This is a genomic window from Carboxylicivirga mesophila (assembly GCF_018271975.1).
Classification (GTDB): Bacteria; Bacteroidota; Bacteroidia; order Bacteroidales; family Marinilabiliaceae; genus Carboxylicivirga; species Carboxylicivirga mesophila.
This window is the reverse complement of the sequence record NZ_JAGUCN010000002.1, coordinates 57,672-115,342: the sequence shown is the minus strand read 5'-3', so window position 1 is coordinate 115,342 and position 57,671 is coordinate 57,672. Positions and strand designations below refer to the sequence as shown.

40 protein-coding genes, 3 tRNA genes and 1 pseudogene (2 of these 44 cut by a window edge) are annotated in these 57,671 nt (G+C 40.7%); 16 read left to right on the top strand and 28 right to left on the bottom strand.

Annotated features, from left to right (window positions below; translation table 11 throughout):
* The 4 genes in view from KEM09_RS02555 to KEM09_RS02540 are tightly spaced (at most 8 nt apart) and all read left to right on the top strand, a layout consistent with a single transcriptional unit that may run on beyond the window.
* On the top strand, positions 1 to 779 hold the 3' portion of the coding sequence (locus KEM09_RS02555; protein WP_212225033.1) for a hypothetical protein. 382 nt of this gene lie to the left of the window's left edge; only the last 779 of its 1,161 coding nucleotides appear in the window; the start codon falls outside the window, past its left edge; the stop codon is at positions 777 to 779.
* Positions 780 to 781: 2 nt separating this feature from the next.
* Entirely contained in the window at positions 782 to 2,467 is a 1,686-nt protein-coding gene (locus tag KEM09_RS02550; protein WP_212225032.1) for an ATP-binding protein, read from the top strand.
* A gap of 8 nt (positions 2,468 to 2,475) precedes the next feature.
* Positions 2,476 to 4,020, top strand: coding sequence for an ATP-binding protein (locus tag KEM09_RS02545; RefSeq protein WP_212225030.1), 1,545 nt, complete (start codon positions 2,476 to 2,478; stop codon positions 4,018 to 4,020).
* A complete protein-coding gene (locus KEM09_RS02540) occupies positions 4,020 to 5,930 on the top strand; it encodes a radical SAM protein (RefSeq protein WP_212225020.1) in 1,911 nt (636 codons plus the stop codon). The genes KEM09_RS02545 and KEM09_RS02540 overlap by 1 nt, the downstream gene beginning before the upstream one ends.
* Before the next feature lie 387 nt (positions 5,931 to 6,317).
* On the opposite strand, the gene KEM09_RS02535 is transcribed toward KEM09_RS02540, so the two are convergent.
* Positions 6,318 to 6,389, bottom strand: a tRNA-Arg gene (locus tag KEM09_RS02535).
* Between the two features lie 217 nt (positions 6,390 to 6,606).
* Between KEM09_RS02535 and KEM09_RS02530 the strand changes: the two genes are divergently transcribed.
* A complete protein-coding gene (locus KEM09_RS02530; RefSeq protein ID WP_212225018.1) occupies positions 6,607 to 7,617 on the top strand; it encodes a DUF481 domain-containing protein in 1,011 nt (336 codons plus the stop codon).
* A gap of 58 nt (positions 7,618 to 7,675) precedes the next feature.
* Here KEM09_RS02530 and KEM09_RS02525 read toward each other — a convergent pair.
* Together KEM09_RS02525 and KEM09_RS02520 are read right to left on the bottom strand one after the other, a co-directional pair.
* A tRNA-Met gene (locus tag KEM09_RS02525) sits at positions 7,676 to 7,748 on the bottom strand.
* A gap of 70 nt (positions 7,749 to 7,818) precedes the next feature.
* Positions 7,819 to 7,891 (bottom strand) — tRNA-Met (locus KEM09_RS02520).
* Between the two features lie 373 nt (positions 7,892 to 8,264).
* Between KEM09_RS02520 and thiL the strand changes: the two genes are divergently transcribed.
* The 4 genes from thiL to gcvH all read left to right on the top strand — a co-directional run bounded on the left by thiL (position 8,265) and on the right by gcvH (position 17,970).
* Positions 8,265 to 9,314 (top strand): thiamine-phosphate kinase, encoded by a 1,050-nt coding sequence (gene thiL / locus KEM09_RS02515; protein WP_212225016.1) that lies wholly within the window; start codon positions 8,265 to 8,267, stop codon positions 9,312 to 9,314.
* A gap of 73 nt (positions 9,315 to 9,387) precedes the next feature.
* Positions 9,388 to 9,969 carry a Holliday junction branch migration protein RuvA gene (gene ruvA / locus KEM09_RS02510; protein ID WP_212225008.1) on the top strand — a complete coding sequence of 194 codons (582 nt, stop codon included), beginning with the start codon at positions 9,388 to 9,390 and terminating at the stop codon, positions 9,967 to 9,969.
* 22 nt (positions 9,970 to 9,991) lie between these two features.
* The gene (gene sov, locus KEM09_RS02505; protein ID WP_212225006.1) at positions 9,992 to 17,356 is read left to right on the top strand and encodes a T9SS outer membrane translocon Sov/SprA; all 7,365 of its coding nucleotides are present in this window, start codon (positions 9,992 to 9,994) and stop codon (positions 17,354 to 17,356) included.
* Positions 17,357 to 17,592: 236 nt separating this feature from the next.
* Positions 17,593 to 17,970: a glycine cleavage system protein GcvH gene (gene gcvH, locus KEM09_RS02500; protein ID WP_212224992.1), complete on the top strand. Its 378-nt coding sequence runs from the start codon at positions 17,593 to 17,595 to the stop codon at positions 17,968 to 17,970.
* 47 nt (positions 17,971 to 18,017) lie between these two features.
* Here gcvH and KEM09_RS02495 read toward each other — a convergent pair whose 3' ends face one another.
* From KEM09_RS02495 to KEM09_RS02470, 6 genes are all read right to left on the bottom strand, one after another.
* Positions 18,018 to 19,004 (bottom strand): GSCFA domain-containing protein, encoded by a 987-nt coding sequence (locus KEM09_RS02495; RefSeq protein WP_212224990.1) that lies wholly within the window; start codon positions 19,002 to 19,004, stop codon positions 18,018 to 18,020.
* Positions 19,005 to 19,099: 95 nt separating this feature from the next.
* The gene (rprY, locus tag KEM09_RS02490; RefSeq protein WP_212192951.1) at positions 19,100 to 19,783 is read right to left on the bottom strand and encodes a response regulator transcription factor RprY; all 684 of its coding nucleotides are present in this window, start codon (positions 19,781 to 19,783) and stop codon (positions 19,100 to 19,102) included.
* Complete coding sequence (locus KEM09_RS02485; RefSeq protein ID WP_212224988.1) at positions 19,756 to 21,342, bottom strand: sensor histidine kinase; 1,587 nt, start codon at positions 21,340 to 21,342, stop codon at positions 19,756 to 19,758. Before KEM09_RS02485 ends, rprY begins: the two co-directional genes overlap by 28 nt.
* A gap of 85 nt (positions 21,343 to 21,427) precedes the next feature.
* Complete coding sequence (rnc, locus tag KEM09_RS02480; protein WP_212224986.1) at positions 21,428 to 22,168, bottom strand: ribonuclease III; 741 nt, start codon at positions 22,166 to 22,168, stop codon at positions 21,428 to 21,430.
* 6 nt (positions 22,169 to 22,174) lie between these two features.
* Positions 22,175 to 23,422 (bottom strand): beta-ketoacyl-ACP synthase II, encoded by a 1,248-nt coding sequence (fabF, locus tag KEM09_RS02475; RefSeq protein WP_212224984.1) that lies wholly within the window; start codon positions 23,420 to 23,422, stop codon positions 22,175 to 22,177.
* A 28-nt stretch (positions 23,423 to 23,450) separates the two neighbouring features.
* Positions 23,451 to 23,687: an acyl carrier protein gene (locus tag KEM09_RS02470; RefSeq protein ID WP_200466673.1), complete on the bottom strand. Its 237-nt coding sequence runs from the start codon at positions 23,685 to 23,687 to the stop codon at positions 23,451 to 23,453.
* Positions 23,688 to 23,861: 174 nt separating this feature from the next.
* Here KEM09_RS02470 and purN point away from each other — a divergent pair, with 174 nt between their 5' ends.
* Positions 23,862 to 24,425, top strand: a complete 564-nt coding sequence (gene purN, locus KEM09_RS02465; protein ID WP_212224976.1) for a phosphoribosylglycinamide formyltransferase — start codon at positions 23,862 to 23,864, stop codon at positions 24,423 to 24,425.
* Between the two features lie 130 nt (positions 24,426 to 24,555).
* On the opposite strand, the gene KEM09_RS02460 is transcribed toward purN, so the two are convergent.
* The 8 genes from KEM09_RS02460 to KEM09_RS02425 all read right to left on the bottom strand — a co-directional run bounded on the left by KEM09_RS02460 (position 24,556) and on the right by KEM09_RS02425 (position 34,946).
* On the bottom strand, positions 24,556 to 25,827 hold the full coding sequence (locus KEM09_RS02460) for a M23 family metallopeptidase (RefSeq protein ID WP_212224974.1): 1,272 nt from the start codon (positions 25,825 to 25,827) through the stop codon (positions 24,556 to 24,558).
* 69 nt (positions 25,828 to 25,896) lie between these two features.
* The gene (locus KEM09_RS02455) at positions 25,897 to 26,766 is read right to left on the bottom strand and encodes a YitT family protein (RefSeq protein ID WP_212224972.1); all 870 of its coding nucleotides are present in this window, start codon (positions 26,764 to 26,766) and stop codon (positions 25,897 to 25,899) included.
* A 217-nt stretch (positions 26,767 to 26,983) separates the two neighbouring features.
* On the bottom strand, positions 26,984 to 29,767 hold the full coding sequence (leuS, locus tag KEM09_RS02450) for a leucine--tRNA ligase (protein WP_212224970.1): 2,784 nt from the start codon (positions 29,765 to 29,767) through the stop codon (positions 26,984 to 26,986).
* A gap of 230 nt (positions 29,768 to 29,997) precedes the next feature.
* The gene (locus KEM09_RS02445) at positions 29,998 to 30,477 is read right to left on the bottom strand and encodes a hypothetical protein (protein WP_212224956.1); all 480 of its coding nucleotides are present in this window, start codon (positions 30,475 to 30,477) and stop codon (positions 29,998 to 30,000) included.
* 50 nt (positions 30,478 to 30,527) lie between these two features.
* A complete protein-coding gene (locus KEM09_RS02440; RefSeq protein WP_212224954.1) occupies positions 30,528 to 31,232 on the bottom strand; it encodes a DUF6261 family protein in 705 nt (234 codons plus the stop codon).
* Positions 31,233 to 31,767: 535 nt separating this feature from the next.
* Positions 31,768 to 32,742, bottom strand: a complete 975-nt coding sequence (locus tag KEM09_RS02435) for a transglutaminase domain-containing protein (protein WP_212224946.1) — start codon at positions 32,740 to 32,742, stop codon at positions 31,768 to 31,770.
* 204 nt (positions 32,743 to 32,946) lie between these two features.
* Positions 32,947 to 33,456: a hypothetical protein gene (locus KEM09_RS02430; RefSeq protein WP_212224944.1), complete on the bottom strand. Its 510-nt coding sequence runs from the start codon at positions 33,454 to 33,456 to the stop codon at positions 32,947 to 32,949.
* A gap of 140 nt (positions 33,457 to 33,596) precedes the next feature.
* A complete protein-coding gene (locus KEM09_RS02425; RefSeq protein ID WP_212224942.1) occupies positions 33,597 to 34,946 on the bottom strand; it encodes a sigma-54-dependent transcriptional regulator in 1,350 nt (449 codons plus the stop codon).
* Positions 34,947 to 35,194: 248 nt separating this feature from the next.
* Here KEM09_RS02425 and porW point away from each other — a divergent pair, with 248 nt between their 5' ends.
* Both porW and porX read left to right on the top strand, forming a co-directional pair.
* On the top strand, positions 35,195 to 38,611 hold the full coding sequence (gene porW / locus KEM09_RS02420; RefSeq protein ID WP_212224941.1) for a type IX secretion system periplasmic lipoprotein PorW/SprE: 3,417 nt from the start codon (positions 35,195 to 35,197) through the stop codon (positions 38,609 to 38,611).
* A gap of 61 nt (positions 38,612 to 38,672) precedes the next feature.
* Complete coding sequence (porX, locus tag KEM09_RS02415) at positions 38,673 to 40,232, top strand: T9SS response regulator signal transducer PorX (protein WP_212224939.1); 1,560 nt, start codon at positions 38,673 to 38,675, stop codon at positions 40,230 to 40,232.
* A 67-nt stretch (positions 40,233 to 40,299) separates the two neighbouring features.
* Here the strand turns inward: porX and KEM09_RS02410 are convergent, their stop codons facing one another.
* The 8 genes from KEM09_RS02410 to KEM09_RS02375 all read right to left on the bottom strand — a co-directional run bounded on the left by KEM09_RS02410 (position 40,300) and on the right by KEM09_RS02375 (position 51,255).
* The gene (locus KEM09_RS02410) at positions 40,300 to 42,855 is read right to left on the bottom strand and encodes an adenosylcobalamin-dependent ribonucleoside-diphosphate reductase (protein WP_212224937.1); all 2,556 of its coding nucleotides are present in this window, start codon (positions 42,853 to 42,855) and stop codon (positions 40,300 to 40,302) included.
* Positions 42,856 to 43,289: 434 nt separating this feature from the next.
* A complete protein-coding gene (locus KEM09_RS02405; protein WP_212224924.1) occupies positions 43,290 to 44,522 on the bottom strand; it encodes a 3-deoxy-D-manno-octulosonic acid transferase in 1,233 nt (410 codons plus the stop codon).
* Positions 44,523 to 44,650: 128 nt separating this feature from the next.
* Positions 44,651 to 45,826: a phosphoglycerate kinase gene (locus KEM09_RS02400; protein ID WP_212224922.1), complete on the bottom strand. Its 1,176-nt coding sequence runs from the start codon at positions 45,824 to 45,826 to the stop codon at positions 44,651 to 44,653.
* Between the two features lie 160 nt (positions 45,827 to 45,986).
* On the bottom strand, positions 45,987 to 46,817 hold the full coding sequence (gene cysQ / locus KEM09_RS02395) for a 3'(2'),5'-bisphosphate nucleotidase CysQ (protein ID WP_212224920.1): 831 nt from the start codon (positions 46,815 to 46,817) through the stop codon (positions 45,987 to 45,989).
* Entirely contained in the window at positions 46,817 to 47,332 is a 516-nt protein-coding gene (locus tag KEM09_RS02390; RefSeq protein WP_212224918.1) for a hypothetical protein, read from the bottom strand. The genes cysQ and KEM09_RS02390 overlap by 1 nt, the downstream gene beginning before the upstream one ends.
* Positions 47,332 to 48,135 carry a DUF4296 domain-containing protein gene (locus tag KEM09_RS02385; protein WP_212224916.1) on the bottom strand — a complete coding sequence of 268 codons (804 nt, stop codon included), beginning with the start codon at positions 48,133 to 48,135 and terminating at the stop codon, positions 47,332 to 47,334. The genes KEM09_RS02390 and KEM09_RS02385 overlap by 1 nt, the downstream gene beginning before the upstream one ends.
* A gap of 10 nt (positions 48,136 to 48,145) precedes the next feature.
* Positions 48,146 to 49,543, bottom strand: coding sequence for a sugar transferase (locus KEM09_RS02380; protein ID WP_212224914.1), 1,398 nt, complete (start codon positions 49,541 to 49,543; stop codon positions 48,146 to 48,148).
* Between the two features lie 56 nt (positions 49,544 to 49,599).
* A complete protein-coding gene (locus KEM09_RS02375) occupies positions 49,600 to 51,255 on the bottom strand; it encodes a capsule assembly Wzi family protein (RefSeq protein WP_212224912.1) in 1,656 nt (551 codons plus the stop codon).
* 306 nt (positions 51,256 to 51,561) lie between these two features.
* On the opposite strand from KEM09_RS02375, the gene KEM09_RS02370 reads away from it, so the two are divergent.
* From KEM09_RS02370 to KEM09_RS02355, 4 genes are read left to right on the top strand one after another with little or no spacing between them, the layout of a single operon-like run.
* On the top strand, positions 51,562 to 52,554 hold the full coding sequence (locus tag KEM09_RS02370; RefSeq protein ID WP_212224903.1) for an acyloxyacyl hydrolase: 993 nt from the start codon (positions 51,562 to 51,564) through the stop codon (positions 52,552 to 52,554).
* The gene (locus KEM09_RS02365; RefSeq protein WP_212224901.1) at positions 52,551 to 53,306 is read left to right on the top strand and encodes a GIN domain-containing protein; all 756 of its coding nucleotides are present in this window, start codon (positions 52,551 to 52,553) and stop codon (positions 53,304 to 53,306) included. Before KEM09_RS02370 ends, KEM09_RS02365 begins: the two co-directional genes overlap by 4 nt.
* 12 nt (positions 53,307 to 53,318) lie before the next feature.
* The gene (locus KEM09_RS02360; protein WP_212224887.1) at positions 53,319 to 54,089 is read left to right on the top strand and encodes a glycosyltransferase family 2 protein; all 771 of its coding nucleotides are present in this window, start codon (positions 53,319 to 53,321) and stop codon (positions 54,087 to 54,089) included.
* A gap of 2 nt (positions 54,090 to 54,091) precedes the next feature.
* Positions 54,092 to 55,144, top strand: a complete 1,053-nt coding sequence (locus KEM09_RS02355) for a glycosyltransferase (protein ID WP_212224885.1) — start codon at positions 54,092 to 54,094, stop codon at positions 55,142 to 55,144.
* 53 nt (positions 55,145 to 55,197) lie between these two features.
* On the opposite strand, the gene KEM09_RS02350 is transcribed toward KEM09_RS02355, so the two are convergent.
* The 3 genes and pseudogenes from KEM09_RS02350 to KEM09_RS02340 form a co-directional block, all read right to left on the bottom strand.
* Positions 55,198 to 56,244 carry a mannose-1-phosphate guanylyltransferase gene (locus KEM09_RS02350; protein WP_244824778.1) on the bottom strand — a complete coding sequence of 349 codons (1,047 nt, stop codon included), beginning with the start codon at positions 56,242 to 56,244 and terminating at the stop codon, positions 55,198 to 55,200.
* 57 nt (positions 56,245 to 56,301) lie between these two features.
* Positions 56,302 to 57,420: a GDP-L-fucose synthase family protein gene (locus KEM09_RS02345; RefSeq protein ID WP_212224883.1), complete on the bottom strand. Its 1,119-nt coding sequence runs from the start codon at positions 57,418 to 57,420 to the stop codon at positions 56,302 to 56,304.
* A gap of 65 nt (positions 57,421 to 57,485) precedes the next feature.
* A pseudogene (locus KEM09_RS02340) lies at positions 57,486 to 57,671 on the bottom strand (GxxExxY protein); it runs 210 nt beyond the window's last position.

The following is a 57,671-nucleotide window of genomic DNA, read 5'->3' as shown; positions in this document are numbered from 1 at the left end:
CTCGGAATGCTTGCTCCACTAATCGTGTTGATTTATTTTTTAATAATCTAACAAAGAAGATTAATGAACAAGAATATACAAAAAAGCGCGGAATAAGAATATCAAAATGCTTATTCTATGACAACAGAAATCTGGAAGCCGGTGAAAAGTATGAGAACCTTGCAATAGCAAAAGTACAAGATGAAATGATAGAAAATGAGAAGAAAGTCGTTGCACGACTTGCTTCAAATAACTTTTTAAATGAAGATGCCTATTTACTGAAAGATGGTTCTCTAGAATATAAAACGTTAAAAGGTGGTTCATACAGTGACTTGTCCATTATAAAATCAAACTATAAGAGAGTAGTTGGAGTCTCAAAATCATTTAATCCTGAGAAGTGCGAGGATGAAAGAGGGAAAAGCAATGCAAATAAGATTGCTGAGTTAAAACTATACCATAGAACACCTGCCTATATGTATGAATCTAGTTATGCTAAAGGAGCAAAAGGGGCTGTAAGCTTTGCTATTTGGTATCTAAGAATTAGAGATGCTGTTTATTCATCAAGTCCATTCGAAGGCATTGTAAAGGTTGAAAAGGTCCTGGTATCTGAAGAGGAAAAAGAAAAAGGATTAGATTCTGAAGAAGTTGATTTAATTAGTGCAAACATTATAAATGAAAGATTACCTGTTTGTTATGGTAGTGATTTGAGATGGGCTAATCATTTATATCCGATTTACCTTACTGAATCATACATTAAGAGCAAATACTATAGCAATAAACTATTTTTAAATTTATTCTAGATATGAACCGTGTTATAGGAAAAGTTGCCGCCACAGAAAAGCAACCAACAACCATTGATGAATTTTATTTTTGGACTTCTAGAGATTTAATTCTAAACCCATTTGATGTAGTGCGAGTTGATAATGTCAATAGCTCAACCACCTTTGGAGTAATTGAGGAAATTTCACATATAACGGATTCACCGAGTTACTTGACCAGTTTTATTTCTAATGACTTTGGAGATATTAGTGCTTCTCCAAATACGCAAAGAATTGGAATGAACTATGTCAAAGCGAAAGTAGTCGGTAATACCAAGAATATATACATTCCAGTAAATGATGGAGAAAACGTTGGTTTTGCCACAAAGGAGGAGATACAACAAGCATTAGGTCTAGATAATGTAAAAAATCCACTGGTATGCGGTTATTTGGAAATGTATAAGAATTTGGATGATGATATAAAAGTAAAACTTCCAGTACACTTGAATTCCAAGTTTCTAATTGGCCCAGAGGGCGCCCACCTAAACATCTCTGGCATTTCTGGCTTAGCTTCCAAAACTTCATATGCGATGTTTTTACTTAAATCAATACAGCATGAATATTTAAAAGCTCAAATAGCTAATGATAAAAAAGATGATGTTGCATTTGTTCTATTAAATGTGAAGGGTAAAGACTTATTAGCAATAGATGAACCCAATGAGGAACTCAAAGATTCAGACAAGGCAATATACAATGATTTGGGCTTAGATAGTGAACCGTTTAGAAATGTAAAATATTATTATCCATTTTCTGATGATTATACACAAAATACATATGCTAGTAAGGCTATGGTTGAAGACCAAATAAATCAAGAGAAGGCCTATCGTTTTAAATATGTTTATGATGATGATGGTGATGAAGCTGATAGAAAAAACCTAGACATGCTATTTGCTAACATCGACGACCCTAACCAGACAATGGAGTCGATTGTCAATTATGTCATATCAGGGCAAGGGAATTTTTCAAATATTAGAGATTGGGATTCTTTCCAAGACGAGGTTGCAGAGCATTGTAAATCTGGTAGAGGCCAAGGTGGAGAAATAACTGTTCAAAGTTGGCGCAAATTTAAGCGAATTATTTCAAAGACTTTATCGAATCCAATTTTTGCGCCTCGAGTAGTCCCGGAAAAAAGGGAGACAAGAATTCAGGATGCGATTAAAACCATCCGAAAGAATGAAGTTTGTGTGTTTGACATTGCAAAGCTGAATGAAACATTACAAGGGTTTGTATTTGGTGATGTAATGAGAGCTGTATATGATTTACAATTAGGTCAGTTTGAGGATGTAGATGAAAAAGATATTCCTTCGAAAATTGTAATATTCATTGACGAGCTTAACAAGTATGCTTCATCAGATGTACCAAAGAGTTCCCCAATTTTAAGACAGATTATTGATATCTCAGAGAGAGGCAGGTCATTAGGCATAATCCTATTTTCTGCAGAGCAATTTAAAAGCAGTATCCATGAAAGAGTAAAAGGGAATTGCTCAACACATGCATATGGACGAACAAATGCTATTGAAATATCTAAGAATGATTATAGATTTGTCCCCTCCGTATATAAGAATATGATGACCAGACTCGAACAAGGGGAATACATTGTTCAAAACCCTATCTTTAGGTCATTATTGAATATTAAGTTTCCAAAACCATTATACAAGCAGTTTAAATAGTAAATTGAATGCATCAGATTAGAATAGGAAAACATATAATTGAAACCCTGACTTCGGGCATGTATGAAGACTCATTATATGTTTTTAGAGAATACATCCAAAACTCAGCTGATCAAATTGATAAAGCGGTTGAGATGGGAATCTTATCGGATAAAAGGCAAGGTCAAATTAATGTTAACATTAATAAGCGAAAAAGAGAAATTATCATTTCAGATAATGCAACAGGCATTGCGAGCGATATGGTTATTTCAACACTTGGTGATATTGCAGATTCCCAAAAAGACAGAACAGTCAATAAGGGATTCAGAGGCATTGGACGATTAGGTGGCCTAGGTTATTGTAAAGAGCTTATATTTGAGACTTCCTATAAAGGTGAGAGCCTAAAGAGTATTATGACTTGGGATGCACAAGACTTAATCAGTAAACTAAATGACCACAACTTAAAAATTGATGCATTAACAGTCGTTAGTTCAGTGATTGATTTGGATATTAAACCCGAAGATGATGATTCGCATTATTTTAATGTGATATTAAAAGGGGTTAATGCACCTGAACTATTAGATATAGAAAAAGTAGAATCATATTTATCAATGGTCGCTCCAGTTCCATTTCAATCGAGATTTATTTTTAAGGATAGGATAAATGAAGAATTAATCAATAGGGGAGTTAATCTAGATGAATACAGTGTTTACCTGAACACAGATCAGATTTTTAAAGCATATCGGACATCATTCTATGAGAAGGATCCACCAACAAAATATGATGAAGTTTTTGAGATTGAATTTATTGATTTTAAAGACTCCAAAGACGAACTAATAGCTGTTGGTTGGTATGGCATATCCACTTTTGACAAACAGATACCAAATATTAAATACAACTTATCTAGAGGCATTCGACTTCGCAAAGCTAACATTCAGATTGGCTCAGATACAGCCCTTGTGAAACTTTTCAAAGAAGCTAGAGGTAATTTTTATTTTATTGGTGAAATTCATGCCATACATAGCGATTTAATCCCAAACTCCAGACGTGATTACTTTAATGAAAATTTAAAATGTTTAGAGTTTGATGAGTCGCTAAGAAAATTCTTCCACAATAAGCTACACAAACTTTATCATGAAGCTAACAAGATAAAAAATGCTCAGAAAAAGATTGAAAATGTAACGAAGCTTCATGATACATATAACCAGAAAGCTGCTGATGGATTTAGTTCTAATGAGGAGCAAGAGAAACTCATAAGTTGTATTGAGAAAAGTGAAATTGAGGCAAAAAAGAAACAACAAGAACTTTCGAGGATAGAACAGAAAGCTAGTAATGATGAAACTTTGAATAAAATATATAAAAAAATTATCACTACTAAAAAGCCAAAGATAAATAACAATAAGCCTAAATTTGAAGCAACTGATTCTACTGTAAAATTTCGGACAGATAAATTATCCAAATTATCAAAGGCTGAAAGGAAATTAGTTTCTAAAGTCTTTTCCGTAATAGATAATGTTTTAACACCTGACTTGGCAGAGAACTTAAAATTTAAGATTGAAGAAGGATTTAAATAATGGCAGGAAGAAAAATTTTATTAATTGAACCAAACTATAAAAATAAATATCCCCCGATTGGTTTAATGAAAATTGCAACATATCACCGAAATCTAGGTGATGAGGTTAGGTTTTTCAAGGGAGACTTGAGAGATTTAGTGATAACTGAGATTACCAAATTATTACTGGATAAACTAAAAGATATTGATAAAAATTTTTCATGGGAGAACGAATACAAAAACCTTTATGAATACGTAAAAACTGGAAAGGGAGTTATTAAGTATGAACTTTTAAAACATTCTGAATCAAAAGCTCTCATTGAGCGATGGCTTGACTATTATAAGGATGAATACAGAAAAAAGCGATATTTAAATAAACCGTTTTGGGATAGAGTTTACATAACAACATTGTTTACTTTCTATTGGAAGATTACTGTCGAAACAATCTTATTTGCAAAATCCCTAGTAAATCAAAATGAAGATGTATTTATTGGTGGAATCTTAGCTTCTTTGTTGCCGGATAAAATTGAGGATGCGACTGGGATAAGACCGCATGTAGGATTGCTGGATAAACCAGGCATTCTTGATTCTAATGATTATGTAGTTGATAGCTTACCCCTTGATTATTCAATACTTGAAGAAATTGATTATAAGTATCCAGAAAGAGATGCCTATTATGGTTATATGACAAGGGGCTGCATCCGAAAGTGTGAATTTTGTGCAGTACCAAAATTAGAACCTAACTTCAACTCTTTCATCTCATTGGATAAGTATATTTCTGGTATTAGAAATGACTTTGGAGAAAAGAGAAATTTGTTGCTATTGGATAATAATGTGTTAGCATCAAAAGATTTTCCTAAAATAATTGATGAAATAAAAAAAATTGGCTTCGAAAAGGATTCCATGTATGTTGAGCCCAACTCTCTGGATATCGCAATAGAAAACCTAAAAAAAGGGGCAAATGACTATGCATATGTTAATGTTGCCTTTGAGAGATTTCAATACCTACTTTCGAGATTAAAAGGTGAGAAGCAACAGTGGTTTTATGATTTACTTGACGAAAGGAAGTTGCTACTTCGGCACACTGCATCGAAAAAAGAAGTCTTGAACATATATCCAGAAGTGAGGGAATTATACGAAAAATATAGAAATCGCATACCTAAAAAACGTTATGTAGATTTCAATCAAGGTGTAGATGCTCGTTTACTAAATGAACACAACATGGAGTTGTTAAGTCAAATTCCCATAAAACCCCTTCGTATAGCTTTTGATAGTATGAAGTATGAAAAGGTATATGTTAAAGCCATTCACCTAGCTGCAAAACATGGAATTAGACATTTATCAAATTACATCTTATACAATGAAAAAGACAAGCCTGAAGAACTCTATCAAAGGCTTGAGATTAATGTCTTATTATCCGAAGAGCTTGATTTAAAAATTCATTCGTTTCCTATGAAATATCACCCAATAGGAGTACTAGATGGGATTGAATGGTTTAAAAACAGGGATTATTTAGGAGAGTATTGGAATCGAAAGTTCATTCGCTCTATCCAAACTATTCTAAATGCTACAAAAGGAAAAATTGGTGTTGGCAAAAGTTTCTTTTATGAAGCATTTGGCAGTGACTTAAAAGAATTCAGAGAGCTTTTGTATATGCCCGAATTATATATATTGCACCGATTATTCTTTAGAGAATTAGGCTATACTAGTAAATGGAGGGACTCTTTTAACTCCTTTAAAGGAACTGAGCTTATTGATTTGAAAGAAGTAATTGAATCTAATGTTTTTAATAATATTAATGGCTACTCAAAAAATATAAAACTTAAAACCTTTATAGACGAATATTATTTATTATCAAGGGATGATATAAAAGATCCAAAGTCAAAATACTACATATTGAAAAAAAAGTATGACGAAAGTAAAGTTAAATAACAAAGCATTTACACTTAAAACAATTTTCTGCCAATAGACAGAGCTCCCTCCCAAAAGAACAAAAGGCAAAAGAATTATTTCTTTTGCCTTTCATATTTTAACTCAGTTTGTTTTTCTGCCTTATAGTGTATCGCTCCTCCGTAAGAAGCAAAAAACCGCATGGAAATAAATAGCAAGGGCGGTGGCGGCACGACACCGTTTATCTACCCTTGAAATTTATTGAAATGTAGTTTAGCTTTTGGAGGAGGAAGCGAGGAACAATATGGCAGAAAACTACTGTCTCATTGTTTCATTTATTCAACTTAAAAATGTGTGCAATACTGTGTGTTATGAAAATAAAAAATCTCATAAAAAACTAATAATTAGCTTATTATGAGATTATCACAGTGACCCCGGCGGGAATCGAACCCACATCATAGGAACCGGAATCCTACATTCTATCCGTTGAACTACGGGGCCAAACGGACGCCAAAGTTAGAAAATTATTTGGATGCATCAATCTGAATGTCTCAAAACGTTATTGGGCACCACAGATAGCCATACAAATGATTCCCCCATATTATCCACTAATCCTGAGCCTTCATCCATCCTATCAGGCAGCCATAAAACTCATCAAGTTCCTTGAATTTCATTTTAATACTTTGGATATTAGCCAGGAACTAAAAACCCAACTATTATGAGAAGATTAATATTCCTGACTTTCCTATCTATTTTATTTATGAGAGTATATGCACAACAAGATAGCCTGGTACTTATGAACAATGATTCAATGATAGGTGAAGTAAAAGGCATGAGTCAAGGTGTACTAAAAATAGAAACCGATTACAGCGATGCCGATTTTGCAATTGAGTGGGATGGCATCAAGTCCATATCAACAGAAACTTACTTTCTGATTACACTATCGGATGGTCGGCGATTTAATGGCAAAATCAATTCCACAAGCGACCTGCAGATTGAAATAATCACCTTAAACGAAGGTACAACCTTGGTTTCGCCTGAATCAATTGTATTTATGGAATCGGTTGACCGGAATTTCTGGAGTAAAATGAATGCTTCCATTGATTTTGGCTGGGATTTAACCAAAGCTAATAACCTACGCCAGGCATCATTGCGAAGTAATTTAGGCTACCGTGCCGAAATGTGGTCCATAAACACATATTACAATGCCTTTACATCTAATCAGGATAGCGTCAGCAAAGTTAGCAGAAACGATGCTGGTGTTGGATTCAGATACTATTTCCAGAGAAACTGGTTTAGCGGATTATCAACCAGTTTCTTATCAAATACCGAACAAAAAATACTCTTACGTACCAATGGCAAGCTAGGTGCAGGTACCTATATTATTCAAACCAATGCTGCTTACTGGAATATCTCCATTGGCGCCTCATTCAACAGCGAACGTTACGAGAATTCGGCTGATGATCGCCAAAGTCTGGAAGGATTTCTGGATACTGAGGTGAATTTATTTGACACAGGCGATCTTAGCCTTCGCTCTAAAATAGCACTTTACCCGGGCATAACAGAATCTGGTCGCTGGCGCTCAGATTTTAATTTTGATATCAAATATGACTTGCCAAAAGATTTCTATATCAAACTGGGTATCACCCTTAACTACGATAATCGTCCGGTTGAAGGTGCATCTGAATCAGATTATGTCTTTGCTACAGGATTTGGGTGGGAGTTATAAACTATTGAAATCTTATAAAATAAAAAAGCCGAAAGAAATACATCTTCCGGCTTCTTAGTAGCGGGGGCCCGACTCGAACGGACGACCTTTGGGTTATGAGCCCAACGAGCTACCAACTGCTCCACCCCGCAATATATCTTAATTGCGTAAACAATATTTTCAAAAATAAAGTCGAAAAGTTGGTTGCTTTTCGACTTGTAGTAGCGGGGGCCCGACTCGAACGGACGACCTTTGGGTTATGAGCCCAACGAGCTACCAACTGCTCCACCCCGCAATATATCTTAATAACACGCTTGTTATCTGTCTCAAATGCGGATGCAAATATAGACTATTAAATATTAGCATGCAAACTTTTTTAATTATAAAAACGCAGTCATAAACCTCAAAACCCTCCTAAAATACAGGCTAGCAGAACACAAACACAATTAAAAAAAAGCGTTTCTGCAATTTTACAGAAACGCTTTATCAATAACCTAAACCCAAATCTATGAAAAAATCAAAAGTAATAAAGCAAGCACTATGCCATTCACAACTCAACTTCTAGCCTAAAAAGTCAAAAAGAATTAAAAGGTGTAATAAAATAGATTTAAACCTTTGTGGCACATCCAATCAATTCTTAATTTTGCCACTTATTTAAAATAGCATCTATGAGCGAGGTTAAAAAAACGGAGTTAGGACAATTAGGCGAGTTTGGATTAATACACCATCTGACAGATAACATCAAGTTAAAACACCCTACAACCATTAAGGGCGTTGGCGACGATGCGGCTGTGTTAGATTTTAGCGATAAGAAAACAGTTGTTACAACAGACCTTTTATTGGAGGGCATTCATTTTGACTTAACCTACACCCCACTTAAGCATCTTGGCTATAAAGCGGTAGTGGTTAACGTGAGTGATGTTTATGCCATGAATGCAACCCCAAAGCAGATTACTGTATCGCTTGGCTTAAGCTCAAAAATGTCGGTTGAAGCATTGGATGAACTTTACGAAGGCATATATGCCGCCTGCGACTATTATAATGTTGATTTGGTTGGTGGTGACACCAGCTCTTCATTAACCGGGCTTACCATAAGTGTTACTGCCATGGGTGAGGCTGATGCCAACAAATTAACCTATCGTAACGGTGCCAAACCAAATGATCTCATTTGTGTTTCAGGTGATTTGGGTGGTGCTTACATGGGGTTACAACTTTTGGAACGTGAAAAGAGAGTGTATTCAGATAACCCTGGCGTTCAACCCGATTTGAGCGGATTCGATTATATTTTGGGTCGCCAGCTTAAACCAGAAGCACGTAAAGAAGTAACAGAGCTGCTGCAGAAACTGGAGGTAGTACCAACAGCTATGATAGATATTTCAGATGGCTTATCAAGCGAGCTGATGCATATATGTTCTCAGTCAAAAACCGGCTGCAGGGTGTATGAGAACAAAATCCCTGTTGATCCTACCACTGCAATGCTGGCCGAAGAAATGGGCATTAACCCGCTGGTGACTGCATTGAATGGTGGCGAAGACTATGAGCTGCTCTTTACAATCAGCCAGAGCGATTACGAGAAATTTAAAGATGCAGGCGATGTGAATATCTACATCATAGGCCATATCACCGAAGAAAGCAAAGGGAGCTACCTGGTTACCAATGCCGACCAGGAAGTGGAATTACAGGCACAGGGCTGGAATCCACTAAAAAATAAACAGTAAATAAAATAGCTGATGTGAAAAGTTTTTGCATCAGCTATTTCATTTATATCTTTACAGCATAACCTAATTCATAATGTACGAGTATATCAGTGGCAAAATTGCCGAATCTAGTCCTGCCCATGTTATTATTGATGTTAATGGCATAGGCTATTTATTACACATTTCGCTCAATACTTTTTCGCGCCTCGATGGTAAAAAGGAAGCCCAGCTATTTATTCACGAGAACATACGCGAGGATGCCTTTGCTTTATATGGCTTCGCCGATCCATCGGAACGCGATTTGTTTCGTCACCTTATTTCGGTTTCGGGCATTGGAGCTAATACCGCGCGCATGATGCTTTCATCACTTACACCAGAAGAGTTGAGTGGCGCTATACTTACCGGTAATGTAAATGTCATTAAAGGCGTAAAAGGTATTGGTGCCAAAACAGCCCAACGTGTAATTGTCGATCTGAAAGATAAATTAAGTAAAGAGCCAATCGATCAGAAAATTTTCGCAACACAAGACAATACTATCCGCGAAGAAGCGTTATCTGCATTAGTAATGCTAGGCTTTGCCAAAGCAAGCGCCCAGAAAGCTCTTGACAAGCTTTTGGCTCAATCACCCGACTTAAAGGTGGAAGACTTGATTAAGCAAGCCCTTAAAATTATGTAATTATTCACATTACATTGAATCTTTGAGAAAAACGCTACAATATACGATTGCCTTTATTGTATTAACCATCACGTTTGCCGTTGGTAGTACTTCATCATCGCATGGTACAACCAGTAACTATAAAGAAATATACTTCCAGCAACCCGACTCACTTAAAGTAACAGAGCCCGTTGATCTTAAGTACCAGATTAGCGATAACAGTGGTAATCCGTTGCTGGAAGAAGAAGAGCAAGGCGGACTCAACCTCAGCGATCCTTCAAACATGGATTACCGGGCCGAGTATGACTATAAAACAGGCAATGTTACCCTATACCGTAAAGTAGGCAACATGGATGTGAGGCTGCCCTACTCCATGCCACTTGATGATTACCTCGACTACGACACACGTAAATCAGTTATCTCCTACTGGCGACAGAAACAGCAGGAAGAGGCCAACCAGTATGGCGACAACTCAGTTTTCAACCAGATGTGGAAGAATGTTGGCGGAGAGGCATTTGAAGGGATATTTGGCAGTAATGCCATTAATGTGCGCCTGCAGGGCATGGCAGAACTTAAAGTAGGTATTCAGCACACCAAAATAGATAACCCGACATTACAGGAGCGCTTACGAAAAACCACCACCTTCGATTTTCAGGAGAAAATACAAATGAACCTGAGTGGAAGTATTGGTGAAAAACTGAAATTGGGCGTTAACTACAATACAGAAGCTACTTTTGATTTTGAAAACCAGATTAACCTTGAATACGAAGGAGGTGAGGATGATATTCTGAAAAAAGTAGAAGCCGGTAACGTAACACTGCCACTTCCCGGAACACTAATTACGGGTAGCCAAAGCCTGTTTGGGGTAAAGACGGAAATGCAATTTGGTAAGCTTACCGTAACAAGTATCTTCTCGCAGCAAAAAGGAGAAACATCTGTAATGAGTATAGAAGGTGGCGCGCAAACTCAGGAGTTTGAAATACATGCCGATAGATACGATCGTAACCGTCACTTCTTTTTGAGTAAGTATTTCAGAGATAATTACGATAAAGCACTGGAGCGCCTCCCACTTATCAACAGTCCCATTAACGTTACACGTGTTGAAGTATGGGTCACTAATAATCGCAGCGATGTAAAGGAATCTCGCAACATTGTTGGATTTGTCGATTTAGGAGAAAACCGCCAGCACACGCACAACACTAGCCTGTGGGGCGGGCAGCTTAATGTTTCGCCGCGTAATGAAGCCAACAACCTGTATGCTCAAATGAATTCGACATATAACGCTGTGCGCGACATTAACAAGGTAACTGCCACACTGGCTCCGCTCGAAAACAATTATTTCTACAACGCCATTGACTATGAAAAGCTGGAGAATGCCCGCAAACTATCCGACACTGAATATTCGGTGCATCCCAAATTGGGTTATATCTCTTTAAACACCTCGCTCAATGCCGATGAAGTACTGTGTATAGCCTACGAATACACCTACAACGGGCAAACCTTTATGGTTGGTGAATTTTCGAACTCCCAAAACGAGGCAGAGCAAACATTATTTCTTAAACTGCTAAAGCCCACCAACCTGTCACCAGGCATCATAAAGGGCATTAATAAGAAAAACCCAACCTGGGACCTGATGATGAAAAACATCTACTCGATTAATGCCTACCAGATTAATCGTGAGGATTTTATCATGAATGTCACCTACACCAATGACAGTACCGGCGGCGACATCAATTACCTGCCCGAAGGACCTGAAAATGTAATGGGGCAGTTATTCATTCGCTTGATGAATCTGGATAACCTCAACTCCAACAATGATTTTCAACCCGATGGTATATTTGACTACGTTGATAACATCACCATTAAACCCGATAACGGACGAATCATCTTCCCTGTATTGGAGCCATTCGGAAGCAATATGGAGAAGCAGCTGGGTGGAGCGCTGGCTGATAAAGATCTGGTGAAGAAGTATGTTTTCCAATCACTTTACGATAGCACTCAGATTCTGGCTGAGCAGGATGCCTCGCGCAACAAGTACAAGCTGAAAGGCCGTTATAAATCCAGTTCCGGTTCTGAAATTTCGCTTAACGCGATGAATATCCCTCAAGGATCGGTCATAGTCACAGCCGGAGGTATTCGTTTGGTCGAAAACCAGGACTATACGGTTGATTACACTTTGGGGCGGGTGCGCATCATCAATCAGGGCATTCTGTCATCAGGTACACCTATCCAGGTATCACTCGAAAACCAGTCGCTGTTTGCCTTGCAGACCAAAACACTGATGGGGACTCACCTCGATTATCAGTTCAACAAAAACTTTAATGTGGGTGGTACCATTATGCACCTGCGCGAACGACCTTTAACACAAAAAGTAAATATTGGCGACGAGCCCATAGCTAACACCATCTGGGGTTTAAATACCTCTTTCTATACCGAATCGATGGGTATTACCGAAATCATTGATAAGTTGCCACTGGTGGAAACCAAAGAGATGTCGAGTGTCACCTTTGAAGGAGAATTTGCCCAGCTGATACCCGGACACCCCAAAGTGATCGATGAGTCAGGCACATCGTACATTGATGATTTTGAGGGTACACGTATCCCCTACGACATGCGCAACTGGCTTGCCTGGCAATTGGCCAGTACACCACAAGGACAAGAGGAGCTTTTTAAAGAAGCCGGATTGATTGATAATCTTTATTCAGGTATTAACCGGGCACGTCTTGCCTGGTACACCATCGATCCACTTTTTTTACGAAAGAGTACACAAACACCAGGGCATATTAAAGCAGATGAAGAGCAAAAGAAAAACCACTTTGTAAGAGAAGTATATGAGCAGGAGATTTTCCCCAACCGGGAAGCTCCCTATGGCCAACCCACCAACCTGCCCGTACTGAACGTTGCCTTCTACCCGCGCGAACGAGGTCCATATAACTTTGACGCCGGAACAAGCGGTGCTGCCACTGATAATTATGGTCATGGTATCAATCGTGATGGTTCGCTTAAAAATCCGGAGGAACGATGGGGTGGTATGATGCGTCAGGTAAATGTGCCGGACTTTGAAGCGGCCAACATCGAATACATCGAATTCTGGATGATGGATCCGTATGTGTATGATGACGGGATTCAAAAAAATGATGGTAAAATCTACTTTAACCTGGGTAATATTTCGGAAGATATTTTAAGAGATACACGTAAGTCTTTTGAGAATGGCTTACCTGGCCCTGGCGAGCCTTTTGATGTGGATTCTACCAATTGGGGATATGTACCTCGTAAGCAAAACCTGGTTAATGCTTTTAGTAATGACCCGGCTACGCGATTGGCACAGGATGTGGGTTTAAATGGTATGAACTCTGCCAAAGAGCGCTATTTCTACCGGAAACAACCCTATGCCTTTCTGAATGTTATAGAAAGCATGGGAGGTGATTTGGACGAAGCAGCCCGCCAGGCACTATTGGCCGACCCGGCATCGGATGATTACCTTTACTTTTTGGGTGGTATGCACGACGAAAATGAGACGAGCATCCTGGATCGCTATAAGCTATTCAACAACCCGGAGGGTAACTCTCTACCTTCAGAATTTGAAGGTGACGGCACTAAACGAGCAGCCAAAGCACTGCCCGACATGGAAGACATCAATGAGGATAATACGCTTAGTGAAAACGAGAGCTACTTTCAATACGAGATTCCTATCTCTAAAAACACCATGAGTATAGAGGCGAATCCCTACATTGTGGATAAAAGAGAAAGTACAGTTGAAGATAAAAATGGCGTTCGTGCCAATTGGTACCAGTTCCGAATACCTATACAAAACCCAACGGCCACCATTGGTTCCATCCGCGACTTAAGAAGTATACGCTTCATGCGTATGTTTATGAAAGGTTTTAGCGACACCACCATTCTGCGTATGGCAACGCTCGACCTTATTAAGGCCGACTGGCGTAAGTTCACCGAATCACTCTACGAAAACGGTGCCGGCAATGCCGATACGAAATTTGAAGTATCGGTGGTAAATATTGAGGAAAGTTCAGAAAAGACGCCTGTTAATTATGTACTGCCTCCTGGCATCGACCGTGTCATTGACCCGGCTAACCCGCAACTCCGTGAATTGAATGAGCAATCATTACTATTGAAGGTGTTGGATTTGGCTGGTGGTGATGCACGTGCAGTATATAAAAATGTGAGCATCGATATCCGTCAGTATAAACGTATGAAGATGTTTATTCACGCCGAAGATGTGGATGACAGAGGTTTGTTGGATAATGAGATGATGGCATTCATCAGGGTGGGTAGTGATTACAACGATAACTACTATGAATATGAGATACCTTTAAAATTAACGCCTAAAGGCAGATATAACAATAATAATATTGATGACCGATATAAGGTATGGCCCGAGGAGAATGAAATGAACATACCGCTTGAGCTGTTTCAGACAGTTAAGCTGCGTCGTAACGATGAGAAACGCCAGGAAGGCTCCAGCATTACATTTAACCAGGTGTATATCATGCCCGACCCAGAAACGCCAACCAACTTTGTGTCGGTGAGAGGTAATCCGAACCTCAGTAACATCCGAACGATTACCATGGGGGTGCGCACCAGAGGCTCAACAAGCAAATCTGTAGAAGTATGGATGAATGAATTACGCCTTACCGACTTTAATGAAGAAGGTGGATGGGCAGCCAATGCCCGTATGACCGTTAAACTGGCAGATCTGGGTAATGTATCGGTTGCTGGTAAGAAAAGTACTGTAGGCTGGGGTAGTATAGACCAGAATGTTCAAGAGCGCAGCCAGGAAGATTTCTTCCAGTATGACATTGCCACCAACCTGGAACTTGGCAAACTGCTTGGGCCTGAATCGGCGCTTAGCGTGCCGTTCTACTTTGGCTACTCAAAATCGGTGGCCAGTCCTAAGTATTATCCGCTCGACCCGGATATACCATTAGATGTAGCACTTGACAATGCGGAAAATGAAGCGGCCAGAGACTCCATTAAGGATATGTCACAAAATGTGATTAAACGTAAAAGCGTCAATTTCACCAACGTCAAATTGCTTCCTAAGAAAGAAAAAGTACACTTTTATAGTCCTTCAAACATATCTGCGACCTATTCATATAACGAAACAACCAGGCACGATGTAGATACTGATCATTCTACGGATAAAAATTACAGGGGCATCTTAGCCTATAATTACAACGCGCGACCCAAAGCAGTAGAGCCATTTAAGAAGAGTTTTAATAGTAATGCACTGGCATTGGTTCGTGATTTCAATTTCTACTATCTGCCCAATCAAATATCGTACAGCTGGGAGTTTGACCGGCAGTACCGCGAAATACAATTGCGCAATAATACCGGTTCACCTATAAGCCCGGCCTTAACAGTATCTAAGGATTTTGACTGGAACCGCCACTTTGATATGCGCTACAACCTTACCAAATCATTAAAACTGAATTTCAGGGCCATTACCAATGCGCGAATTGATGAGCCTGAAGGAGCTGTTAATAAAGATTACGACCGCGATGCCTACTACGACTGGCGCGATGAAGTTTGGCGCAACATTAAAAGCATGGGTCGAACAACTACCTACCAACACAATTTTGATGTGAGCTATACGCTGCCAATCAATAAAATACCGATGCTTGACTTTACCTCTGCCACACTTCAGTACCGTGGCATGTACCAATGGGAAGCTCAACCCTTATTTGAAAACGAGAGTGATTCACCTGATTGGGGAAATACCATTCGCAACTCAAATGTAGTACAGGCTAACGGTCAGCTAAACATGACCACCTTGTACAAAAAGGTATCATACCTGAATGAACTGGATAAGAAATACCGTTCATCGAGAAGAAGAACAAGCAGTAATAATGATGGTAAACGCACCGTTAGGTATAACCAAACCAACGTAAAATTGGATAAGGATGCCGCCATTACCATCAATCACAAACTAAAAACAACCGAAACCTCGGTAAGGGTATTTGACGCCACCGGCAAACCTGTGCGCGGGCAGGTGAATACACTCGGGAAGAATAAAGTGGAGTTTGTACCCGAGAAATCAGTTGAAAACGCGCGTGTGATGGTAACCGGTACTGTAACCGAAAACAATTCGCCGATGCAAAAGGTAGTGGACTACACAGCCTTATTAATGACGTCGATTAAAAACATGAGCGTCTCCTATTCGGAACAGAACGGAACCATTCTGCCGGGCTATACGCCTGTTGCTGGCTTTATGGGTACATCAACTGGTTTTACTGCACCGGGCGTACCGTTTATATTAGGATGGCAAGATAGAAATTTCGCAATTGATGCCGCCAATAATGGCTGGTTAACTGATGATACAACCATGGTGAACCCTTATGTGATGACACATGGTGAAGATTTCTCCATTAAGTTTACCCTGGAACCCATACGTGGGCTACGGGTTGACTTAAATGCCGACAGAAGCTACGAACGGAATATTAACGAATACTATTTTGGGGGCAGCTCAACAGCAACCGGGCGCACTGCCAATGGTCGTTTCTCAATGAGCTTTAATGCTTTTAAAACAGCCTTTGACAAACCTGAAAGAACTGGAGCTTTAACTTCTTCTACCTTTGATGAGTTTAAAAGTAACAGGCAGATTATTGCCAACCGGCTTGGAACAACAGATTTAAACGACCAGGAGGTATTAATCCCTGCATTCCTGGCAGCATATTCGGGTAAGAGCGCCAATTCCATCTTTACCGAACAGTTTCCATCCCTATCAAGAATACAACCTAACTGGCGCGTTACATATGACGGATTGTCGCGAATAAAGGCTTTCCAAAAGGTGATTAAGTCATTCGATCTGACACATGCCTATCGTTCAACATACAATATGGGAGCCTACATCTCACGTACGCCTCCTGAGGCCGATGGAGTCATTACCGAATACGATGTGAATGCCATCACTATTACCGAGCAGTTTAGTCCACTGATTGGGGTAAATGTGACCTGGACCAACTCAATTACTACCAGAGCAGAGATTAAAAAAGCCCGTACACTGAGTTTAAGTATGGGTAACAACCAGGTGATAGAAAACTATAACGACGAGTTGGTGATTGGTTTAGGTTACCGTTTTGATAAAATGAATCTCATTTTCGGGAAAGGGAGCAGCCAGAAGTCAATCAGTAACGATTTAAATATCCGCGCCGACTTTTCCATTCAGGATAACATTAGCTTTATCCGGAAAATTCAGGAAGATTATAATCAGCTGACAGCAGGGCTGAAAATTACAAGCGTAAAATTTACAGCTGATTATGCCTTAAGTGAGCGCTTTAACATGCAGCTATTTTACGACACTAAAGTTAATACACCGTATGTTTCGTTATCCTACCCGATAACTAACTCTAATTTTGGTGTGAGTTTTCGTTTCTCATTGGCACAATAAAGTTGGATAATTAACAATCCCCAAAGCGCCATCAGTTGAATTGCTTTTTTGTTCACACTTTTATTTATGATTTTTATTAGGGTTTTGTTCGCACCTACTTTTGTTACACATTGATATAGTGGACTTTATTACACAAAAAGAAAGATTACAGAAATCGTCTTCGCTTACAAGTCATAGAATTATTTTAATAAATTCTTTACATTTGAATCATCGTAAATAAAATAAATCGTTCAATCATGAATGTACCTGAAAATCTAAAGTATACAAAGGACCACGAATGGGTTCTAATTGATGGTGATACAGCAACCATTGGTATTACAGAATTTGCTCAAGGAGAGTTGGGCGATATCGTTTTTGTTGAAATAGAAACTGAAGACGAAGAACTGGATAAAGAAGAAGTATTTGGTACTATCGAAGCTGTAAAAACTGTTTCTGACCTGTACATGCCAATTACTGGTAAAGTAATAGAGGTTAACCCAGAGTTGGAAGACCAGCCAGACCTTGTTAACAAAGAGCCTTTTGGCGGCGGTTGGATGATTAAAGTACAAATTGCTGACACTGCTGAATTAGATGACTTACTTACAGCTGAGCAATACAAAGAAGTTATTGGTTAATCACAACCTTTATACGAACAAAAAAGCGGCCAAAAGGTCGCTTTTTTTTATATCATTTGTTCTTTGAAGCTCTCCTGTATTCGTGAAAGTTCCAAAGCCGGATATTTAGCCTGAAAATCCTCCACCTTTTTAATATGATTTCTTACAAAAGTTTGATGAGCTCCAGAGCTTTGATTAAAAGGGCGATGTTTAGCGGCCTGAATAAGTTTAGACAATTGAGCTAACACACTTTTTGCCTCAGCGTCAAATTGCGATTCAATAAATTTCTCCCGGATATATTCAACTGCCTTGTCGGAAGGGTGTAGCATATCATCAGCAAAAAAGCGATAGTCACGTAAATCATCCAGCAGTAATTCATAGGCAGGAAAATAAGTAGCAAAATCACACTCCTGTATGAGCTGCTCAATGGCCAATAGCAATGTGGCTTTACTTAGCTGATTGCCATGTGCCCCATCTTTCCAATGTCGTACAGGACTAACCGTAAAAATTACTCGCAAATTAGGGTTGCACTCACGAATAGTGGTTAACAGCTGGCGGTAACGGCTCACTATGTCGGCTACCGATAAGCGATAACGGGTAAAATCACGAGCCGGATATTTATGGCAGTTCGACACCACCATACCAAGCTCATTGTGTTGATACACCCACGAAGTACCAAATGTGATAATTAACATATCTGCCTGCTCCAGAAAAGCCGCACTGGTCGTTAATGATGTATTAATCGCATCGAGAAATTTTTCCTTATCAACATGGTTAAACTGGCTATGATGATAGAAGGTATGATGAGCGCCATTATGCAACAGTATATCATCGTCGGTAAACGATTGACGTCTGATCATACGCTCTAAGGACCTGGCAATCGAAAACGGATTGTACAATACTCCAAATGGATTAACCAAGGCATTCAGACCATTGGAGGTAAAGTAACTACCGATATTGGAAGCAAAGCAGCTACCCATAAACAATAGCCTGGAATCATAGCTGATTAACTCATCTGCCTGTTCAATCGTAATTTCTGTTCTGAACTTGTCCATAATTTAACAATTGCATTGCCAAGTTACTAAATCTGACAAAAAAAACGCCTGACCAATGGCCAGACGGTGTCATATCTTATCGAAATGTGTATCTGTTACATTACAAGCTTATAGCCCTTACCATGTACATTAATAATTTCAACACTTGGCTCATCTTTAAGATGCTTTCTTAGCTTCGTGATGTAAACGTCCATACTACGCGCATTGAAGTAGTTATCATCTACCCAAATGGTTTTCAAAGCAAAATTACGCTCTAATACTTTGTTCGCGTTGGTACATAATAGCTTGAGCAATTCCGACTCTTTAGTTGTCAGTTTGATGGTATTCTCACCTTCAATCAGCTGCTGCTTCTGAGTATCAAACTTATATTTTCCAAGTTGATAGAACTCTTGGGCTGTATTCCCCCCCTTGGTACGGCGTAAGATAGCTTCAATACGGAACAATAATTCTTCCATGCTGAAAGGCTTGGTCAGATAATCATCGGCCCCTATCTTAAAACCCTGAAAGATATCTTCCTTTAACGACTTAGCAGTCAAGAAGATAATTGGCACTTCAGTGTTTACCATTCTGATATCTTTAGCCAATGAAAACCCATCTTTTTTAGGCATCATAACATCCAGAATACAGATATCGTATTTGTTAGCCATAAACGCTTTATAGCCTTCTTCGCCATCAGGTAATAAATCAGTCTTCAAACCTTTTGCTTCTAAATATTCGCGAAGCAACATACCTAGATTCTCATCATCTTCGGTTAGGAGGATTTTATATTCTTTTTCCATTCTTTTGTGTTTTTTAGAGGTAGGAAAATGTCAAATTTTGTGCCAACTTCTATTTCGCTCTCAACGGAAATCTGACCACCATGGTCATCAATGATTTTTTTCACATATGCAAGACCTAATCCAAAGCCTTTTACATTATGCACATTACCCGTTGGAACACGATAAAATTTTTCAAATATTCGTTTGAGGTTATCCTTTGATATCCCCATGCCATTATCTTTAACAGAAATAACGATTCCATTGTTTTTGTTCCATGTTTTTACATAAAGCACAGGAGCCCCTTTCCTGTATTTAACGGCATTGTCGAGCAAGTTATAAATAACATTTGTAAAATGCACCTCATCTACGGTAATAATGCTGTTTTTTGCTTCCAGCCGTTCAAATATTTTACCTTGCTGATTCTCAACCTTAATACGGAAGTTATTGGTTACATGATGTATCAAGTCATTTACATCCAATCGCTTAAGCTTAAGACCAGACTTTCCTTTCTCAAAGATAGCCATCTGCAGCACTTTCTCCACCTGAAAACTCAATCGCTTACTTTCATCTTGTATCACACCTGAGATGTGTTGCAAAGTCTTAGGCGTTTTTGCCACCGAGCCGTCTTTTAACATCTGCGATGCCAGCGATATGGTTGAGATAGGGGTTTTAAACTCATGGGTCATGTTGTTGATAAAGTCGTTCTTTATCTGATCCAATCGCTTTTGCCTTACAATAATAATAATGGTTACAATAGACAGTAAAATAACAATCAGTGTAAATGCGGCTGATGGTACCACCAATCCCATAGATTCCAAAATTGGATTTGGCTTCTCTGGAAAATGTAACTTCAGATAATTGGCTTGTTTATGATAGTCATTGGGGAATAACAATGATGAATATAAATCAGAAGGCTTATGCTTTTCATAATTCTTGGTTTGGTGCACTGTTTGCGCTTTCGAATTAATGATAGCAAACTCAAACGGCACCACTATCCCTTTCTCCTCAAGATGCTGAAATATATATTGTTCCAATCGAAAAACATCAATACGATTCTCTATTGGTTCATCCTGCAGTAATGCTTTTTCCTGTGCCTCACGCTGCTTATTGTAACGACGACGCCACTCATTTTGAATGGCACTCATGGCTCCCGTAAACGGATCCGACCGTTCGCTGCTAATATATTGGGTCCTGCCTTGAAAAGTAGTCACCAGTGAGTCTCTGAAATATTGAGAAAAACTATATACGCCAGAGGCATTTAGATTAAACTGAATACTGATATCTTCCTGAACAACACCATTATCAATTTTTTCTTTTCCCTTAAAATATTTATTATCGCTGCGCAGCTTGGCTGGTACATTACTGTTATCAAATGAAAACTGCGGACTGCGGGCAAACCGCATGTCTTCGTCCTTCTCTAAGCGCAGAACCACCTGATCCAGTGCCTGCATGACAGATTTATCAAACTGCTCTTCTTCAATCTTTGAAGCATTTAAAATCCACATGGCCTGAATGTATGTGATTCCAACCAATGCTATGGCCATTATTATAGTTAGCCCAAGAATGAATTTTTTACTCATAGAAACAAAAATAGCAGGCTAAAAGGATTATCCTCTCTAATTAACATTAATTAACAGCACTTTTCTCTAATGGCATGCTAATCACTTAATTTGCATCCTTATTCCGTAAAACTCTGAGAGCTATTTTAGCGGCATTTTGCTGAGCTTCTTTTTTGGAAAAGCCTTCCCCCTGACCAATCACTTCGCCATCTACAGCAGCCCGAGAAATAAAAGTGGGTGCTATAGCGTCAGTCAGATGCTTTTCTTCGGTAATAAAGTGCACACTGCGTTTATGCTTTTGTCCAAGCTCAATCAGCAACGACTTGTAATTACTATCTTTTCTGGCAATCGCTTTCAGATCGATATAGCGATCAATTATACGCTCAACTATAAATTTTTCACAATTCTTATAACCCTTATCTACATATACTGCACCAATCAATGCTTCTAAAGCATCACCCAATATACTGGTTTGAGCAATATCAATTTTTGATTGTGCATCAATCCAGTTGCCTAATCCCATTTTTAATGCGATTTTATTCAGACGATTGCGATTAACTATGCGAGAGCGGGTTTTGGTAAGAAATCCCTCGTTTTTTGTAGGGAAATGCTTGTATAACTGGTCAGCAACAATGGCTCCAAGCATTGCATCACCTAAAAACTCCAGGCGTTCATTATTAACAAAGCGCTTATCCCCCCCCTTTTTCATGGCGGACTTATGGATAAAAGCCTGTTGGTAAATTTGAATATTATCAGGCTTTATACCTGTTGCATCCTTTATAAAACTATAAAACTTTTCCCTCCTTGGAGAGAAAAGTTTTATAATGTGCAAAAGCGGTTTAATCACAGCTTTTTACAATGCTTTAAATACCACAGATGCATTGTGACCACCGAATCCAAATGTATTGGATAAAGCCACTTTAACAGTACGTTCCTGCGCCTTATCAAATGTAAAATTCAGCGCATTGTCAATTTCCGGATCATCTACAAAGTGGTTAATGGTTGGCGGTACAATACCGTTCTTAATGGCAAGGATACAAGCCATAGACTCTACAGCCCCGGCTGCTCCAAGCAAGTGTCCGGTCATGGATTTTGTTGAACTGATGTTCAATTTAAAGGCATGCTCACCAAAAACTTCTTTAATAGCTTTGGTTTCAGCAATATCACCTAACGGCGTAGATGTACCATGTACATTGATATAATCTACTTCAGTTGGATCAATATTGTTATCCTTTAAAGCATTTTCCATAACCCTCTTTGCTCCCAATCCCTCAGGATGCGGTGCTGTTAAGTGATGAGCGTCGGCTGTCATACCTGCACCTACTATTTCACAGTAGATGTTGGCACCACGGGCCACGGCATGCTCATATTCTTCAAGAATAATAGAAGCACCTCCTTCTCCCATCACAAATCCATCACGCTCCTTATCGAATGGACGAGATGCAGTTTTAGGATCATCATTACGGGTTGACAAAGCTTGCATAGCATTAAATCCGCCAACACCGGCTTCATTAATAGCAGCTTCTGAACCTCCTGTTACAAATGCTTTAGCTTTACCTAAACGGATTAAGTTATAGGCATCGCCAATTGCGTTAGTTGATGAAGCACAAGCCGAAACTGTACCGAAGTTTGGTCCACGGAAACCATATTTCATTGAAATATGCCCAGGAGCAATATCAGCAATCATTTTCGGAATAAAGAAAGGACTCAAACGTGGTGTTCCATCCCCTTTAGCAAATCCTGACACTTCATCAAGGAAAGTCTTCAATCCGCCGATTCCAGCGCCCCAGATTACACCAACCTCGTTAGTGTCAATCCCGTCGGCATCAAGCTTTGCATCAGCAATAGCCTGATCGGCTGCAATCATAGCATATTGAGCGTAAAGATCGAGCTTGCGCACTTCTTTACGATCAAAATACTCTTTCGGATCATAGTTCTTTACCTCACACGCAAATTGCGTTTTGAATTTAGAGGCGTCAAATTGAGTAATAGGTGCAGCACCACTTACTCCATTAACCAGGTTCGTCCATGTCTCTTCAACAGTCTTACCCAGCGGGGTAATGGCACCCAGCCCCGTAACAACTACTCTTTTTAACTCCATAACTACTTTTAACGTATCCTACTCTTTCTTACTTTGCGTTTTCTTCGATGTAAGCAACAGCATCACCTACTGTACCGATATTCTCAGCCTGATCATCTGGAATAGCAATGTTGAATTCCTTTTCGAATTCCATAATTAATTCTACAGTGTCAAGTGAGTCAGCTCCTAAGTCGTTAGTGAAGCTAGCTTCTGGTGTAACTTCAGTCTCGTCAACTCCCAACTTGTCTACGATAATTGCTTTTACTCTTGATGCAACGTCTGACATAGCTCTAAGTTTTTTTAAATTAATACTAATAAAATGTTCTTAAACAACTTTGCAAAGAAATACATTTGTGGATAATAATTCAAACTTCGTGTAAAGAAATTAACATTTCATGGTCATTTTTGGCTATTTTTGTTCCTGATTTTTGCTATTATTTAAACGCGCAAATACAAGAAAATGAAAAAGATAGTTCTCTTTGCATCCGGCTCCGGATCAAATGTGGAAAACATTGTTAAATATTTTAAAGAAAACGGTAAGGTCGAAATAAGCAAGGTCTATACAAACAATCCAAATGCCTATGTAATAGAACGTTGTAAACAACAAGGAGTCCCTTGCATGGTATTTGGTCGAAAAGAATTCGCCCAAAACCTCTTAGTTTTAGAGGATTTACGCGCGATTGACCCCGATCTGATTGTGCTCGCCGGCTTCCTTTGGCTGGTACCTGGTGCCTATGTAAATGCCTTTCCTGATAAAATTATCAATATTCATCCGGCACTTCTGCCTAAATATGGAGGCAAAGGGATGTATGGTCAGCGTGTGCATGAAGCGGTGGTGGCCAATGGCGAATCTGAATCGGGTATTACCATCCACTATGTCAATGAGAAATACGATGAGGGTAATATTATATGTCAGGCCAAATGTGAAGTATTGGCTGGTGACACGTCTGACGAAGTGGCTTCAAAGGTGCATCAACTGGAATATGAATATTTCCCTAAGACCATCGAGAAACTACTTATTTAAAAGACCTTATAACCTCAGTTTATCCGGGAATCAATATTTCAATCAGTGAATAAAACATATGAAAGTTGAATTGATTATAAACAAGAAAAGGAGCTGTTAAGCTCCTTTTCTTGTTTCATTCATATCTCTTCTATTCCGATACTGGCAAAGGGATCGCATCAACCTTAAGCTTCAGCGGTGTAATATAACTTTTATAGTCTTGCATATGCTCTTCCTTAACCGGATTAACCGGAGGGGCATCAATTTTCAGAGGATCAACCGGATGACCATTTTTATAAACTCTGAAATCAAGATGCGGCCCGGTAGACAATCCGGTAGAACCAACATAACCAATGAGTTGCCCCTGACGAACCTGTGTACCCTTGCTAATACCTTTGGCAAATCCGTGTAAGTGCATATACACTGTCGTATAAACACTGTTGTGCTTAATTTTAATGTAATTACCACCACCACGTTTTTGATAGTCTCTGGCAATTACCCGACCATCACCCAAAGCATAAACTGGGGTACCGGTTGGTGCAGCATAATCAATTCCATGGTGTGGCCGCCTGATTTTTAGCACCGGATGCAGGCGACTATTTGAAAAACGACTGCTAATGCGTGAGAACTTCAGTGGGGCCTTCAAAAAGGCTTTGCGCAAACTCTGCCCCTCTTCATCAAAAAAGTGCTTTACACTATCCTCCTCATAGTTGAATGCATAATAATCCCGACCCCGATGATGAAAAACAGCTGCCTGTATCTCTCCTATTCCAATACTTACACTATCCACATATAGTTCATTGTAATACACCTTAAAGTTATCTCCCTTTTCAATACCAAAGAAATCAACCGTCCAGGCAAATATTTCAGACAACTCAATGGCCAGCAAAGGATTGATATCATTCTCTGTCATGGTTACCCACAAGGACGAATTAATGACTCCGGACGCTACCTTAAGCTCCTTTCTGGTTTCCTTAATATCCCGATAAGCATGTATTGAATCACCAAGTGAAACTACCATGTAATCGGTATTATCAATGGCATATACAAAATGCCTGAGTTGCTTTAATGTATCAGGGCTAAAAAACAGGTGATATTGATTACCCACTTTTATCTTGCGTACATCAAATACCGGTTTTGTTTTCTCTACTATTGTATGAATGGTTGGATAATCAACCCCTGCTTTCAGAAAGATATCAGCCAAAAACTGATTACGCTTCACTGTATTTTCTTCTATCTGGAATGAATCAACCGGTAAACCATACAACAAATCAGGTTCCGGTAATTCAATTACCTCCAATGAGTCAAGAGTCTCTTCCGTCACCGGCGATACGGGATGGTTATACCTGTTAACTAACAGGTAAACAACTGGAATTAGCAATAAAACGGCAATAATGGGAATAAATAATTTCTTTTTGGTCATCCTGTTTTGTTTAGAAGTGCATGCAAATTAACAATACACCGGTTAATGTTACAACAGATACCTCAAAAATTATATCTTAATTTTATCGAAACCCTGACCATAGACACCCATTACAGTTCCTACGGTAATGAAAGCATCCGGGTCGATCTGCTTGACCACCTTAAACACTTCCTGAGTCTCACTTTTTCGTGCTATTACCATCAGCACCTTGCGCTCTTCTCCTGAGTAGCCTCCTGTGCCATGTAGGATTGTCAGCCCTCGTTCGGCATCAAAAATAACCGACTTCCTTAACTCTTCCGGCTTTTTGGAGATGATAAAGAACTGTACCGTTTGCTTATTACCCGAAATCACCATATCAACCGTATAGGCTAATATAGCCATAGTCATAAAACCATAAACGACTGTTTCAATTGACGACGTTTGCACCAGAAAAAAGGAAGAAGAAATAATGATAACATCCATTCCAAGCAGCAAACGCCCCAAACTGATGTTCTTATACTTATTAATAATCATGGCGATAATATCAACACCTCCTGTGCTACCACCATTTACAAATACAATACCTGCACCAATTCCGCCAAGTATCCCTCCAATGATGGCGTTCATCATTACTTCGGAAACAACAGGCTCAGAAAACATTGGGCGAAGCAGTGTTAACAAACCGGAAAACACCAGAACACAGTAGATGGTTTTAATACCAAATGAAGCACCCAGTATACGCATAGCCAAAAGGATGAGACCTATATTAATTATCAATGAGGTTAAACCCACATCCCAGCCGGCAACAAAGTATAATATAGTGGCAATACCTGTTAAGCCTCCCCCAACAATTTTGGCCGGAATAAGAAAGGCTGTCCACCCCAGGGTGCCAATTGCCAAACCAATTGTGAGCATCAGGTAGCTTCGGAATTCTTTTAATATGGTTGATGTGTTTTGCATGGTTTTCTGTTTAAATACTTTCAAATGATGATTAATAGCTCATCCCCCTCTCCCTTCGGGTGTCTCCCCAAAGGGAGAATTGATTCAATCTTCCCCTTGGGGGAAGTGCCGCAAGGCGATGGGGTCACAATAAAAAAAAGCTCCGGCTAATCTCAACTTAAAAAAAGCCCAACATAAAACATGTCAGGCTTTTAATACAATTTATTTAGCAAATAGTTTATGCCACTACAATGTTGATAATTTTCTTGGGAACGATGATCACCTTACGCACCGTTTTACCCTCTAACCATTTGGCTGCTGACTCATGCTCCATCACCGATTTCTCAATGTCTGCATTACTCATGTCAGCCGGCAGATCGATTTTGAAACGCATCTTACCATTGAACGATACCGGGTAAGTCACTGAAGACTCCACCAGATAGCTCTCATTCAATTGAGGCCACTGTGCATCACACACTGTAGTATTGTGCCCAAGAGCATGCCAGAGCTCTTCACTCATATGAGGAGCAAATGGTGCCAGTAAGGCCAGCAATGGCTCAAGTATCTCACGCTTGGTGCATTTAAGGTCATTGAGTTCATTCACACAAATCATAAACGCACTAACGCAAGTATTAAATGAGAAGCGCTCCACATCTTCAGTTATCTTCTTGATAGTGCGGTGTAATACCTTTAATTCGTCCGGCGTTGCTTTCTCGTCACTTACCACAAAGGCATCATCCTTATAGAACAAACGCCACGTTTTGCGCAGGAACTTATGAACACCATCGATACCATTGGTATCCCAAGGCTTAGATTGCTCCAATGGCCCCAGGAACATTTCATACAGGCGCAATGTATCGGCACCGTAATCAGCAATAATCGTATCCGGATTCACCACGTTATACATCGACTTGGACATTTTTTCAACGGCCCAGCCACAGATGTATTTCCCATCTTCGAGGATGAACTCAGCGTTGGCATAATCGGGGCTCCATTTTTTGAAGGCTTCCAAATCCAGTTCATCGTTACGTACAATATTTACGTCCACATGAATGGGCTGCACATCGTGTTCTTTGCGAAGATTATATGATACAAATGTGTTAGTACCCTTTTTGCGATAAACAAAATTAGAACGCCCCTGAATCATACCCTGGTTAATCAGCTTCTTGTAGGGCTCGTCTTTAATTACCTCGCCAATATCGAACAGGAACTTGTTCCAGAAACGTGAATAAATCAAGTGACCTGTGGCATGCTCGGTACCTCCTATATACAGGTCAACATCCTGCCAGTACTTGTTAGCTTCCTCACCTACTAATTTCTCCTTGTTCTTGGGGTCCATGTAGCGCAGGTAGTAGGCCGATGAACCGGCAAAGCCCGGCATGGTATTTAGTTCAAGGGGATAGCCCTCTTCTGTTGTCCAGTTTTTGGCTCGACCTAAAGGCGGCTCACCCTGCTCCGTTGGCAAATATTTATCAATCTCAGGTAAGGTCAATGGCAACTTCGACTCGTCCAGCATGTAAGGCATATCATCCTTGTAGTACACAGGGAATGGCTCGCCCCAGTAGCGCTGACGACTAAAGATGGCATCGCGCAGGCGGTAGTTCACCTTAACTTTACCAATGCCTTTTTCAGCAATGTATTCTTTTGTTTTGGCAATGGCCTCCTGCACATCAAGTCCGTTGATGATGCCAGAATTAACCATAGTACCTTCTTTCGAGTCAATTGAGTCTTCCCAGGTCATCGGATCTGTTTCCTCAGCTCCTACCGGTATGACCACCTGTCGGATTGGCAACTCAAAATGCCTGGCAAACGCGAAGTCACGTGAATCGTGCGCCGGCACAGCCATAATGGCACCCGTTCCGTAACCAGCTAACACATAGTCGCTGATCCAAACCGGAATCTCTTCATTGGTTAAAGGGTTGATAGCATAAGCTCCGGAGAAAACACCAGTTACCTTCTTCACTTCAGCCATGCGCTCACGCTCGGTACGCTTCTTTGTCTCCTCAATATACGCATCAACAGCTGCACGCTGCTCAGGTGTTGTCAGTTGATCTACCAATTCACTCTCGGGGGCCAGCACCATAAAGGTCACACCATACACGGTATCGGCACGTGTGGTGAAGATTTCCATCTCCACATCCGATTCTTTCACCTTGAAAGTCATTTCAGCACCTTCCGAACGACCAATCCAGTTACGTTGAATTTCTTTCAGCGAATCGCTCCAATCCACATTATTCAGTCCATCCAGCAAACGCTCAGCATAGGCCGACACACGTAAAGACCACTGGCGCATCACCTTTTGCTCCACAGGGTGACCACCACGCACAGACAAACCTTCCTTCACCTCATCATTGGCCAAAACCGTACCTAATGCAGGACACCAGTTCACCATTGTATCAGCCAGGTATGCCAAACGGTAGTTGAGTAGAATAGTCTGCTGCTCCTTATCGCTCTTAGCCTTCCATTCCTCAGCGGTAAAGCTCAGCTCTTCGCTGCAAGCCAGGTCCAGCCCTTCGGTACCTGTTTGACCAAACACCTCAACCAACTCGCTGATTGGACGTGCCTGCTTGGCCTGATTGCAGTAGTAGTGCTTGAACATCTGGATGAAAGCCCACTGTGTCCAGTGGTAATAGTCAGGATCGCAGGTTTTTACCTCACGGTCCCAGTCGTAACAGAATCCAATTTTATCGAGCTGTTCACGGTAGCGGTTCAGGTTGTTTTCAGTTGTGATAGCCGGGTGCTGACCTGTTTGAATAGCATACTGCTCAGCAGGCAAGCCATAGGCATCATACCCCATTGGGTGCAACACGTTAAAACCGTTTAATCGCTTGTAGCGGCTGTAGATATCAGAAGCAATGTAACCGAGTGGATGTCCTACGTGCAAGCCTGCTCCTGATGGGTAAGGAAACATATCCAACACATAGTACTTGGGGCGACTGTTGTCCACCTCCACTTTGTAAACTTTGTTATCGCTCCAGTGCTTTTGCCACTTTTGTTCTAACTCTTTAAAATTGTATTCCATATTATAAGGTTGAAATGATGCACGTTAGGCATCATCTATTCATTACTTAGATTTCAAAACGCGAAATTAGTAAAACTTATTAAAAGGATATGGTGTAAAGCTTTGTGAAATATGTGATTTAAGACATTTTTACATCTAAGAAGTCTACATATTTTAAAAAGTACAGGTCTTGTTTTCAACTAACCTGTGCTTTTATTCTTCAACTTTTACAAAAAAACTGTTTACATTACCTAGAAAGTAACTTTCACTCCTATCCCGGCTGATGTTGCACCAAAGTTTATTTGTGCCACCTCCTTTGTTTCGTTTATAAGTGTGCCATTGTATATTGCCACGGCTCTTTTGGTGTGCTTTACATAAGCAGTGGAAAAGGGGATAGAAATGGCTATTAATCCAGCGCCAATACCAGCCATTGCCCATTCGGGGTCTCCTCCGGCCAAAGCAGTTCCGCAAGGCCATCCAACCATAAAACCACCAATGAATCCGATTACCGCACCTGCATCATAGTTTTTCTTAGCCTGCAACATAGATTGATAAGCCTCAGGAGATTTGTGCGTAATTTCTAGCAACTGGCGCGGCTTAAGTACTTTTCCATTTTGAGTAAAAACAGTACCCCAACGCTTTTCAACAGAGATAGAGTCCTGCGATTGTGCAACAACACTGGCACCTATAGCAAATAAGGCACATAAAAGAATTAAAATTTGCTTATTCATTATTTGTGTTAGTTTAGATTCTTTCAAATATAGGTTTAATAACAATACGTTCAGCTCACGGTTGTTGAGCTTTTCCGGCGATGGACCGCATCGTTGGCCTGCTTGATACTGCGGGCCACTCCGTCGTACAGGGCCTTATAGCTTTCGGGGTTGATGTGCACCATGGCACGCAGGTACATAACCAGCTTGTGGTTAACCAGCTGTATTAGATCATACTTCAGGACAGTGGCGCTGGGCGTTTTACTCTCCTCCACCCGAGCTTGGTGCCATTGGCGTTCGGCACTTTCGAAATTACGCTGTGCTTTATCCAGCTGCTCAATCAGCTCGCTCATGCCCGATAACTGTGCTACCATGGGAGCCATATCGGCTTGCGTCAGTTGACGCAGCAGGGCATCAATCAAGGTTGATTGGGTCGCGTAATTCTTTTTCACCAAACCAAAGCCATATTTGTCGAGCACCTGTTGCACCTTCTGTGCGGCTGTACTAAGGCTCTTGTCAGGATGATGGACATAGCCCTTATTCAGATACAAGAGGCCGCGGTAGCATTGGTCGCGTTCAGCATCTGCCTGCTGCAGCGTTGATTTATACCGCTGCTTGTGATATTGCTCCTTGAGTCCGGCCATCAGTTTTTCAAGCTCTGCTCTAATCATCAGAATGTGATTATCGCTCAGGGAAGTGCCTCCCAACTGTTCATGGAGCTGCTCAACCAGATAGGTGGCATCTACCGCACGAATCTCGCGAAGAAGTTTGGACATTTTTACCATAGTCAGCACTATATATTATCAACTCGCAGCACCCCGACACCTTTTTTAGATGCTGAATACGAGCCATCTAAAAATAACCATCTTTCCTGATTTGCGCAAGTCGTTAAATCTATAGAATTTAGATTTTACGGTTTTACGTATATTATGATTCAGTTGGTAATATACTATTACGTATTTAGGGATTTTATAAGTTCGATGTGATTCTATGAATCCGTACATACGTAAATAATGAATACTTTAGATTTATTCTTTACGCTTTTACGTAATTTTTAAAATCGGAAGAATTTTATGATTACGCATTTTGTAAATACCTGGTTTATCAGACAAACACTTACAAACGCACCAAAAAAACCTGACCATGGCCGCAATAATCAAATAAACAGGTGGGAGTATCCGGCCGCACAATCCGGATAGCATTAACGAAGAAATCAACAATTTCACAACTCAACAATTCGACAATCCAACAATTCGACAACGTAACAACTTAACAACTCGACAAATAAGCAATTAAGCAAAACGCCCCCATCTACCTTAACTTCACCTGATAGGTCAGCACCATTTCCTCATCGATAACAATGTCGAGGTAGCCCGAGCGCCGGTTCTCCAGGTCGATAGTAAGCATGCGCAGTGCGCCTTTTTCATCAACCCTGGCTGGCTGCATGTATTTCATGTCTCTAAAGGCATAATAGAAAGCATGTGGTTGATTACCGCTTGCCTTCAGTTCAATAACAATTTGGCCCTTGCGTGCTTTTGTGATCTGTCCCTGCCGCGACACCAGTTCAAAGCCTTTTCCAAAGAAGGAATGATACACCAAAGGCTGTTCCGAAAAGTCTTTCAGGGTGCGTTTCGTAAAGTTCCATTGGGGGTCTTCGGGGTAATGGTTGTAGCCAAACACATCGGCTCCGACGGCAAAGTAGGCCGGCGTAAAGTCGGGCACAAACTGCTTCTTCTGATAGTTAACATGGCCGGCTCCCCAGGTAGCATCCACAAAGAGCCACTTATTATTAATACGTATGGCATTCCAGGCATGATCGGCTTTGGGGCGCGACTGCCCAATGTCGCTTACGCCTGTTCGTGAGTATCCACTGATAACTTCGCACCTGATACCACATGCCCTGCATACCAATCGATATAATTCGGAGTAGCCCTGGCAGACAGCCTTTTTCTTTTTCAGCGTCTCCATGGCGAGCTCTTCTCTCAGAGCTTGCTCCTTTTGTATCTTTTCTGCTTCATTACGATAAGAGTATCGGACTGATTTAATCGTCCGTCCCGAAAAGAAAGCTTTAGCATCGTATTGGATATTCCGGGCCACCCAGGTATAGATGGCAGCTGCCCGGTCGTAGTCCCCCTCAAAATCGGCCATCACCCGCTTACTCAGTTGCTCGTAATGATTAAACCTGGATGGATAAGTATCCACCTTAGTAATCACCTCTTGTTGAATCTGCGCAAGCACCAGGTTACCCAACAACATTAAAAATAGGTAGATTAAAAACGTTCTCATTATAGTAAAAACCTAATTTGTTTATTTTTATTAACCGCGAATTGCTCAAATCTCCACTAATTATTGCTCCGCAACGGCGGAACAATTTGTGTTAATTAGTGAAATTCGTGGTTCAAATTTAATCTAAGGTTAAAAGCTGTTGCATTGCTTAAACAATAGAAGGTTAGAACATTTTTTTAATCTACAAAATCCATGCCTTGGGAATTAATCCAGGCAGGCCATTAGCTGAGCAACACTCTTTTCTCGAACACGCTCAGCTCCAATAGCGTGACTACTAAATGGGAAACTAAAGACAATGGTTTCCTCCGGCCTCATTTCAATGATGTAACCAATACCCCATTGCCATATATTTTTATCGTAGAGCTTTATCTTTTTACTTTCTGTATCAATGTGCGATACAACAAACCGTTTAGGCAAACTCTTTGTCAATTCTTCAAGACTTAGACCCTTTTTGTGTGGCAGCTTGTGATTCTTAACAACCGAGAAGTCGGGAACTTCCATATTGGGACTATCCATATATTCGGCTATGGGTTTTGACACCATCCACTGAACCAAACCCGATATTATAACGATGAGTGTTGGAAAAATAAGTTTCGACAAAAAATCATCTATCTCTTTATCGAACCAATTAAACAAAATTGCACTCAATAAAATAAGAAGCACCCACACCACAGAGGCTACTATTAAGAGGTATTTCCTAATGTACATTTTCATAGTCAGGTATTTAAGACTTGGGTTAAACATTAACATAAAGCTACAAAAAAATCTTAACACCTATTCTGCCTGTTTAGAAATAACTTACTGACAATGAACCTTCTTGTTAGGAGGACGATGGAACAGAAGGTTGAAAACACCTAATTCAACTCCGCTTCTTTATCTCTTTTTATCAGGTTGTAGATAGTGGACTTACCAATATCCAGTTTGGCCGCCACCTTTAACACATTATTATTGTATTTCTTAAGGAAATGACGAATGATGGACTCGGTGTATTCCTTCAGCGTCATCTCACGCCCAAACATCTCCATTTCGCCTTGAGTAGAATTATAGACGATGTGCTCCTCATCAATAATATTAGTGTTAGTTAGCACAGCAGCCAACTCAACAATGGCTTTCAGCTCCCTTACATTACCCGGAAAATTGTAACTCAACAGCTTTTTCTTTGCACGCGGTGTTAAATCAATTTTTTTGAGCCCGTTCTCTTTACAAAAGGCTTTCAGAAAGAAGCTGCTCAGCAGCAGTACATCTTTGTTGCGGTCTTTTAACGATGGCAGATGAATGGGCAGTCCCAGCAATCGATAGTACAAGTCTTCGCGGAAGTTACCTTTGCGCGATTCTTCAGCCAGATCTTTATTGGTGGCTGTAATAATACGTGTATTAATTTTAATAACCGCATTACCACCTACTCGCGTAATCTCTCTTTCCTGCAACACTCTCAGCAACTTCACTTGCAGGTTGAAATCCATTTCGCCAATCTCATCTAGGAATACAGTCCCTCCATCAGCCTCTTCAAACTTCCCTTTTTTGGTATTGATGGCGCCGGTAAAAGCTCCTTTCTCATGTCCAAACAACTCACTCTCGATAAGTTCGCGTGGGATGGCGCCCATATTAACAGCAATAAAAGGCTTATCCTTGCGTGGTGAATTATAATGTATCGTTTTGGCAATTAACTCCTTACCCGTACCTGTCTCACCATATACCGACACATTGATATTGGGTACATTAACGGCTTTATCAATGAGCGCATACACGGCCTTTATTGCCGGGCTGTCACCTATAATGGCATTTTTATAATCGTACTTATTACCTATCTCGCTTTTAAGCTGAGTAATTTCATTCTTAAGCGTTTGCTTGTTTTTAATATTGTTGATAGCGTGCAGCAAGCGCTCTTTAATATTTTCATCTTTGGTAATGTAATCATAGGCTCCTTCTCTCAACAGCTGAACAGCCGTTGACACGTCGTCCTGCCCTGAAATAATAATAACATCAATCTCAGGATTATATCGTTTTATCTTTTTGAGAATTTCATTACCGGTAAAATCTGGCAAACCCAGATCAAGCGTTACAACATCCGGATTATTATCGAGGCTGCGGATAAAATCTTTCCCGTTAAAAAAGGTAGATACCTCATATTCCGGATTGAGTTTAAGCGTGTGTTCAATCAGTTTGTTAAAAACTCTGTCGTCTTCAATGATATTAATTCTCATAATTTAGCTAAATCTACACATCCTCACCAAGAGTGGCCTGAGCCGATAATTGGTAAATTTAAAAATTGTTTTTGCTCTACATGGCTATTTTTGACGATTAATGAAATATTTTTGTCAAATACGAGTTTAGTTAGTTAAAAAGCTATTACTTAAACAAAAGCTATTATTTTTGAATATAAAGACCTTAACAAGGTTGTTTATAACCATACTTAAGGTCTTAGTAATACCTAAAGTCGAAAAGAGAATTCATGATTCTTAGAAAAATCAGCATTATACTTACCCTGCTTTTAGTTTGGAGCTGCAGCACAAAAAAAAACACCTGGGTAAGCCGCAACTATCACAACCTGACTGCCTATTACAATGTTTATTACAACGGCAGAGAAGCTTTTAAAAATGGTGACAAGGCCATAATTGAGGCTTACCAGAATGACTACTCCAATATTTTACCAGTATTTGAATCATCGGATCCTGATGCAGCCACTGTAGCCACTGGTGATATGGATCGGGCCATTGAAAAAGGACAGAAACTCATAAAGAAACATTCGATTACGGCCAAGCCTAAAAAACGGTCGAGAAACAATGCATATGCCGCTGAATTTTACAGCAAAAAGGAATTTAATGCCTGGGTGGATGATGCCTATGTCCTTATCGGTAAGGCTCAGGTATATAAACATGAACAACTGCTGGCCATCCGCACCTTGCAGCAGGTAGTGCGCGACTTCCCCAACTCAGAATCTATGTATGAGGCCTTGTTATGGCAAGCTCGTGCTTATACCGACAAAGGCGATTACATTGGAGCCATGGCAGCCCTTGAAAGTTATGATTTAGGTGGCAATGCTCCACTTGAATTATACCCTGATTATATGGCCGTATACGCCAACCTGCTGCTTGTGCAGGGAAAATCCATTGAGGCAATCCAATACTTGCAAAATGCTGTTAACGACGAATCAAACAAACACAAACGCCTGCGCTACTCCTACATATTGGGGCAATTGTATTTGCTGAACAACCAGCGCAATGAAGCCGCCAGTGCTTTCGCTTATGTGGCTAAAGCAAGTGCCGACTACGAGATGACTTTCAATGCTAAGGTGAACCAGGCATCCATTGTGTACAAAGACGCCAATATCGCAGAAGTTAAAAAGCAGCTCCACAAACTGCGCAAGGATAAGAAGAACAGTGACTACCTGGACCGTATCTACTATGCCTTTGGTAAAGTAGCTCTTCAGGAAAACAATGAAGCAGAAGCGCTGACTAACTTTAAGCGCTCAGTAAATGCCAGTATTGATAACACAAATCAAAAAGGACTATCATACCGTGAAGCTGGAGAGATATACTATAAACGGATGGACTATGCCAATGCCTATTTTTACTACGACAGTGCGTTAACGGTCATTAACGAGGACTATGAGAAACTGGATGAATTGAAGGAACGTCACTATGGGCTAAGCGGATTAGTAGAACACCTCCTAACAGTGGAACGTGAGGATAGCCTGCAGAACCTGGCCGATATGAGCGAACCAGTGCTTTATGCCTACCTCGATAATATCATTGCTGAAAAAGAAGCGGAACAGGAAAAACTCAGAAAAATACAGGAAGAAGAAAGTCTGAGTGATGCATTCTTTTACCAAAACAGGGGTAATTCAAACAACTTTGGCCAAACCGGCAAGTGGTATTTCTACAACCAAACTTCGATGGCTATGGGCAAAATGGAGTTTGAGAAACGCTGGGGCAAGCGCAAACTTGAAGATAACTGGAGACGAAAAGATAAAAGTAAAGTAGCTGACGAACCAACAGACGATCCGTTTGCTATGCCCGACAATCCTTTTGAGCAAGGAGGCTCTGATGCAAATAAAGAAAGTGACAACCAGGCGAATCAGCAGGCCGGCGAAACCAGTCAGGCTGCGCCAACACGTGAGCAACTGCTGGCTGATATACCTCTTAGCAAGGAAAAGCGACAAATATCAGACAAGAAGATTGAGGATGCCTTACTCGAACAAGGGTTGGTTTTTATGGATCGACTCGAAAATTACCCGAAAGCCATTGATGCTTTTGAAGAGTTACTAAACCGCTATCCACAAGCCGAGTCACGTGATGAGGCACTTATAGCCCTGTATAATGCCTATCGCCTCAACGGCGACCAAGGAGGCATGGCAGCTACCCAATCAAGGATCGAACAAGAGTTTCCGAACCACCGCTTTGTGGCTTTCTTAAATGATCCTGACTTCTTACAAAAAATTCAGGATAAGAAAGCAGCTGAATCAAAAGCATATGCAGCCACATATGAAGCCTTCCTGTTTGGCCGCTTCAACGACGTAATTACCAATAGCAGCCGGGCTATTGAAGATATTGAGGGCGAAGCCGTCCTTACTAACAAATACTTATTGCTTCGCGGTTTGTCATATGGCAAACAGGGAGCTGTAGAGGCTTTTAAAACGGACCTCACCACTATTATAAACAATAACAAAGAAAGTGAAGAAGCAGCCTTAGCACAGGCCTTACTGGAACACATTGAAGCTGGCAAAACACCCGTACAGGGAACACTGTTTGCCAATGCTCCAGGCCAAGGTAGTCAGCATCATGCAGAAGCTGATAGCACGATGGATACAACAGAAGAACAAGCAGGTTATCTATACATCGAAAATGAGCCATACGAGTTAGTTGTCATGTCCATCAAAGAAGGTAATATCAATAAAGCTATTTACTATGTGGCCGACTACAACTTCTCACGCTACCTGCTGCATGATTTTGAAATTCAGCAAAAGCGATTACTGGATGGTTCTGCAGCTATTGTTGTCAGTGGTTTTGCCAATCGGGTTGAAGCCATGGATTACTTCTATGGATTGCGGGAAAACCATCAGTTCTTTGGCTTTGAGAAGATAAATAAGGAGGTTATTATCATATCCGAAAGCAATACGAGCAAGTTTTATCTATCCGGATTGGTTAAAGAATACATCGAATTCTTTGATAAGTACTACCTGCAACATGCAGATACTAGGGAATTGGATAAGGTACGGCCAACTGTTCAGCCAGAGGTGACAGACACAATAGCAGAAGAACAAGTGGTGCCACAACAGACATCCGACACTTCTATTACGTCCAACGAAACCATTGGCAGTGACAGTAATGTTGAAACCAGCAAAACAACTGAAATTACTACCCGGGAAGAAGAAGTAATCAGTGCACAAAAGGAAGGTACTGAAGCAACTGTTATTACACCTCCTGCAGAAGTCAAAGATGAAGTTGAAAAACCTGTGACTGTGACTGAGCCTGAAGAGGAAGCATCTGTTCAACCTGAAAAACCGTCTTTATTTGACGAAACCAAAGCAGAAGGTCACCTGGTAGTGGTAATGATTCGAAAAACACGCCTTGATTTTAATCGCGTACATAAAAACTTCGCATCATATACCCGCAATAACATTGGCACCAGTAACAAAGTACAGTTAATTGATTTTGCAGATGACTATCGCATGGTTCAGATTGATGGCTTCAGCAATGCTGATGAAGCCCTGACTTACATAAAAGGTATGGATAAGTACCCGTATCTTACACGCGATTTTAAGCAAAAAGAGCATTACATCTGGGCTATTTCTGCAAGTAACCTTAAGAAACTGGAAGCCTCCGGCGAACCGGATGCGTATGAGACATTCTTTAAATCGACCTATTAATGGTGTGGTATTTGCATAATGCAGATGAATCATTTGATGAACCGACGACTAAAATCTGATTATGACAGATAATAAGATAAATATCCTTTGGGTGGACGACGAAATAGAACACCTGAGGGCTCACATACTTTTTCTCAAGGAAAAAGGTTATGAGATTGATACTGCCACTAATGGGCATGATGCCCTGGAAATGGTCAAAGCCACATTCTACGATTTGATTTTCCTGGATGAGAATATGCCCGGGTTATCTGGACTGGAGACATTAACACAACTGAAAGAATTCCGGTCTGAAGTGCCTGTTATCATGATCACCAAGAGTGAAGAGGAGGATATTATGGATCAGGCCATCGGGAATCAGATTGCCGACTACCTGATTAAGCCTGTTAATCCGCGACAAATATTATTATCCATTAAAAAACACCTTGACAAAAAGGAATTAGTCACCAAAACAACTACGTCGGGCTATCAGTCGCAATTCGGACAAATAGCACTGAAGATAAACGATTCATTTACCCATACCGACTGGGTGGATGTATACCGAAAGTTGATATACTGGGAACTGGAACTGGAACACGGAGACGGCACAATGGATGAGGTGCTGAGCATGCAGAAAAATGAAGCAACTCAAACCTTTACCAAGTTTGTTAAGCGCAATTACCTTGCGTGGCTGAAGAAACCTGAAGAGGCACCTCTGATGTCGAACAGCCTCATTAAGAGCAAAGTCCTCCCATTACTCAACGATGGACAAAAAGTATTTTTCATTGTAATAGATAACTTTAGGTACGACCAGTGGGAAGTATTGAAGAAAACCATTGTGGAAGACTTTGTTATTGAAGATGAGTGCCCGTATTTCAGTATTTTACCAACAGCCACACAATACGCCCGCAATTCAGTATTCTCAGGCTTGCTGCCAGCACAAATAAAAGAACTATACCCTCAATTCTGGGTGGATGATGACAGCGATGAAGGCAAAAATAAATATGAAGCGGAACTATTGGGCACACTTCTGGAGCGCTTTCGCCTCAAACACAGTTACGCCTACCGCAAGATTTCTGATAGTGAGGCTGGTAAAAACCTATTGGAGGAACTACACAGTTTGTTACCAAACGACTTGAACGCTGTTGTATTTAATTTTGTAGATATGCTGTCGCATGCCCGCACTGAAGTAAAGATGATTAAAGAGCTGGCCCCCGACGAAGCAGCCTACCGCTCCCTGACTCAGTCGTGGTATAAGCACTCGGCACTAAGAGAATTACTACTAAAGTTGAAAGATGAAGATATTAAAGTGGTGATTACCACCGACCATGGCACCACTCGCGCACAACATCCGGTTAAGGTAGTTGGTGACAGAAATGTGAATACCAACCTGCGGTATAAGCAAGGTAAAAATCTTTCTTACAAGTCAAAGGAGGTATATGAAGTATTAAAACCAGGTGAAGCATCACTGCCAAGGTATAATGTGTCAACAGCCTATATTTTTGCCTGCAACAATGATTTTTTTGCCTATCCCAACAATTACAACCACTATGTAAGCTATTACCGCGATACATTTCAGCACGGTGGCATATCACTTGAAGAAATGATTATTCCATGCATCACCCTGCGTGGAAGAGGCAATTAAATACCAAAAGAAAAGAGACATCTTAACGGATGTCTCTTTTTCTTTCAGGTTACTTATTTGGCAGATATTAACCACATTTCGATGAACCACAGCTCTTACAAATCAAACACCCTTCCTGGTAGATTAATTCATCAGAACCACAGTTTTCACACTTTCCTTTCTTGGCTTTTGTGCCATTAGGAATGTACTTTTTAAGTGCTCTCTCAACACCATTCTTCCAGGTATTGATTGATTCACTGTCGAGCTGCAAGCCAGCCACCAATTCAATCACACCTTCAATAGGCATTTGGTGACGTAATACGCCTGATATTAGCTTGGCATAGTTCCAGAACTCCTTATCAAATTTGTGCGATAGTCCTTCAATGGTGGTTTTGTAGCCTCGCTTATTGGTAAATTGGAAATCATAACGTGATGTACCATCCTCCTCACGGTTCTTGATGATTTTTCCTGTAAGTACAGATTTTGGCAATAAAATACCATCCTCATCATCTGACAAACCGGTAAATATCTCGTATGGCTTACCATCAATTAAACCAACAAAAGCAATCCACTTTTCTTTGTTATTCTGGAAACGCACCACATCAGCATCCAACTCATCCGGACGCTTTTTAGGAAATCCGGTGGTCTTGTCCTCATCCTTTTTATCATTGGCCACCAATACTCCAGCACGACTACCATCACGATAAACAGTTACGCCTTTACAGCCGCTCTTCCATGCTTCAACATAAAGCTTACCAACCAATTCCTCCGATACATCATTTGGCAGGTTGATGGTCACACTGATGGAGTGATCTACCCACTTTTGAACACCTCCCTGCATGCGTACTTTGCTCACCCAATCCACATCATTGGAAGTAGCCCCATAATAAGGTGACTTGGCTACCAGCTCATCCAACTCTTCCTGGGTGTAGTTTTTGGCTGTTGCATAGCCATTGGCTTCCATCCAAGTCACAAACTTATGATGAAACACGGTGTATTCTTCCCAGCTGTCTCCAACCTCATCCACAAAGTCAACACGCGTTTCAGGATCATTTGGATTCACCTTACGACGTCGCTTATAGACTGGCAGGAATACCGGCTCAATACCCGAAGTGGTTTGTGTCATGAGACTGGTGGTACCCGTTGGCGCAATGGTTAATGCTGCAATATTACGGCGACCATATTTCTTCATCTTTTCAGCCAGCTTAGGGTCGGCTTCAAACAGACGATTGATAAATGGATTGTTAGCTTCCTTAGCTGCATCAAAAATTGGGAATGCGCCACGCTCTTTAGCCAGTTCAACAGAAGAACCATAAGCAGCCAAAGCCAGGTTCTTATGCACCTCAATAGAGAAATCAACAGCTACATCGCTCCCATATTGCAAGTTAAGCGCTGCTAACATATCGCCTTCGGCAGTGATACCTACACCAGTCCGTCGTCCTTCTTCAGCTTTTTTACGGATATTCTCCCACAACTCACGCTCAACACGCTTAACTGTATCACTCTCTGGGTCGGCAATGACCTTTTCCAGGATGCCGTCAATCTTCTCTAATTCAAGGTCGATGATGTCATCCATGATGCGTTGTGCATAACCTACATGCTCACGGAACAACTTAAAGTTGAACTTGGCCTTTGGCGTGAATGGGTTTTCAACGTATGAATACAGGTTTAGTGCAATTAATCGACAACTATCATATGGACACAATGGAATTTCACCACAAGGATTGGTAGAAACCGTTCTGTAGCCTAAATCGGCATAGCAATCAGGCACCGATTCTTTAATGATGGTATCCCAGAAAAGAATACCCGGCTCAGCCGATTTCCAGGCATTATGAACAATCTTCGACCACAATGCAGCTGCGTCAATGTCTTTCGTATATTTAGGTTCTTTCGCACCTACCGGATAGCTTTGTGTGTATTTCTCACCATCAACCACAGCCTGCATAAACTCATCATCAATCTTTACCGATACATTGGCTCCAGTCACTTTGCCCTGCTCCATTTTTGCATCAATAAACGACTCCGAATCGGGGTGTTTAATAGACACGCTAAGCATTAAAGCTCCTCTGCGACCATCCTGCGCCACTTCGCGCGTTGAATTGCTAAAACGCTCCATAAAAGGCACAATACCGGTTGATGTCAATGCCGAGTTTTTAACAGGTGATCCTTTAGGGCGAATGTGAGACAAATCATGACCAACGCCACCACGACGCTTCATCAGTTGTACCTGCTCCTGATCAACCTTCATGATACCACCGTATGAATCAGACGGGCCATCATCACCTATTACAAAACAATTGGATAATGAAGCAATTTGATAGGTATTACCAATACCTGACATGGGCCCACCCTGCGGTACAATGTATTTGAAGTTCTTCAACAGATCATAAAGCTTGGTTACCGTCATAGGATTGGCATACTTCTCCTCTACTCGTGCAATCTCACGGGCCAAACGCCAATGCATTTCATCCGGATTAGACTCATAAATATTACCATCCGAATCTTTAAGGGCATATTTATTTACCCATACACGCGCAGCCAACTCATCTCCTTGAAAATATTCAAGCGAAGCATTAAATGCTTCATCATAGGTATAAGTTTTACTCACATTTTTAGTTTTTAGGTCGATTTCTTTAACAGCCATTTGCTCACAAAAATTTAAGGTGTTGATAAAATGGTATTTAGTATTTTTTTGATTCCCTTTTTACGTGATTGCAAGTTAGCAAAGGTTGATACTTTGAGCAAACAATAGTTTTCAACACCCGACTAAAGTTATCCAAAACTTTTTGCCTAAATACTGTTTTTCATCACTTTAACACTTTACCACCCTTGCAAAAGTTTTCCATTTTGATATTTTTATTAACACAAGAAGGAATTTTCCTATTAGCTATTGTAACTTTCAAAAGGACTGAAATTACTATAAGTATAACGCTATTGCAGCTGCATATGCAGCAATAAAAAATCTGATTGCCATACATAAATTCCATTTTTTGGAATTTTATTAACACACTATTAAATACAAATAAAAAAAGCTGAAAAACATCGTTCTTCAGCTTCTCTATTTAAAAATTTTTAGCATCAATCCTTGTCAAATAGCTCGGCCATAATCAAGCTGGTGGCTCCACACATACTATCTACATATTGACGTGCATTAGCAGACATCGCTTTTAAAGTGTCAGGCTCATCCCATAAGCTTTCCATTTGCCGGTTAAACTCATTGGCATCTTTTACAGAAAAACCGCCCTTACACTCAATCAAATCGCGTGCCTCCTTAAACTTCCTGTAATTCGGCCCAAAAAGCACAGACATGCCATAAGTAGCAGCTTCCAAGGTGTTATGAATTCCCACACCAAATCCACCGCCAATATAAGCTACCTGTCCGTATTTGTAGATAGACGATAGCATACCAATCGTATCGACAATCAATACACGAGCTTTATCGGGCTCTGTTGCCCCTTCGGTATAACGAAAGAATGGCACATTCAGTTTGTCCTCTATCTGCTTGATATGTTCCCTGTGAATTTCATGAGGTGCAATAATCAGCTTAACTCCGTTATTTACTTTTTGGATGTAATTAATTAAGACATCTTCATCAGGTGCCCATGTACTACCAGCCACAATTACTTTCTGACTCGATGCCACGAATCGCTCAATCAATTCGAAATCCTTCGACTCCCCGGCAATGGTGCGTACGCGATCAAAACGCGTATCGCCTGCTACCGAATAGTTGTTAATTCCGATACCGGCTAATAAATTGCCAGACATTTCATCCTGCACATATAACTTATCAAAAGTCTTCAGCATATTACGAAACCAACCACCATATGACTTAAAAAAGGTCTGCTCTTTTCTAAATATCATGGACACTCCATATACGGGCACACGGCACTTTGCCAGCTCACGCAAAAAGTGATGCCAGAATTCATACTTTATGAAAAAGACTTTTTCGGGGTTGACAGCTTGAATAAACGCCTTGGCATTACGCCTTGTGTCTGCCGGCAGATACAAAACATGATCGGCCAAATCAAAATTTTTACGCACCTCATAACCCGATGGAGAAAAGAAGGTAAGGACTACCTTATAATCGGGATGCTGCTCTTTAATCTTCTCAATTATTGGACGACCTTGCTCAAACTCTCCCAAACTGGCAGCATGAATCCACACAACCTTACCTTCCAGCCGCAATTCTTTTAATCTGCGCTGTGTTTCCTTTCGCCCTTCTTGTAGCAACTTAGCTTTTACATTAAATGAAGCCAGCAACTTCAGAGCAATTGAATAAGCACCGATGCCAATATTGTATAGTAACGTCATTGATTAAACTTTTGGGCAAAGATAATAGTAAAAATAAAGGTGATGAGTTGATAAGCTTGAAAGTTGACAGACAAAAAAGCCTGTCAACATACGTCAACAGGCCCTATTAATATATTTTCAGATAATAATTATCCGCGAATCGCTTTAACCCCTGGTAATTCTTTTCCTTCCAGGAACTCAAGAGAAGCACCACCACCTGTAGAGATGTGGCTCATCTTATCAGCTAAACCACTTTGATTAACAGCAGCAACAGAGTCGCCACCACCAATAATAGAAACGGCTGATGAATCAGCTACAGCCTGACAAACACCAAAAGTACCTTTAGAGAAGTTAGGCATTTCGAAACATCCCATAGGACCGTTCCAAACAACCGTTTTAGCACCAGCAATTTCAGCAGCATAAGCAGCCGTTGTTTTTGGACCTACGTCTAATGCCATGCGACCTTCTGGAATATCGTTACCAACTTCCATAATATCTGCATCATCGGCAAATTTATCAGCAGCCAGGTTATCAACAGGCAACATGAAGTTAACGCCATTCTTTTCAGCATCAACCAGAATTTGCTTAGCTGTTTCTACCAAATCTTCCTCTACTAATGAGTTACCTACATTGTGTCCCTGAGCTTTCAGGAAAGTATAAGCCATACCACCACCAATTAAGATAGTATCTACCTTCGTGATTAACGACTTCAACACCTCTAATTTACCTGATACCTTAGCACCACCAACGATAGCAACAAATGGCTTTTCGGCGTTTTCTACAGTATCACCTAGGAATTTAATCTCTTTATCTAAAAGGTAACCTGCCATCTTCTCATCCATAAACTGGGCGATGATAGTGGTAGAAGCATGTGCACGGTGAGCTGTACCGAAAGCATCATTCACATATACATCAGCCAACTCAGCTAACTGCTTTGCAAATCCTTCGTCACCTTTGGTTTCTTCATTGTGGAAACGCAGGTTCTCCAACAACAATACTTCTCCACCTTTAAGTTCAGCAGCCATTGCTTTTACCTCATCACCAATACAATCTGGTGCAAATTTTACATCAACACCTAAAGTAGCAGAAAGATGAGCTACGATATGCTTTAATGAGAACTCTGGCTTAGCCTCGCCCTTAGGACGACCCAAGTGAGACATTAAAATTACAGCTCCGCCATCAGCCAACACTTTTTTGATGGTTGGTACCGCAGCACGAATACGAGTATCGTCTGTAATTTCGAATTTATCATTTAAAGGCACATTAAAATCCACACGGATTATCGCCTTTTTTCCTGCGAAATTAAAACTGTCAATTGCAGCCATTTGTGTATTGATTTTTATAATTCAACAATGAGCCGCAAAGATAAGAAATTAATAGCGGTATTGTGATAAAAATCAGTATTTGAATTGCAATTTAAAATTCTTTAACGAAGAATAGTGTTGAATAAAAAGATAGTAAATGAACACATTCAATAATACGACACTAAAGCAGCCAATAATCAGCTGCATTTAAGCCCTTAGCCAGCGTTAAAAACCAGCCATTCAGCAAATCTTTTCGATTGTATTTCATGGGCGCCTTTGAATGCCAGTCGAACAATTGTCCCCCCGATGCTTCCACCACAGCCTGTCCGGCTGCAGTATCCCATTCCATAGTAGGTCCAAGGCGTGGATACAGATGTGCTGCACCTTCGGCTACCAGACACATTTTTAAGGAACTTCCTCTTGAAACGACATTTACAGTGCCTTCCTTTTCTTCCAAAGCCTTCACAAAGGTCTCCGTTTCTTTGGAGAAATGGCTAACACTGGCCACCACCGTACACACCTCTGCTTCCTGACAAGGTAGTTGAATACCTACCACATTCTCCAGCAGTTCATCAACATTCATATCCTGCCAGTCATCTGCCAACTCAGCTTTATAAGCACCGGAAGCATCGCCCCAGTATAACCATCCCAGATAAGGCGCAAAAACCACTCCCATTATCGGACGTTGATCTTCAACCAATGCGATATTTACGGTAAATTCTCCACTACGCTTAACAAACTCCTTGGTGCCATCAAGTGGATCTACAATCCACAGTTTAGTCCAACCACTCCTTTGATTGTATTCAATGGCATCCCCCTCCTCGCTCAAAACCGGAATATCGGTTGCATCAAGGTAGCTGGCTATCACCTGATGGCTTTTCAAATCGGCTTCAGTAAGCGGCGAATCATCACTCTTAAGCCTGACTCCAAAATCATCAGAATTAAACACTTTTAGTATCTCCTTACCAGCCTCCAAGGACGCTTTTATAACTAAATATGTATGTTGATTCATTATTTCTGTATTATTCTAAATGATGACTTCTCTGTAATGGAAAAATTCCTTAAATCGATATTTTGCAAAACAATTAAACCAGGAATAGCCCCTTCGCCAATAATACCCCACTCGGTATTACCAAGCAATTGAGCCGCCCTAAAGGTGTGCTTCAACAGATAATGCCCTAAAGGCGCCATACCCCTTTGCTCTTTAAGGATTTCCTTTATCGCAGACCATGCGCGTTGATAATCATCGAGTGCAATTATATCTTCGCCCTCTTGCCATCGCAGTACACCATTAATCAGACCTAAACGTTTCACATCCGCAATGACTTTGGCATCAGTTGAATAACATGAAGCCACGAATCCAGGAACAATAATGCCGGGGAAATATTCTAAACCCGGCTCTTCTTTAAATTGATGACCCATCTCACGCACACCAACAATTCTTCCGTCGACATCCAATTCTACAACTGGTGACTTCCCAAAAGTACCATCCGACTTTAAATAATAGTGAGCACTAACCTTGCGCATTATTGTAGATCTACTCTCTCCATTCCAACAGTAGGGATGAAATTTAGCTTAACCTCTTCAATATCAACCACCGTTGCTGTTGTCGTATCATGTTCCAACAAAAAACCGCTCACATTTATCACGTGTTTACCTGCGTCAATTTTATGGGAGATATTACCATTCACTTTGTTAAATGATTTATGAATCTGGTAATATACAGTATCCAAAGTACTATCGGCATACAAGGCAATCATCTTCATTTGAGCACTGTCTAAGAAACCTCCTTCTCTGAAGGTATAGCCTGCGTATAAACGAAGAATACCACCACTGATGGAATCTAGCTCAATACTGAATGGCACTCGGTTATCCAGCGAGTCAGCCTTATTAAATGGCACATGAAAGGCTGTGCTATCATTCCACAACTCTAATCTGCTGGGTACTTTGGGTAGCTTCTTCTGCTCTTCTTTTTCCTTATTCATTTGGTTTTTGAGCTCAGCATCGCGTCTGCTCAAGATCTCAATTACTTCACTATAAACATCTGACAACACTACCGGATGATCTGCATACCATGCCATGGCGCTATCAAACTCGGCTTTGCTCATTTGGTGCTTATCCAATACGTATTTATAATAGCCTGAAACACGATCTTCATCCCCAGAGTTATACGACAGACGTGTTTGCCCCAAAACACTTTCCACCTGATACACATCTGCTAACACCTGAGCCATCTCCTTTTCGCCAGGTAGTCCTCTTGGCACCTTTGGACGTGTTGAACATGCACTCCATAAAACCAGCACAATTAGTAATAAAATATACTTTTGCATAATTAGTGTTTTACCGCCCATCAGCTCTTAACATGGTTCGAATCGTTTTCAATATAATAACAAAATCAAGCCTTAACGACCAGTTGTCAATATACTCCAAATCCATACGCATCCACTCCTCAAAGGACACATCATTGCGGCTTGGTGATATCTGCCAGACACATGTTATACCTGGCTTCATAGACAAGCGCCTAAGCTGCCAGCGCTCATACTCACGCACCTCTGCCGGCACAGGCGGACGAGGTCCTACAATAGACATATCACCCAATAGGACATTAAAAAACTGTGGTAATTCATCCAAACTCGTCTTTCGCAAAAAGTATCCTATTCCTGTAATTCGCGGATCCTTTTCAATTTTAAAGACAGGGCCATCCATTTCATTCTGCTCCATTAAACTAGCCTTGAGATCCTCGGCATTGGTCACCATGGTACGGTATTTATACACCCAAAACTTACGCCCCCGCATACCAACACGTTTTTGCTTAAAGAAGATGGGGCCTTTGGAGGTAAGTTTAATACCAATGGCAATACCAATAAACACAGGTGAAAAAATGGTGATAACCAAAAAGGAAGTTATAAAATCAAATACACCCTTTAATTTCAACAGTAAATAATCTACCGGTGTATTGGATATCGTCAAAACAGGCGTTGTATCAAAATAGTGCAGGTGTGTTTTATTAGTCAGCATATTGAAAAATGGCGACGACATACGAAAAACCACTCCTAACTCATTGCAACTTGTTAAGAGTGCCATTATTTCTTCCATCTTTGCCTTCTCGCGACAATAGATAACCTCATCTATCGTTTTATCCTCAATCAGTTTATCAACATCTGCATCCTCAGGAAGTAATGGCACGAGGTCACCAATTCGCTCATGTAATTCCACATTGCCTACCACACCAATTATACGATAACCCCATTCTTTATATTTCAGCACCTGCTTAACAAAGGTAATAGCTGATTCATCACCAACTATGAGGATGTTACGGTAATTTAATCCTCTGCGGCGGGCACTCTTCAAGTAGGAGAAAAACACGACCTTTAGCACAAATAGGAAGGCTGCCGACACAGCTCCAAAATATATCAATGGTGTGACTCCAATATAGTGCAGATTAAACATAAACACGGCCAGGGCCAAAGCTCCAACACCAATAATAGTCATCCCAATCACATTAAACAGCAGTATTGAAAATGGCCTGGAGCGATATATTTCATTGGTTCTAAAAGCTTTTGACAAAAGCAACCACAAGCCCAGCACCACCAGGTGCAGGATAATGGAATCTTTATTGCTTAAAAAAGTAAACTGTCCAAAGTATAAATAGAACGCAACATCCAGAGCCAACCAGGCAATGATTGAATCTAATATCGCCAGAAAGTTGTATACGACTCTTTCTTTTTCCTTTAACATTCGCGTGTGTTTTATTTCTTACAAAAGTAAGTAAATAGATATATAAAAAAACAATATTACCAGTTTAGACCAGGCACATAAGTCAGGCTCATCTGCCCGCCGACAGATTTATACAGCTGACCAACATCAAAAGCCAGCTTACCCTTTACACTCAGATTTTTTATCCATGGCATATTCCAATCCAGCTCAACCATAGAATAAACCTGCCTTTTAGAGTCTGAAAAAAAATAGTCTTCAGTGCGCTCCCAACTATACCGCCCACGAAACTCTTCCCCATAACTTCCTTTATTAATGGTATAGGTACTTTTAACCTGGTATTTCAAATTGGCATTGATTCGCCCTTCAGCGCCAATATGGAATCCATTCACCCTGTTATTGTAAAAATATACCTGGTCAACCTCCTCCCATGGTTCAGCGTAGCGCCTTACTTTGTCTGCCGTATGATAAAGTGCAGTACCCATATTCATCCCATGGTATACCCAACCGTTATAATAAGACCCATTATTCATGTAATCATCTCTACCTCCATACATATGCCCCTCATTTAACTCTACCTCCAGGTAACGCGACACCTCATCTTCCGTCCAGCCTGTGCGGGTTTCACCAAATACCTCGTACATAAACCCATCCAAATCATCATTTATTTCATGCATCCAGATAATGGAACCCTGCTTATGACTGCCGTAGTCAACGGGGTACAATGGATCAGGGATACCATACCCTGATTGATGATCAGTTCTAAATACTTCAACAGAAACACCACTTAACCATTCTATATTCTTTGGATGAATCAAAAAGCCCAAATAGTAATCCTTATCGTAGCGGTTATATACCTTTAAACCTGAAGCATCGGCAAATGGCTTTTGGTAATACAAATGTATATCTGCCTTATCTGTGTTCCAGTTAAAACCAAAATCCCACATACCCATATGAGCACCAGCAGCATTAGTTTCTTCCCCTCCTCCTAAAGTAGCTGAGCCCTTAGCCATAAACGTTGACCAGAAGTCTACCGGTATTTTATTCCCATTGGGACGGGTACCTCCGTATAATGCCGAATGCACCAGGCCTGCATATGGCTTTACCGCTGTATTACCAAGGCGTATGTAGGCAAACTTCTCATGCAACAGCAGATCATTGGCACTATTATTCCGTTCCACTCTCTCATCATTCAACCAACCTTGCGATATACCTCCTTTTATCTCTACCCAATTTTTGGTAAATCCCAAAGGCAAATAATCGAAGATCCCCACAGTAACACGTGGAATGGGTCTGGCATTTGAATTCATCAGAAAACTACCCGATGTGAGTTCATCGTTGTAAATAATGGGTGAGAACTGTTGCTTCCCCAGAGAAAAATCAAGAAACCAGGCATTGCCACTTAGGTAAGCCTCCTGCAATACACTTTCTGAGATATCAACGTTCACCAGCCCTCTGACACCTGCATCAAGCGAAAAGTTTCCCTCATCATATATAAAATACTGTGCTCCCAATTCAGTAAGCATGCCAAAATGCCCGAACTGTTCAAATCGTCCCCACTCATTAGCTGTAAGCCACATGGGGCGGATATCGTTGGAAGAGACCTGGGTGTGCAAAGATACATCTACCTTAACGGCATCATCTTGTGCAGCGATAGTCATACAACCCCAGGCAAACACACACGACAATAGTAATTCTTTAAAAAAAGTAATGCGCTTAATATTCTTTTCTATCATTTTCATTTATATCAAAAAAACAAAAACGCAAAGATAATGATATGCCTTGTGAAAGAGAATCAACAAATGTTATTAATCTGCAGGTATTAGTTTTATCTATAGATTTAACTTATCCTTTTATTATCTTCGCTGCTCAATAATTAACAAATCAGAACATTGAGAAGCCTGCTATTAATCACTATTTTATTTACCCATATAGTCACATCAAATGGTCAAGCCTCTGGTAACATAGACAACAAACTTCAGAAGCACACGTATCTTACCACGAGGCTGCATGGAGGCATTGTGGTGCCTCACCATGTCAATATGATGTACTTTATTGATGATTTTTCGGGAGGCATTGAAATCACCTATGGACGCTCCCTCTTTACACCCCAGAGTTGGCAAAGTTACTTTAATTACCCTGAAATAGGACTTGGTTTTTATCATGGCACTTTTGGCAATAAAGATATTTATGGGACTGGTTATGCCCTTTTCCCGTATATCAACTATAACATCTATCGCAACCCTAAACTTTCTGTCCAGAATAAAGTATCTATGGGCCTGGGCTATGCCACTAAACCTTTTGATATTGAGACCAACACTTATAATACCGTTTTCAGTTCACACCTGAATGTCTATATCGGCCTGGCATTGCTTATGGATTACCGTATCCACAAGAATTTTTCGCTTTCTGCCAGTGCCTCATTAACTCATTTATCCAATGGCGCCTACCGCAAACCCAACCATGGTGTCAACACCCTCACGGCCAGCCTTGGTGCCAAGTACCACTTTAACGATGCACTAACACCTGTATTGCCAAAAGAAGTTGCACCACCAAGTAACAAACGCGAAGTATTGATTGTAGGAAGCATAGGGAGAAGCCAGAGTACCCCGTATAATCAGCAACTCTACTGGAACGGCAGTTTAAGCATCAATCACCTGTGGCATATCAATGAAAAAAGAGCAGTAGGCCTGGGGTTTGACCAGTTTTACTCTGAAACAGCTCCTTACAGCTGGGAGGCCTACGAGAAGGCCGGTGAAGATGTCACTTTCTCCACACAAGATTACCTCTTTAATGCCGTATTTGCCTCCTACAATGTTTTCCTCGGTAAAACCACGTTATTTGTGAATGTAGGCACTTATTTACACACCAATATTAAACCACCTCAGCCAGTTTACCCAAGATTAGGCATCAGACATTATGTTACCAAAAACTTAATTGCTAATTTTAGCGTTAAAGCCAGCTTCTTTCGTTCTGAATTTCTGGAATTTGGACTGGGTTACAGCTTCCGCTACAACAAGAAGAATAAAGCATGAGAAGATTGATTTACATAGCCTTAAGCTTAACTACCCTCCTGCTGTTTGCTGCCTGTGAATACATACATAACCTCATGGATGATGGTGACATTACTCAGCAGGAACAGATGATAGGCCCCATCCATCATATTGTAGCTGACGCACCTTGCCGGATTGTGTTACACAACAATGAAACAAACCAGGTATTGATTAAAGGCGTCAATCGCTTACTCGACGACCTTGAACTGTCAACGAACAATGGTACGCTAACCATAGAGCATAACAAAAAGAACTTCTTGCAAAAGAGCAAACTCATTGAAATTGGAATCTCGGCCAGGCATCTTAATAAGATAACAGCCAACATGGCTATTGAAATAGAAGCGCCTGAAACTATAAAAGCTGATCAATTTGCCATGATTGTGAATGGTGGTGCCAAATTTGCTGAAATCTCACTCAATCTGGACTGCCAAAGTGTTACACTTAATGTTTATGGCAATAATAATATTGGCAACTATTACATTGGCGGCAACAGTGCCAATAGCTCATTTACCCTGGAAGGAAGCGTTAACATCGATGCTTCTGAACTGAGAAGCAACACCGTTAAGGTCATACATAAATCAATTGGCAGCTGCAAAGTATTTCCGGTGACCAGCCTGCAGGTATATACCTATTCGTCGGGTAACACCTATTACAAAGGTCAGCCAGCTATTGAGCACGAACGTATAAAGGTCAGTTATCTGCAAAACACGGGTAACGTAATAAAAATTGATTAAAAGATTCATCATATGAACGCCCCTAAAGTAAGCTTATTCTTAACCACCTATAACTGGACTGAAGCACTATCACTATGTCTGCAAAGCATAGCTGCTCAGTCGCACCTTCCGGATGAAGTCATTGTGGCCGATGATGGCTCTGGTGAAGCCACCAAAGCTATCATTAACCAGTTTAAGGCAGACTTTCCATGTCCATTGATACACGTTTGGCAAGAAGACAAAGGCTACCGTATCAATGCCATTCGAAATAAAGCCATAGCACTAGCTTCACATCCATATATTATTCAGATAGACGGTGACATTATCTGCGACAGGCATTTTGTGAAAGATCATCTGTCTTTTGCCAAGGCCAACCGATTGGTCATTGGACGCCGAACAGATATATCAGCACTGGCTACGGACCAATTTTGTCAGGAACTCAAGTATGACCATCTTTCCAGCTTCAGAAGTAAGGCAGTAGCCATTATGCACCAGTATCTGCTGTATGATGATAAGAAAGTAAAGGGTGTAAGAGGCTGTAATATGGCCTACTGGCGAGACGATGCCTATAAAGTCAATGGATATGAAGAAAGTATGACGGGCAAAGGGCCAGATGATAAGGAATTTGCCATACGCCTGATTCATGCAGGCATCAAAGCCTATAATCTGAAGTTTTACGCCATTGCTCACCACCTTTACCATGGCGATGAGGGATTACGCAATAACTATGGTGATAATCAACGGTGGTATGCCAAAACTATCAAGGCACGTCGAATAGAAGCCCTTAAAGGTTTAAATCAATAAGCATGAATATCCTGTTTGTGTGCTCGGCCAAAGCGTGGGGTGGTAACGAAAAATGGACAGCGATGGCCATGAAAGCATTATCTAAGAACCATCGCCTCTTTTTTGTTGGAAAAAGCTCAAAGCTGCTAACTAAATTTGACCCACAGGAAAAGGCCTTAACACTTCCTTTTCGCTCCTATTTTGATTGGTACACCTTTAATGCATTAAAGCGTTTTATCACTCAAAACCAGATTGATGTGGTGGTAAGCACCAAAAAAAAGGAATACTTTATGTGTGGCATCATAGCCAGACAATTGGGTATTAAACACATTATTCGCCTGGGTGTTAGCCGAAGAATGAATATTCCTTTCTGGCATAAATTGAACTACCGCACGCTGAACGATGGTGTAATAGTAAATGCCGGTTACTTAAAAGAAGAACTCAGTAAAAACTCCGTGTTTAATCAACACCCGATACATGCCATTTATAATGGTATTCCCGGATTTTATTCTGACAGTCCTCTGCCCGAGAAGCAACAACATGCTAAATTTATTATTGTCAGCAGCGGGCGGATTACCAGACAAAAGGGCTACGGCCTGCTTATTGAGGCAATCAACCTACTGGATGATGAACTAAAACAACAGGTAGAGGTGCGCATTATTGGCGAAGGGCGCAATAAAGAAGAATTCGAACAGCAATCAACCAGCCTTCAGCTTGACAACAAAATTCGTTTTTATGGATTTGTAGATACCCCGACATTACTGATGAAGGATGCTGACCTATTTATACTTTTATCTGAGCGCGAGGGTATATCCAACAGCATCCTGGAAGCCATGACCCTGGGCATTCCGGTGCTGTCAACCGATACCGGTGGCATTAAGGAAATCATCAAAGAGAACGAAACAGGTTATTTGGTTGAACGCACCAGTGAGGCCATTGCACAGAAACTCACGAAACTTATCGAAAACAAAAACAACATTGATCAAGTTGGCAAAAGCGCCTTTGACCTTATCCAAGCAAAGTTTGCTTATGATGTGTTCGAACAAAACATCAACGCACTTTTCAATCGCCTGTAAACAACAAAAGCTCACCATTGAATAGTGAGCTTTTGTGATATAAATTATCTTTTCTAACAGTTCTTCTGAAACTCCTTTATACGTTGCTCTTCAGACTTTTTACACACCATAAATACGCCATTGGCTTCTGTAACAATGTAGTCATCCAGGCCCTGAAGCACCACTTTACGGTTATCCGCCACGGTTACAATATTATTTGTACAATCGTATAACTGCACCTCTGAACCAACTACACTATTACCTTTCTCATCGCGGGTTCTTTTCTCCCATAAACTGCCCCAGGTTCCTAAGTCAGACCAGCCAAAATCGGCAGGTAATACATAAATATTGTCAGCATGCTCCATGATGCCATAGTCGATGGAAATATTCTCACACTTTGGAAACTCTTCATCAATAAAAGTTTGCTCCCCTGCTGTGAAATATTTGTCTGTTCCAGCTTTAAAAATACCGGCTACTGCTGGTAAATGTTGCTGAAAGGCCTTCATAATAGAAGCAGCTGACCAAAGAAAAATACCCGCATTCCAAAAATAATTGCCTTCTGCCAGATATTCCTCGGCCTTTTCTCTGTTGGGTTTCTCCTTAAAAGCTTCTACTTTACGGAAAGTATCATTGCCAGGTATAGCGTGAATATAACCATAGCCTGTCTCAGGGCGATGTGGTGCAATGCCAAGCGTGAGCAATACATCGTTTGAGGTCACAAACTCCAAACCTTTATTGACCACTCGTCTGAACTCGGTCTCATCTGTGATGAGATGATCCGACGGTGCCACAACAATATTTGCCTGCGGATTTCTTTTATAAATCTTATAGGTAGCATAGGCAATGCAAGGTGCTGTATTACGCATGCATGGCTCCAGCAAAATCTGCTCATCTTTCACTTCAGGCAATTGCTCATTAATAATGCTCTTATAGTTCTTACTGGTCACTATAAACACATTTTCAATAGGCACAATGCCTTGCAATCGCTTAATGGTTTGCTGAATCATCGTTTGCCCCGTTCCCAAAATATCCAGGAATTGCTTGGGTGTTTCCGGGGTACTCATCGGCCAGAAGCGCGAACCAATGCCGCCGGCCATGATGATTAGATAGTTGTTATTCATAATTTCAAAAGGTTAGAGATGAGAACTGAGGAGAGAGAGATGAGACATTCTCACCACTCACTTCTCTTCTCTCATTTCTATTTTTTTATACCACTCATACATCTTCTCAATACCCTCTTCAATATCAATCCGGTGATGCCATCCCAGCTCATGAATTTTAGTCGGATCGGTTAATTTACGCATCGTGCCATCCGGTTTATCGGCATTAAAAACCAAGTCACCTTCAAAACCAACTTTTGCTTTGATTGTTTCAGCCAGATCTTTTATTGAAATTTCTTTTCCAGTACCAATATTGATATGTGTATTACGCACTTCTTTGTCTGTTGAATCATAGGTATCCTTGAAGTCCACATTTTCCATCACATATACACAGGCAGCAGCCATCTCCTCCGACCAAAGGAATTCTCTCATTGGCTTACCTGTACCCCATATTTCTATAGAAACGCGCGAATGACCCGAATTATCGCTAATTAAACGAATACCGTATTTATCAAGCTTATTAAGTATTTCGTCTTCCGAATGACTCCCATTGATACCTTCGATGGGATTTTTATCCAGGTCTGCACACAATGCTGTCCAATCATTATTCTGCAGACACTTACCCAAATGATTTTTACGAACCAGAGCGGGCAACACATGTGACTTCTCTAAATCGAAATTGTCATTTGGCCCGTACAGATTGGTTGGCATCACCGAAATAAAGTTGGTGCCATACTGCAGGTTGTAAGATTCACACATCTTTATCCCAGCAATCTTGGCAATCGCATAGGGCTCATTGGTGTACTCCAATGGAGAGGTCAATAAACAGTTTTCAGGCATTGGCTGCGGTGCCTCTTTGGGGTAGATACATGTAGAACCTAAGAACAATAATTTCTTCACTCCATGCATATGAGCTGAATGAATCACGTTATTCTGAATCATCAGGTTCTCGTATATAAATTGGCCACGATAGGTATTATTGGCCACAATACCCCCTACTTTAGCCGCTGCCAGTATCACATACTCCGGCTTTTCTGTTGCGAAGAATTGATCAACGGCTACAGCATCCATCAGGTTAAGCTCGCTTATTGTGCGTCCAACCAGATTCGTGTAGCCCTTATTTTGAAGTGTTTTCCATAGAGCAGAGCCGACAAGGCCTTTGTGACCGGCTATGTATATTTTATCTGTATATTTCATATACATGCGAATTTTACGAATGATTACTAATTGTGCGAATTTAAAATACGAATTACTCGAATACCTTAAGAACTAGGCGAATGATTGGAATTAATGATGCGTTTGTAAGTTAAAGATGGGGTACCAAAATTGACCAATAATCCAAGCCTATGATTGATGGCTCGCAAGTAATTGCCCGTTTGTTCATATTGATGCTTTGCAAAGTTATTCGTTGATTTAATCTCAATAACAACGGCATCATAACAAACAAA

What these genes read in the sequence shown, in the direction of transcription:
- KEM09_RS02530 (WP_212225018.1), top strand. Translation starts at nt 6,607, where the DNA reads ATGAGAAGATTAATATTCCTGACTTTCCTATCTATTTTATTTATGAGA.
- leuS (WP_212224970.1), bottom strand. Translation starts at nt 29,767, where the DNA reads ATGGAATACAATTTTAAAGAGTTAGAACAAAAGTGGCAAAAGCACTGG.
- porX (WP_212224939.1), top strand. Translation starts at nt 38,673, where the DNA reads ATGACAGATAATAAGATAAATATCCTTTGGGTGGACGACGAAATAGAA.
- rprY (WP_212192951.1), bottom strand. Translation starts at nt 19,783, where the DNA reads ATGGAAAAAGAATATAAAATCCTCCTAACCGAAGATGATGAGAATCTA.
- fabF (WP_212224984.1), bottom strand. Translation starts at nt 23,422, where the DNA reads ATGGAGTTAAAAAGAGTAGTTGTTACGGGGCTGGGTGCCATTACCCCG.
- KEM09_RS02345 (WP_212224883.1), bottom strand. Translation starts at nt 57,420, where the DNA reads ATGAAATATACAGATAAAATATACATAGCCGGTCACAAAGGCCTTGTC.
- KEM09_RS02440 (WP_212224954.1), bottom strand. Translation starts at nt 31,232, where the DNA reads ATGTCCAAACTTCTTCGCGAGATTCGTGCGGTAGATGCCACCTATCTG.
- KEM09_RS02425 (WP_212224942.1), bottom strand. Translation starts at nt 34,946, where the DNA reads ATGAGAATTAATATCATTGAAGACGACAGAGTTTTTAACAAACTGATT.
- KEM09_RS02435 (WP_212224946.1), bottom strand. Translation starts at nt 32,742, where the DNA reads ATGAGAACGTTTTTAATCTACCTATTTTTAATGTTGTTGGGTAACCTG.
- KEM09_RS02380 (WP_212224914.1), bottom strand. Translation starts at nt 49,543, where the DNA reads ATGTTAAAGGAAAAAGAAAGAGTCGTATACAACTTTCTGGCGATATTA.
- cysQ (WP_212224920.1), bottom strand. Translation starts at nt 46,817, where the DNA reads ATGAATCAACATACATATTTAGTTATAAAAGCGTCCTTGGAGGCTGGT.
- KEM09_RS02350 (WP_244824778.1), bottom strand. Translation starts at nt 56,244, where the DNA reads ATGAATAACAACTATCTAATCATCATGGCCGGCGGCATTGGTTCGCGC.
- KEM09_RS02430 (WP_212224944.1), bottom strand. Translation starts at nt 33,456, where the DNA reads ATGAAAATGTACATTAGGAAATACCTCTTAATAGTAGCCTCTGTGGTG.
- KEM09_RS02545 (WP_212225030.1), top strand. Translation starts at nt 2,476, where the DNA reads ATGCATCAGATTAGAATAGGAAAACATATAATTGAAACCCTGACTTCG.
- ruvA (WP_212225008.1), top strand. Translation starts at nt 9,388, where the DNA reads ATGTACGAGTATATCAGTGGCAAAATTGCCGAATCTAGTCCTGCCCAT.
- KEM09_RS02540 (WP_212225020.1), top strand. Translation starts at nt 4,020, where the DNA reads ATGGCAGGAAGAAAAATTTTATTAATTGAACCAAACTATAAAAATAAA.
- KEM09_RS02455 (WP_212224972.1), bottom strand. Translation starts at nt 26,766, where the DNA reads ATGCAAAACACATCAACCATATTAAAAGAATTCCGAAGCTACCTGATG.
- porW (WP_212224941.1), top strand. Translation starts at nt 35,195, where the DNA reads ATGATTCTTAGAAAAATCAGCATTATACTTACCCTGCTTTTAGTTTGG.
- KEM09_RS02400 (WP_212224922.1), bottom strand. Translation starts at nt 45,826, where the DNA reads ATGGCTGCAATTGACAGTTTTAATTTCGCAGGAAAAAAGGCGATAATC.
- KEM09_RS02470 (WP_200466673.1), bottom strand. Translation starts at nt 23,687, where the DNA reads ATGTCAGACGTTGCATCAAGAGTAAAAGCAATTATCGTAGACAAGTTG.
- KEM09_RS02385 (WP_212224916.1), bottom strand. Translation starts at nt 48,135, where the DNA reads ATGCAAAAGTATATTTTATTACTAATTGTGCTGGTTTTATGGAGTGCA.
- thiL (WP_212225016.1), top strand. Translation starts at nt 8,265, where the DNA reads ATGAGCGAGGTTAAAAAAACGGAGTTAGGACAATTAGGCGAGTTTGGA.
- purN (WP_212224976.1), top strand. Translation starts at nt 23,862, where the DNA reads ATGAAAAAGATAGTTCTCTTTGCATCCGGCTCCGGATCAAATGTGGAA.
- KEM09_RS02355 (WP_212224885.1), top strand. Translation starts at nt 54,092, where the DNA reads ATGAATATCCTGTTTGTGTGCTCGGCCAAAGCGTGGGGTGGTAACGAA.
- KEM09_RS02405 (WP_212224924.1), bottom strand. Translation starts at nt 44,522, where the DNA reads ATGACGTTACTATACAATATTGGCATCGGTGCTTATTCAATTGCTCTG.
- KEM09_RS02370 (WP_212224903.1), top strand. Translation starts at nt 51,562, where the DNA reads ATGATGTACTTTATTGATGATTTTTCGGGAGGCATTGAAATCACCTAT.
- KEM09_RS02390 (WP_212224918.1), bottom strand. Translation starts at nt 47,332, where the DNA reads ATGCGCAAGGTTAGTGCTCACTATTATTTAAAGTCGGATGGTACTTTT.
- KEM09_RS02410 (WP_212224937.1), bottom strand. Translation starts at nt 42,855, where the DNA reads ATGGCTGTTAAAGAAATCGACCTAAAAACTAAAAATGTGAGTAAAACT.
- KEM09_RS02460 (WP_212224974.1), bottom strand. Translation starts at nt 25,827, where the DNA reads ATGACCAAAAAGAAATTATTTATTCCCATTATTGCCGTTTTATTGCTA.
- KEM09_RS02360 (WP_212224887.1), top strand. Translation starts at nt 53,319, where the DNA reads ATGAACGCCCCTAAAGTAAGCTTATTCTTAACCACCTATAACTGGACT.
- KEM09_RS02365 (WP_212224901.1), top strand. Translation starts at nt 52,551, where the DNA reads ATGAGAAGATTGATTTACATAGCCTTAAGCTTAACTACCCTCCTGCTG.
- KEM09_RS02375 (WP_212224912.1), bottom strand. Translation starts at nt 51,255, where the DNA reads ATGATAGAAAAGAATATTAAGCGCATTACTTTTTTTAAAGAATTACTA.
- gcvH (WP_212224992.1), top strand. Translation starts at nt 17,593, where the DNA reads ATGAATGTACCTGAAAATCTAAAGTATACAAAGGACCACGAATGGGTT.
- KEM09_RS02550 (WP_212225032.1), top strand. Translation starts at nt 782, where the DNA reads ATGAACCGTGTTATAGGAAAAGTTGCCGCCACAGAAAAGCAACCAACA.
- KEM09_RS02445 (WP_212224956.1), bottom strand. Translation starts at nt 30,477, where the DNA reads ATGAATAAGCAAATTTTAATTCTTTTATGTGCCTTATTTGCTATAGGT.
- KEM09_RS02485 (WP_212224988.1), bottom strand. Translation starts at nt 21,342, where the DNA reads ATGAGTAAAAAATTCATTCTTGGGCTAACTATAATAATGGCCATAGCA.
- KEM09_RS02495 (WP_212224990.1), bottom strand. Translation starts at nt 19,004, where the DNA reads ATGGACAAGTTCAGAACAGAAATTACGATTGAACAGGCAGATGAGTTA.